Genomic DNA, 55,678 nt, shown 5'->3' on the forward strand with positions numbered 1-55,678 from the left:
AAAGCCCGTGACTTTCCAGCACGACACCCTTGGAGTTTGGATGGGCTGCAACATAGGCACCAAGGTCAAGGCCAAGTTGAAACCCGGGGCGGCGCCAAGGCAACCAGCCGATATCGTCACCGAAAATTTGACTTGTCAGTTCACGGGAGTTTTTCGACGCAGCGATGGCGATAATTGCATCGGGGTGCATGTGATCGACGTGCCTGAAAGGCACAAAGCCATGGAGGGGGGTGTCGATCGAGGCGGCACGGCTGTTCAGATTGAAGGTGCAATGGGGCAGGAATCCCACCATGCGATCTTCATCCTCAATCCCTTTATATATCGACTTCAAGGAGTTGAGCTTTTCCATGTAAAGTGTGGCAAAGCCATCAAGCTTTATGGTTCCGACATCGCCACCGGAACCCTTGACCCACAATACTTCCACAGGCTGGCCGGTGAGCGGGTCCGTCTGCGTTACCTTTGCGGAAGTATTGCCGCCACCATAATTGGTTATGCGCTTATCGGCACCAAGCAGGTTGGAACGATAGAGCAACTTGCCCGGCTCATCGAGACCAGCTGCTTTTTGATCATCCCAACGATTATCCAGAAGTTGGATGCTGCCTGCCATGATTGCCTCCCAAAAGTTATGCGGGGCCTATAAAACCCCCTCAGAATTTCGATTAGCTATGCGGCAGACGGCACTTTGATGTCAATCACAAACCATCAATTTCAGTCATAAACTTACATTGTGCAGTGCAATATGAAACTATTTGATTGAAGTTGATTGACACTGAGATTGAATTTGCGCAATAGATTAAAGCAGGAGGAGCCATCCATATGCACGAGCGTGAGCGTCACCGCATCATTCTGAGCGCTGTTCAGGAAAAACCGGTCATCACCATTCAGGACATTGCTGAGCTGACGGAAGCGTCAGAGGCAACGATCCGTCGTGACATTGCCGCGCTGCATGTGCAAGGTAAGCTGCGCAGGGTCCGCGGTGGTGCTGAAGCCGTTCATCCGGCACAATTGGCCCCGCTTGCCGGGCGGCATTTTCACGTTTCTGAATCCGAAAATGCCGACAAAAAACGTGCCATTGCCCGTGAGGCTGTTGCCCTGTGCGAAGAGGGTGATGCCATCATTATAAATGGTGGCACCACGACATTTCAGATGGTGCATTTCCTTGCGTCGCGCCGCTTGCAGGTGATGACCAATTCTTTTGCCATCGCCGAGCATCTTGTCAAGAATTCAAAGAGTTCGGTTACCGTTCCGGGCGGTGCGATTTATCGAGAGCAGAGCATTATTCTTTCGCCATTCGATAATGATGTGACCCGCAATTTTTACGGCAAGCGCATGTTTATGGGCTCCCAGGGTGTGGGGCCATTTGGCGTCATGGAATCCGACGCACTGATCATTCAAGGCGAACAGAAGCTCATCAATCAGGCCGACGAACTTGTTCTGCTGGTCGATTCGACAAAGTTTTCGCGCAGATCGAGCCTCATTCTGTGTCCGCTGGGTAGGGTAACGACGATTATCACTGATGATGGCATTTCCGATGCGGATCGGAGAATGGTTGAGGAGGCTGGCGTGCAGCTCATTGTTGCAAAGGTTCAGGACAAGCGACGGGATTCCGCTTCGGTCGCGTAAGCGCTGCAGCGGTCTTAAGGAATACAGTAATCAATCTCTGGGAGGACAGAAAATGAAATTACTAAAGAAAATCGCGTTGGGCTCGGCTCTGGCCGTTGCAATGTTCGCATCTCATGCTCAGGCAGCCGATACGATCAAAATCGGTCTTGTAGCGAAATCTCTTGGCAACGGCTTCTTTGAAGCGGCTAACAAGGGTGCGCAGGAAGCGGCCAAGGAACTGGGCGGTGTCGAAGTCATCTATACGGGGCCAACATCGACGACGGCGGAAGGGCAGATAGAGGTCATCAATTCGTTGATCGCCCAGAACGTCAACGCGATCGCCATCTCGGCCAATGATCCTGATGCGGTTGTTCCAGCCCTCAAAAAAGCAATGGCGCGTGGCATCAAGGTCATCTCGTGGGATTCAGCAGTGGGCAAGGATGGACGTATCGTTCACCTCAACCCATCGTCGAACGAGTTGATCGGCAAGATGTGCCTGCAGCTTGCTGCCGATCACCTCAAGGATGGCAAAGGCGATTTCGCAATTTTGTCCGCCACGACAACCTCGACCAATCAGAACACTTGGATTGAGGAAATGAAGAAGCAACTTCCGAATTTCCCGGGTCTCAATCTGGCAACAACGGTCTATGGTGATGATCTTGCCGACAAAAGCTACCGTGAAGCACAGGGCCTTTTGACCTCGCAGCCCAATGTAAAGGTTATCGTTGCGCCAACGACCGTCGGTGTTCTTGCGGCGTCTCAAGCCGTCGCAGATGCCAAGAAGATCGGTGAAGTCTATGTCACGGGCCTTGGTCTTCCGTCCGAAATGGCCGGCGCGATCAAGTCTGGCGCGACCAAGGAGTTTGCAATCTGGAACCCGATCGACCTTGGCTATTCCGCTACTCAGATCGCCTATCGCCTTGTGAAAGAGGAAACCGACGGTGCACCGGGCAGTGAAATCGAAGCTGGCCGCATGGGCAAGATCAAGATCGGTGACAATGGTGAAGCCGCCATGGCTGACCCGTTCGTCTATGACGCCAAGAATATAGACCAGTTTTCCAAAATATTCTGATCTCGATCAATATTCTCAAGCCCGGCAGGCAATCTGCCGGGCGTTCCTGTTCGGTAAAATCAATGAACCAGACTGCAGCGCTAATGCCAATTCCTGATATGCCGCTCCTGGAGATGCGCGGCATTTCCAAATCGTTTCCTGGCGTAAAGGCTTTGAACGACGTGAATATCGCCCTCTATGCCGGCAAGGTGACGGCATTGATTGGGGAAAATGGCGCCGGAAAGTCCACCCTCGTAAAAATCCTCACCGGTATCTATTCCTGCGACGAGGGAGAAATCCATGTCGACGGTGCGCCGGTCGCATTCGCCAATGCGCAAGATGCGATAGACGTCGGCGTAACAGCTATTCATCAAGAAACGGTCCTTTTCGATGAGCTGTCCGTTGCGGAGAATATCTTTATTGGCCATGCGCCGAAGTCCCGGCTCGGGCTGGTAAACTGGAAGGCGGTCAATGCGCGGGCGCTCGCCCTGCTGCATTCACTGGAAAGCAACATTGATCCGCGCATACGACTCAAGGATTTGTCCATTGCACAGCGTCATCTCGTTGCCATTGCCCGAGCCTTGTCGGTCGATGCGCGTATTGTCATCATGGATGAGCCCACAGCCGCATTGTCGCGCAAGGAGGTGGATGATCTTTTCCAGATTGTCAAAAGGCTGAAGGCGCAAGGCAAAGCCATTCTTTTCATCAGCCATAAATTTGATGAAGTGTATGAGATCGCTGATCACTATGCGGTGTTTCGTGATGGCAAGGCCGTGGGCAGCGGAGAGCTTGCCGGTGTCGAGCAAAATGAAATCGTAAAACTGATGGTGGGACGATCCGTCGAACATGCGTTTCCCAAGGTAGATATTGCCTTGGGAACAACCGTATTCGCCGTTGAGAACTATACGCATCCCACAGAATTTCGCGACATATCGTTCGAGCTGAGAAAAGGTGAGATATTTGGCATCTATGGTCTTGTCGGTGCAGGGCGTTCGGAAATCTGCCAGTCATTTTTCGGTATTACCCAGCCCTCCAGCGGCAAGCTGAAACTGGACGGGAAGGAAATTACCGTTCGTAGCCCCGGCGAAGCGATCAATGCCGGAATTGTATATGTCCCGGAAGAGCGGGGGCGGCATGGGGCGGTGCTGCAATTGCCAATCTATCAAAATGTCTCCCTCCCCTCGCTGGCACGCACATCGCGTTCCGGCTTCCTGAATGCGGCAGCAGAATTTGCTCTTGCGCGCAAATATGCAGAGCGTTTCGATCTACGTGCTGCAGCGCTTTCCGTGCCGGTGGGAACATTGTCGGGCGGCAATCAGCAGAAGGTCGTCATTGGCAAATGGCTGGCAACGCAACCCAAAATCCTGATTCTTGATGAGCCGACGAAAGGCATTGATATCGGATCAAAAGCTGCAGTTCACGCCTTTATCAGTGAGCTTGCTGGCGAAGGCCTCAGCATCATCATGGTCTCGTCGGAACTGCCGGAAATAATGGGCATGTCAGACAGGGTGCTCGTTATGCGTGAAGGTCTTTCAGCAGGTATCTTTGAGCGTGACAGTTTGAGCCCCGAAACACTAGTTCGTGCGGCAACCGGCAATGCGAGTGTGTAATGATCAAACAAATCTTCAGATACCGCGAAATATTGCTGGTAATTATTATTGCCGTTCTGCTTGCGGTCTTTTCAACGCGCGCGCCGGGTTTTGCCAGACCCGGTAACTTATCCAACATATTCAACGACACGTCGATCCTTATCATCCTGGCCTTGGGGCAGATGACAGTAATCCTTACCAAGTCGATTGACCTGTCCGTGGCCGCCAATGTTGCCTTTACCGGCATGGCTGTGGGCATGTTAAATGCATCCTATCCGGATCTGCCCCTGCCCCTGATTGTTCTTGTGGCACTCTCAATCGGCGCGATACTCGGTGCCCTCAACGGGCTTTTTGTGTGGAAGCTCAATATCCCTTCGATTGTTGTTACTCTCGGCACTTTGACCATCTATCGGGGGATGGCTTTTGTGCTTTCCGGCGGCGCGTGGGTTAACGCCCATCAGATGAGCGAACCATTCCTTCAGACGCCGCGCCAATTGTTTCTTGGCCTGCCGGTTCTTGGTTGGATAGCCATTATCATTGTGGCTGTAATGTATCTCGTCATGTCACGCACATTCCTTGGCCGCGCAATCTACGCGTCGGGCGGGAATCCGACTGCCGCAGTTTACGCAGGCATCGACGTTGGGCGCACCCGCTTCTTTGCTTTCGTAATTTCCGGCACGCTCGCGGGTCTATGCGGCTATCTTTGGGTTTCGCGCTACGCGGTCGCGTATGTCGACATCGCTGCAGGCTTCGAGCTCGACAGTGTTGCGGCCTGCGTCATTGGCGGAATTTCAACCCTCGGCGGCATAGGTTCCGTCGCAGGCGCTGTTCTTGGTGCGCTGTTTCTTGGTGTTATCAAGAATGCGCTGCCAGTCATCAACATTTCGCCTTTCTCGCAAATGGCAATTTCAGGCGGGGTAATCATTGCTGCAGTTATCTTCAATGCGCGACAAGAGCGTCGACGCGGGCGGATCATCCTCCGAGATCGCGGTGCATCGGAACAAATCGAGGTAGCAGCATGAGCGCAGTCACGGAAAAACGGCATATTCCTGATCGGTTGGGTACATCTGCCTCGCGTCTTTTTGCAAGCTGGGAAGCGCTGCTTTTATGTGTGGCAGTGCTGATCTTCATTGCCAATAGCCTTGCCTCACCTTACTTCCTCAATGCTTGGAACTTGTCGGACGCCACATTCAATTTCACTGAAAAGGCATTGATAGCCTTTGCTATGGCGCTGTTGATTATAGCCGGCGAAATAGACCTATCCGTGGCTGCGATTATTGCGCTTGCTTCAACTGCCATGGGAACAGCGGCTCAAATGGGGGTGGGTACACCGGGTATCGTTTTGATCGGCATTGGTGTTGGTCTCGGATGCGGCGTAATCAATGGCGTACTCGTTGCCGGTCTGCGCCTGCCTTCAATCGTCGTCACTATCGGCACCATGAGCCTGTTTCGAGGCATCGCCTATATTGTGCTGGGCGACAAGGCTTATGGCGGCTATCCCCCATCCTTTGCGTATTTCGGCCAGGGCTATGTCTTTTGGGTCGTCTCATTCGAATTCGTCTTGTTTGCAGTTTTTGCCTGCCTTTTCGCGATTTTGCTGCATGCCACAAATTTTGGCCGCCGCATCTATGCCATTGGTAACAATGAATTTGCCGCACGTTTTTCCGGCATTCGTGTCGAACGCGTCAAGTTTCTGTTGTTTCTGCTCACTGGCCTGATGTCCGGTATCGCAGCTGTCTGCCTGACGTCCCGCCTAGGTTCCACCCGTCCTTCGATTGCACAAGGGTGGGAACTGGAGGTCGTGACCATGGTTGTTCTTGGCGGAATTTCGATCCTCGGTGGTTCGGGCCGCATTGGCGGTGTCGTTATCGCTGCGTTTGTGATGGGATTGGTAACATTTGGTCTCGGTCTGCTGAATGTGCCGGGTATTGTTATGTCGATCTTCATCGGACTTTTGTTAATCGCAACAATCACGTTGCCGATCATCATCCGTCGATTGAGATATGGCAAAACAGCATGAATCTCACTGAGAAATATGCATTCACCATGACGCTGAATCCGGGCATGGAAGCAGAATATAAGCGCCGCCATGCGGAAATATGGCCTGAACTGGTGGTTCTGTTGCACGATGCGGGTGTCAGGGATTATTCGATCCACCTTGATCCGGCTACCCATACGCTTTTTGGGGTTTTAACCCGGCCAGCAGATCATGGGATGCAAAAACTGGCAGAGCATCCCGTTATGAAAAAATGGTGGGCTTACATGGCTGACATCATGGCAACCAACGAGGATAATTCGCCTGTCCAAACTCCGCTCACGAACATGTTTCATCTCCCATGAGCGCAATTCGTCATATTGCAGTTCTGGATATCGGCAAGACGAATGCCAAGGTTGTCGTGGTTGACGCTGGTACCGGCTTGGAAATCGTCGCGAGAAGTACGCCCAATCGTGTTCTGAAGACCGGCCTGTACCCACACTATGATGTCGAGACTCTTTGGGAGTTTTGTCTCGGTGCGTTGTCGGAATTTGCTTCCGCTCCGGGGTTTGACGCAATCTCCGTAACGGCGCATGGCGCAGCCGCCGTCTTGCTTGATGGGCAAGGTCTGGCCATGCCGGCTATTGATTATGAATATAGCTATCCCGATGAGGTCTGCGCAGCCTATGCGGCTTTGCGCCCGGATTTTTCAGAAACCGGTTCCCCCCTGCAGTCTGGTGGCCTGAATGTTGGAGCGCAAATCCATTATCAGAAAACCCAATTTCCGGCCGAGTTTGCCACGGTCAGGACGATTGTCACCTACGCTCAGTACTGGGTGTGGCGTCTCACCGGAATTGCCAGAAACGAAGTGACATCTCTGGGCTGTCACACCGATTTATGGAATCCGCAAACATGCAGCTATTCCAGTCTTGTCGATAAGCTTGAGCTGCGGCCGTTGCTTCCTCCTATAGCCTCGGCATTTGAGAGGATCGGCGGAATTCTGCCTGCAGTGGCTGCCGAAATCGGGAGCAAACAATCAATTCCGGTTTATTGCGGCATTCACGATTCCAACGCTTCATTGCTACCCCATCTGATGAGGCGCAAGTCTGGTTTTTCCGTCATTTCTACAGGTACCTGGGTGGTGTTGTTTGCTGTGGGAGGAACACTTGAACAACTTGACCCGGATCGTGACACGCTGGCCAATGTTGATGTTTACGGCAAAGCTGTACCTTCCGCCCGCTTTATGGGCGGAAGAGAATTCGATCAACTGACGCAAGGTCAAATCGCCGAACCTGACGCTGAAACGCTTGCCCGGATTATCGCCGACCGGACAATGATCCTTCCAAGTATTATACAAGGATCGGGACCCTTCCCCAATCATAAGGCTGTTTGGGTGAATGGTGAGCCGGACGGTGCCTCAGACAGAAATGCAGCAGCTTCTCTCTATGCAGCGCTGATGACGCAGACGAGCCTTCAATTGATCGGCGCGATAGGCCCGACAATTGTCGAGGGTCCATTCTCCCGCAACCAAATATACCTTTCCGCCTTGCGATCCCTCACATCCCGCGAAGTGATTGCCGCTCCGGGTTCAACGGGCACGAGTCTTGGTGCTGCGTTGCTGGCGGGTGCAAAGCTGCCCGTCGAATCTGTTGATGAAACAATCCTGTCGCTCGGTACTGATTTTGATTTCTACGCCAGACATTGGCGAGACAGTACCGTCGATGCCCGGCTCCTTTTGTAGGAATACCCGATAATCTGGACCGCTGACTGTTGAAAAACGGGCTCCGGCACTCCCATCAATTCGACTTCTTGCTATTTATATTACTATATTATAGTAACACATTGAGGTCTGGGAGGATCTTAACAGTTTGACCATTTAGGGAGGAGAAGTTATGGCTTTTACGAAGAGAATTCTGCTTGCCACTACGGTGGCGATTGCCTTTGCCGGGTATGCCAATGCGGCAGATTTGACAGTTGGCTTTTCGCAGATTGGCTCTGAATCCGGCTGGCGCGCCGCTGAAACGTCCGTATCTAAAATCGAGGCGGAAAAGCGCGGTATTAACCTGAAGATCGCCGACGCCCAGCAGAAGCAGGAAAATCAAATCAAGGCGATTCGTGGATTCGTCGCTCAAGGCGTCGATGCAATCTTCATTGCGCCGGTCGTTGCGACGGGCTGGGATACTGTTCTCACAGAAGCCAAGGAAGCCAAAATTCCGGTTATACTTTTGGACCGCACAATCGAAACAGCCAGTGATGATCTGTATTTGACAGCTGTGACGTCAGATACAGTGCACGAAGGCAAGGTTGCGGGCGAATGGCTGGTGAAAACAGTAGCTGGCAAGGATTGTAAAGTCGTCGAATTGCAGGGAACTGTGGGCTCGAGCCCGGCAATCAACCGCAAGAAGGGCTTTGAAGAAGGTATCGCATCTGCATCCAACATCAAGATTACCCGGAGCCAGACAGGCGACTTTACCCGGTCCAAGGGCAAGGAAGTCATGGAAGGCTTTCTGAAAGCCGAAAATGGCGGCAAAGACATTTGCGCATTGTACGCCCATAATGATGACATGGCTGTCGGTGCAATTCAGGCAATCAAAGAAGCAGGCTTGAAGCCAGGCAAAGATATTCTCGTCGTGTCGGTTGACGCGGTTCCGGATATTTTCAAGGCCATGTCTGAGGGCGAAGCCAACGCAACCGTTGAACTGACCCCAAATATGGCCGGCCCGGCTTTTGATGCGCTCAAGGCGTTCAAGGATGACGGAAAGGCCCCGCCAAAGTGGATCCAGACGGAATCGAAGCTTTATACGCAGGCGGATGATCCAAAGAAGGTCTACGAGGAGAAAAAGGGTCTGGGATACTGATCAAACCGTCATTGCCAGCTGCCCTATCGGGCGGCTGGCTACTGATTGACAATACGCTCGCGAGAGGCGCAATGACGGAACATCCCAGTCTTCTGGCCGTAGAAGGCATCTGCAAATCATTCATCGGATTTAAAGCTCTCGACAGCGTCGATTTTGCCGTTCGCCCCGGAGAAATCCATGCACTTCTCGGCGAGAATGGTGCAGGAAAGTCGACGCTTATCAAAGTACTGACAGGCGTGCATCAGCCCGATTCCGGCGTGATAAAGATAGACGGGCAGCCTGTGAGCGTGCGCGACACGCAGCATGCGCAAAATCTGGGCATCGGCACCGTCTATCAGGAAGTAAATCTGCTGCCGGATATGTCTGTAGCCGATAATCTTTTCATTGGTCGCCAGCCAATGCGTTTTGGCTTCGTTAACCGCAAGCTGATGGAAAAAAGTGCAAGGGAGCTTCTGACCCAGTACGATCTCCATCTGGACGTCTCATCGGATTTGTCCCGCTATTCCGTCGCTGTCCAGCAGCTTGTGGCAATTGCCCGCGCTGTCGATATGTCAGGACGGGTTCTCATTCTTGACGAGCCGACAGCCAGTCTCGACCGCCATGAGACCGAAATCCTGTTCGCAATTCTTCGCAAGTTGCGAAGCCGTGGCCTGGGGATTGTCTTCATTACCCATTTTCTCGATCAGGTTTATGAAATCTGCGACCGGGTGACGGTCCTGCGTAATGGCAAACTGGCCGGAAGCGCATTAACAACAGAGCTTTCAAAAATTGAGCTTGTTTCGCTTATGCTCGGGCGAACATTGGCTGTTGCCACACATAATACGCGCCGTGACCGGCCCGCTCCCGAAATCAGACAATTTTCTTTCAAAGGGCTCGGACGCAGTCGCAGCATCGATCCATTTGATCTGGATATTGGCGAGGGCGAAGTTGTTGGCATGGCGGGACTATTGGGTTCTGGGCGCACGGAAACCGCTAAAGTTCTGTTTGGTATTGATGCCGCAGACACAGGGCAGATTCACATTGATGGTGATCCGGTGCTTATCCGGACTCCACAGGACGCAGTGGCCTGTGGCTTTGGCTTATGTCCGGAAGATCGCAAGTCCGACGGTATAATCGGTGATCTTTCCGTGCGGGAGAATATCTGTCTTGCGCTGCAAGCGCATAGGGGCTGGTTCCATCGCCTCTCAACTCAGGAGCAGACTGTACTAGCTGATAAATTCGTCAAGGCTTTCGATATTCGAACGACCGACATCGAAAAGCCGGTGAAATTTCTCTCTGGCGGTAATCAGCAGAAAGTCATTCTTGCGCGCTGGCTTGCCACCAATCCACGGCTTCTCATTTTGGACGAACCAACCCGCGGCATTGATGTGGGTGCTCATGCGGAGATTATTGCCTTGATTCATCAATTGTGTGACGACGGCATGGCCCTGCTTGTTATCTCATCGGAAATCGATGAGATCGTTGCCTATAGCAGCCGCGTTGTCGTTTTGCGTGACCGTGCCCATCGCGGTGAAATTTCCGGTGATGATATTGTTCCAGCTAATATCATGCAGATGATTGCTGCTGAACCCGAAAGGGCATCGGCATGAGCGGTCCGCGTGTCACAGCACTGACGAAGGCCATGCCGCAGCTGCTTACGCTCGTGCTGATATTATTTCTCAACTATCTGGCTTTCCCCGGATTTTTCGACATACGCCTTCAAGACGGGCGGTTGTTCGGTAGCCTGATCGACGTGCTCAACCGGGGTGCGCCGGTGATTATCCTTGCAGTTGGTATGACTGCTGTCATCGCGAGCCGCGGTGTTGACCTTTCCGTTGGTGCAGTGATGGCGGTGTCCGGTGCGATAGCGGCAACGATGACCGTTGCCGGATATCCCCTGCCGATCGTCATTCTTGCCACGCTTGGGGTAGGTTTGTTGTGCGGATTGTGGAACGGTATTCTTGTCGCCTATTTCGACCTGCAACCCATCGTGGCAACGTTGATTTTGATGGTTGCCGGGCGGGGTATCGCGCAGCTGATTACGGAAGGTTCCATCGTCACCTTCAATGAACCTGGCCTGATATTTTTCGGAACCGGATCATTTGCCGGGGTTCCGATGCCTATCCTGATTGCGTTGCTGCTTCTCATCGTGGCGATTGCGGTTGTCCGGCGCACAGCACTTGGGCTGCTGATCGAATCCATTGGTATCAATCGCAGCGCCAGCAATTATGCAGGCCTGAACAGCAAGCTGCTGCTGCTTGTAATCTACGCTTTCTGCGGGTTTTGCGCCGCATTGGCGGGGATCATTATTGCAGCCGATATACGTGGAGCGGACGCCAATAATGCTGGTCTTTGGCTGGAACTGGACGCTATCCTTGCCGTCGTTGTCGGTGGCACGTCGCTCTTCGGCGGTCGGTTCTCCATTCTCATGTCGGCGCTGGGAGCGGTCATCATTCAGGCAATGAACACAGGAATACTGCTGTCCGGTTTCCCGCCAGAATATAATCTCATTTTGAAAGCGCTGGTCATAATCGTGATCTTGCTTGCGCAGTCATTCTCATCGGCTGGCGGCTGGGCATTCGTTAAGGCAGAATTCGGTACCACAAGGGCGGAAGAGCCAGTGAACACACGTCTTTTACCTCTTTATGCAACATTGCTGATCTGTATCGTTGCTTATGCTGTCTGCGTCTTTCAGTTCCCCATGATGTTTTCAACGCGGGTCGCCGGAAATTTGCTGACTGACAACGCGTTTCTTGGAATTGCTGCCGTTGGTATGACCTTTGTCATTCTCTCAGGTGGCATTGACCTGTCGGTCGGATCGGTGATTGCCTTCACCGGCGTATTGCTTGCGGTGCTGATCACGCATTACGGAATTCATCCCCTCATCGCTTTCGCCATTGCGCTCGTCATTACGACTGCTTTCGGGGCAAGCATGGGTGCCGTTATCCATTATCTGGAAGTCCCCGCCTTCATTGTTACGCTGGCAGGAATGTTTCTGGCGCGAGGCATGTGCTTTGTCATGACGACGGATTCAATACCGGTCAATCATCAATTCTATACATATCTGCAGGGATTATATTATCTGCTGCCGGGTGGCGGAAGACTGACTTTCATTGGCTGCCTGATGCTGCTGATCTTTGCATTTGGCATTGTAATGGCCCATTTCAGCAAGTTTGGCTCATATATTTATGCCGTCGGAGGAAATCGTACTTCTGCCGAGCTTATGGGAGTGCCCGTTGCCAAAACAACCATCGGCATCTATGCAATGTCGGGCTTTCTGTCAGGGCTCGCGGGTATCGTCTTCTCTCTTTATACTTCGGCCGGATATTCTCTTGCAGCAGTTGGTGTCGAACTTGATACAATTGCGGCCGTAGTTATTGGCGGAACCCTACTGACCGGTGGCGTTGGCTATGTTGCGGGCACTTTCATCGGCGTAATTATTCAGGGCATTATCCAGACATACATCGTTTTCGACGGAACTTTGTCGAGCTGGTGGACAAAGATCGTTGTGGGAATACTTCTCTTCTCATTCATTGCCTTGCAACGTCTGTTGGTGTTGCTGTCATCGAAAAGAACGGCGACCCTTACCAAACCATAACTGCCGAATAGGTTTTTCGGCCCTCTAGCGCCAGCGTTTCGCAGGCCAAGGTCATAACAAATCCTGGATTTTCGCTACAAAGCGGCATAGTCAGTTGCCAATCACGCGTTCTCGTCCTATTCCAGTTATAGAACATTGGAGGAATTATGAATACAAATGTTGCATTGACAGGCTTGGCGCGGGATATGCAGGCGCGCGCTGATACGGGACGCCCAATCCGCATTGGCCTGATCGGCTCCGGGGAGATGGGAACCGACATCGTTACACGCGTAGCGCACATGCCGGGTATCGAAATCGGCGCTATTTCAGAGCTCAATACGCCCAATGCGCTTAAGGCGGTGGATATCGCCTATCGCGAGGAGGGGCATTCGCGTGAAGTATCGAATGCTTCCGCTCTTACACAAGCCATGGAAGCCGGTAAGATTGCTGTCACCAATGATGCGAATCTCATTCTGGAAAACGGACTGATAGATGTCGTCATCGATGCGACAGGCGTGCCGGCGGTTGGAGCCGAGATCGGTCTGCGGGCCATGGAGCACGGCAAACATCTGGTCATGATGAATGTTGAAGCTGACGTCACTATTGGCGCCTATCTCAAAAGCGAGGCTGATCGGCTCGGCGTCACCTATTCCCTTGGTGCGGGTGATGAACCTTCCTCTTGCATGGAGTTGATCGAGTTTGTTTCTGCCATGGGCCACCCGATCGTTGCTGCGGGCAAGGGCAAGAACAATCCTCTCAATATTGATGCCATTCCTGACGATTACGAGGAAGAAGCAGCGCGCCGGCACATGAATGTCCGCATGCTCGTCGAGTTTGTGGACGGTTCCAAGACCATGGTGGAAATGGCGGCAATTGCAAATGCAACAGGGCTTGTCCCGGACAAGCCAGGCATGCACGGTCCTGCCGCAACCCTTGATCAGCTTTCCAAGGTACTGGTACCGGAAAAAGATGGTGGTGTACTGTCGAGAGTTGGCGTCGTTGACTATTCCATTGGCAAGGGAGTGGCTCCCGGCGTGTTCGTTATTGCCGATATGTCGCATCCTCGCATATCAGAGCGGATGGAAGATCTGAAAATGGGCAAAGGTCCCTATTTCACATTTCATCGTCCCTATCATCTCACCTCTCTTGAAGTGCCGCTAACATGCGCGCGCGTCGTTCTGTACGGTAAGGCGGATATGGTTCCTTTGGCCACGCCGGTTGCAGAAGTGTGCGCTGTTGCCAAAAAAGATATGAAACCCGGCGACAAGCTCGATGCTATCGGGGAATATTGCTATCGGGCCTGGATCATGACTGCTCCTGAAGCGCGGTCAGCTGGTGCAATTCCTTGCGGACTTTTGCAAGGCGGCTTGGTTACGGCCCCGATAAAAAAAGGCGAGCTCATCACCCATGCCAATGCCGCCACAGCTCCGGGATCCAAAATTGTCGAGCTTCGCGCACGGCAAGACAAGTTGGTCTACGGTTGATTGATCAAACTATATTTCGTTGTCGTAACGAACAAAAATTGTGAATATTTAACAGCAAGTTAGACAGAGGCTCATGCTTCTGCCTAACTTGCGTTCCGTGTGTATAAAGCTGGTTCTAGCCTTGCAAAAAGCCTGTCAAGTACCAATATTAATAATTGGTTAACGACTGAGTCTTTGATGCAGGAGTGCTCCATGCCAGCCTATCAAATAAAGTTTGCCTATCTGACGAAGTACAAGCAGTCGCGCCATCTGTTTCACCAACTGGTGATTGCAGACGATGAAGCAAGTGCGCTGGCGCAAGGACGGCAGCTCATGAGTAAACGTTCACCCCAGGCTAGAATCATCCACGAATCCTGCACACTTCGTCCCGATAGCTCCGAAGTCGAAAGCGCAACAGCCCATGGTTGGACGCTTAACGACAATTGGTGGTCCCGCCCGATTAAACCGGATGACGATCTTGCAGCGATTGCAAAACATGGCTTTACCCATAGCAATCATATTCACGCCAAATCTGCGATGGACTGTGTTGCCATAGATAAATATGCCGCGTGATCATAGATCGGTCCGAACAGCCCAAAGCTCCGGGAACAAAACGACGTCGAGCATTTTTCTCAAGTAGTTGACACCTGAAGTCCCGCCTGTCCCGCTTTTAAAGCCGATAATGCGCTCGACAGTCGTGACGTGGTTAAACCGCCAGCGCCTGAAATAATCCTCAAAATCCACCAGTTTTTCGGCAAGCTCATAAAGCGACCAATGTGCTTCCGGATCGCTATAAATAACCAGCCAGGCGGCACGGACGCTTTCATTGGCCTCATAGGCCTGCGAACAATCGCGTGTCAAAATAGACTGATCAATGGGAAACCCTTGCCGGGCTAAAAGACGGATCGACTGGTCATAAATGCTTGGTGCCTGCAAAATCCTTTCAAGCCATGCGTGAATATCGGCTTTATGCGCATGCGGACGCATCATCGCCGCGTTCTTATTGCCCGCCAAAAATTCAATTGCACGATACTGAAATGACTGAAAGCCGGAAGACATGCCAAGCGCCTTGCGAAATGTCGTATACTCGCTGGGCGTCATGGTTCTCAGCACGTCCCATGCGGAATTCAACTGGTCAAGAATGCGCGAAACCCGAGCAAGCATTTTGAACGAGGGTGCAAGATCATCTTTGGCAATGTGATCGCACACGGATGTCAATTCGTGAATGACCAGCCGCATCCAGATTTCGGAAGCTTGATGTTGCACGATGAAAAGCATTTCGTCATGCGCATCGGAAAGCGGGGCTTGCGCAGTCAAAATTGTATCCAGCCGCAGATAATCGCCGTAAGACATCCGTCCGTCGAAGGACATCTGTGCGCCCTCGCCGGAGGGATCGTAAGGTGTGCGCGTCATGTGACCGCCCCGAGTACACGATATTCGTGTGCATCCCAGCTGCGTGTTACCAGGACTTCCTTGAGTATAGAAACGGCGTTTTCGACATCAGCAAAACTCAGATAAAGAGGCGTAAATCCAAAGCGGATAATGTCGGGTGCCCGGAAATCGCCAATCACACCCCGGGCGATCAGCGCCTGCATGATGGCGTAGCCATTTTCGCATGAATAAGAAACCTGGCTCCCCCGCTTATCGGCGTCTCTCGGCGTGACCAGCTTTAGGTGATATTCCGCTGCAAATTCTTCAACGCCTTCGATGAAGGTGTCGCACAGCGCCGTCGACTTCATCCGCAAAGCTTCCATGTCGACATCATTCCAAACTGACAATGCTTCATCCAGAGCGATCATTCCCAGAACTTGCGGTGTTCCGCAAAGATATTGTTCGATGTTTCTGGACGGAGCATAGACAGTTTCGAAGTTAAAAGGCGCACGATGGCCAAACCAACCCGATAGTGGCTGATTGAATTCTCCCTGATGAGCCGGATTGACATATAGAAAAGCCGGAGCGCCGGGGCCCCCATTCAAATATTTATAGCCGCAACCTATAGCGAAATCGGCATTTGCGCTGGTCAGATCCACGGGCATTGCGCCCGCTGAGTGAGCCAGATCCCACACAACAAGGACACCTTTGTCGTGGGCGGCCTGCGTTATTGCCGCCATATCGTGACGGTAGCCGGTACGATAATTGACATGGGTAAGCATGAGAACGGCTACATCATCGTCAAGCGCGTCAGCAATGTCGGCCGGTTTGTCAACCAGCACAAGCCTGTGGCCTTTTCCTATCTGTTTTGCCACGCCTTCTGCTATGTAAAGATCTGTTGGAAAGTTTTCTCTTTCCGAAACAATCTTGCTGCGTCCGGCATTGAGCCCGAGAGCGGCTGACAGCACCTTGAAAAGGTTGATCGATGTGCTGTCGGCGGCAACGACGGTTCCTGCAGGCGCGCCGATCAAGCCGGCAATTTTATTTCCCACGCGTTGAGGCAGATGGACCCAATCGGCAGTGTTCCAGCTTCGAATGAGTTGTTCGCCCCACTCTTCACTTATGGTTTTTGCAACCCGCTGCCTCACGGTTTTCGGCAGCGCGCCCAATGAATTACCATCAAGGTAAATTACATTATCGGGCAGCTCGAATCTGTCGCGAAAGGACCTTAGCGGATCAGATTGGTCGGCTAAAATGGCTTTGGTGCTCGTCATGGGTTTCATTGTTCCATCAGGCCGCTGTGTCGACAGAAGGTATGCCACCAGCGCGGGCCAGTTTCAAAAATGCCTCTTTGGCGAGGCGGACGTGATCAATCAGCAAGGCCTCGGCCTTCAATTTGTCTCGTGCGAGTGCTGCTTCGAGCAGGGCTGTATGCGCTTCGATGCCAAGCGCTTCACGGGATAAGACAGCATTCCCGGCTGCTCCTTCCGCAGCACGGTTCAGGTGATCTATGCGCAGGATTATATGTCGCCTATATCGCTGCAGCTGCGCCGTGGTCTGCTGGGCAAAGCTCATGAGCCATTTTGAGGATGTTCCCGCTATCAGCGCCAGATGGAATTCGGCATGAGCGATATCCCATGCATCTATTGCCTCTGATTGTGAAAAAGAATTGGGCGTGACGCAAGTGGCAAGGCGGTAATGCGCGCTGACCAAATTAGCCTCCCAGTTGCGGTCACCTTCGGCGATGGAACGCGCAAGCAATTCAGTTTCAATCACGGACCGGGCGGTCTCAAGATCTTCAAGTTCTTCGAGCGTCATAGTGGCCACACGAAAACCTTTGTTGGCTTCGGTCGTGACGAAGTTTTCAGCATGAAGGCGATTGAGTGCTTCACGCATGGGAGTAGCGCTTGTGCCAAGCTCGTGCGCCATTGTTCGCAACCGCAATGATTGTCCAGGCCGCAACTCTCCATTGAGGATGCGGGATCGAAGCACGGTATAGAGGCCATCAGATTTGACGCTATCGGCCATTTGGTCCCTTTGTCACGTTGGTGCTTAATTCCATATTGTATATCATTTCACGTTTGTTATACTATTTTCAAGCTTTACAGAGCGGAACATATAAAAAGGGAGAATCGGATGGTTTTGGCACACAAATTGGCCCGTCTAACAATAGGTACGGCGCTCGGACTTGCTTTTGGGTTTGAGTGCCGCGGCCGCAGAAACCCGCATTGGCATTGCACAGTTTGGCAAACATCCCCAATTGGATGAGACGGTTACTGCTTTCAAGGCGGAGATGACCAAGCTCGGTGTTAGTGATGCCGTCTATGATGAGCTCCAGGTTAACTTTGATGCCACGCTGATCCCGCAAATGGTAACCAAGCTGGCCTCCAACAGTCCGAAGCTTATTTTGGCTGTCACGACACCCGTTGCACAAGGCGCGCGGCAGATCGTCGGAAATACCAATACGCCAGTTGTTTTTGCTGCCGTTACGGATCCAGTTGCAGCCAAGCTGACACCATCCTGGGAGGCTGGCGATAAGGCGATGACCGGAGCCTCCGATCTGCAGGATGTTGCCTCCGTAATTACCTTCATCAAGAAGCTGCTGCCAGATGCAAAGCGCATCGCATATCTTTACAATCCCGGCGAAGACAATGACGTTGCTGTACTCAAATTGATGCAGGAAGTCACCAAGGCGCAGGGTCTGGAACTCGTTGAAGTCGGCCTCGACAACACGAACGACATTCCAATTCGTGTCGGTTCACTTGCAGGAAAAGCTGACGTGATTTACGTGCCGGGCTCCAATCTTGTACAACCAGCCGTTCCGGCTGTTGCGGCGGCGGCCCTGAGCATCAACATTCCCGTTGTCAATGCCTCTGCGCAAGCGGTACGCGATGGGCTTGTGGCAGCGGCTTTCGAAGTTTCCTACACCAAAGTTGGTCAGAACGCGGCAAAACTTGCCTCTGAAATTCTGGCCGGAAAATCGACGGAAAGCCTGGCGCCCATCAAACCGGCTTATGAAGACCATGCTGCAGCCATAAATGAAGCCGTTCTGGCAAAAACCGGACAAAAAGTGCCGGATAGCCTCAAAGATTGCGGTTGTTTCGTCAAATAAGCCTTCTCTTACAAGCCATAAGCATATAGTTCCCGCCTGTAGCGCGGGAACTATCATATTATAGCGGCTCAGCTTAAGGGGCTCACATGACCGACATGCTCTCCGTCAAGGGCGGCACCAAAATCTTCTATCGCGGCACGCAGGATGAACGACGTGCTCTCGATGGATTGGATGTAACACTTAAATCCGGTGATTTTTGCATCGTGATTGGTAGTAATGGTGCTGGAAAGTCGAGCTTTCTCAACGCTGTTTCCGGTAAACTGCCGCTGGATTCCGGCAAAATATTCATTGACGGTCAAGACGTCACAAAGCTAAGCGCCCATCGCCGTGCCCAGTTCATTGCCAGAGTCTTTCAAGATCCGATGATAGGCACTGCTCCGACCATGACAATCGGCGAAAACATGCTGCTTGCCGAACTGCGGGGAAAACAGCGCAGCTTTGCCTATGGGCTGACAACATCCCGCCGCGCTCGATATAGCGAGCAATTGGCTGAACTCAATCTTGGATTGGAAAACCGCCTCGATATGCAAGTCGGGCTGCTATCCGGTGGGCAGCGTCAGTCACTTTCGCTGGTCATGGCCGTTTCAACACATCCAAAACTGCTGCTCCTGGATGAACACACGGCTGCCCTTGATCCCCGCACTGCCAAACTTGTCATGGACACGACAGTGCGTGCCGTCGATGAGCTCAAGCTCACGACAATGATGGTCACGCATAATATGGAACATGCCATCAATTACGGTAACCGGATTATCATGATGGATGCTGGCAAGGTTCTTGTAGATATTGGGCCCGAAGAGAAGCGCGGCATCACAGTGATGGACCTTATTGACCGGTTCCATACAAAGTCTGACGCAATCGCGTTGCAGGGGGCCTAAGATGCTGGATGTTTTTAACAGTTTCTACGGGCTCATCCCGGTCACAATTGCGCAAAGCCTCATTGTTTCCTTTGTTGTTCTTGGCGTTATGTTGCCATTCCGTATCCTGAATTTCCCGGATCTGACATCTGAAGGTGCGTTTCCGCTCGGCGGGTGTGTTTGCGGAACCCTGATAGCGGCCGGGGTAAATCCTTTTCTCGCCGTTTTTATTGCTCTGCTTTGCGGATTTGCGGCGGGTTGCACAACGGCGTTTATCCACCTCCGGTTCAAGATCAACACGCTCCTTGCCGGTATATTGGTGATGACGATGCTCTACAGCATCAATTTGCGTATTATGGGCCGCACAAATATTCCGCTTTTTACCTATGACACGACCTTTACTTTATTGGCCGGACCGGCTGCCAATTTCGCATGGGTGAAAATTGCGATCGTAGGGGTACTGGTCGCGCTTGTTGTTGCCGCGATGTTGTACTTCTTCATGTCGGAGAAAGGCACATCAATGCGTGCGGTCGGGGCGAGCCCGGATATGGCTGAAGCGCAAGGCATCAATGTCAGCACTGCGACGATCATTGGGGTTGGTGTCGCCAGTGCGCTTTCTGCCACAGGTGGAAGCATCATGGTTCAAACTCAAGGGTTTGCCGACGTCAATATGGGTTTTGGCATTCTTATCAATGGACTTGCTGCTCTTATTATCGGTGAAGCGATTACCGGTCGTCAGACGATCTTGCGGCAAATCCTTGCCCCCATTGTCGGGTCGTTGGTTTATTACCAGTTGATCTCATTCTGCTTGACGCTGGGACTTGCTCCAGCAGACCTTAAATTTGCCACTGGTGCCTTTGTGCTCCTGATGCTGGCTCTGCCGAATCTGCGCAAGTCCGGCGGAGGAAACCAGATTCGTGAGAAAATAAGGGAATAATCACAATCGGGAGATAATCATGACGAATGCTATCGATTGGGATGATGCCTATTCCAACTTCGCCTATATTCCGGACGGAGCCAGTTATCCGCAAAAATGGCGTACAGAGGCAGCCCAGTTCCGGTCGGAAATGGATGATAAAGGTCTGCTGAAGGCAGATATCGCCTATGGCCCAGATACGCGAAACCGACTCGACCTTTTCATGCCTTGGGGCGATCTAAAGGGCATTATGATATTTGTCCATGGGGGCTATTGGAAAGAAGATTTCGACAAAAGCGTGTGGTCACATTTGGCAAGGGGTGCGCATGCTCATGGATTTGCTGTTGCCGTTCCATCATATGTGCTCTGCCCGCAAGTTCGCATCAGCGATATTACGGTTCAGATCGGTCTTGCCATCACCAAAGCCGCAGGAGAAGTTGCAGGCCCGATTCATTTGACCGGGCATTCAGCAGGTGGCCATCTCGTGGCACGCATGGTTACAGTCACATCGCCATTGCCGCAAACGATCCGTCAGCGCATTCGCAAGACCGTTCCGATATCTGCTATCACGGACCTTCGGCCTTTAATGAAAACAAAAATGAACGAGACGCTTCATCTTGATGCCATAGAAGCGCGGTTGGAGAGCCCGGCTTTGCTCGAACCGCAAGAAGGGATCGACCTTACTGCATGGGTTGGTGCCGATGAGCGTCCGGAGTTTATCAGGCAGAATGCATTGCTTGCCAATATATGGGCTGGCTTTGATTGCAGCATTACGGCTGTTGAAGATCCGACAAAGCACCACGCCAATATTATCGAAGGCCTGACGAAGGCGGATCATCCGCTGACGCGTACATTGCTGGGACTGTAGCAAAAAGGCTGCCAGGATTGGGATATCACCCTGGCAGCCTTTTTACCGATTTGTTGTTATCGAAGTGTCAGGCGCTAAGGCGCTTTGAATCCTCAATGATCATTGCATTGCTCGGCAAACCGAGTGCATGAGCAATACGTTCTAGCTTGCTCGGGTCCGAATTTTGACCGCTTTCAATAGTCTCGATTTCGAGAGATGTCAGACCGCATGACACGGCCAGATCTTCAATTGAATAACCGAATTGTTCGCGAAATGCCCTGACAATATTAATACCATTGGCTAAAGCTGTTGTAATCGATTCTGGCAATGAATAGTTATCGATGGTTTTGTTCATCGCTTTGCTCCTAACGTGAATGGTTTGGTTAACAAATCGGAAGGCAGAACTTATACGTCCGTCGGTTTGGATCAACCCTTTTATGCCTGTTCACATAAAACGTGATCGAAAACTATGTGGAGCGCTTGCCTTAAAGTAGCACCAAATCTCGGTAAAATGACAAATATGCCGATCGTTGACTTGACCAATTGCTGAAGAATATCAGTGGATTGTAACGCCGCTGTGTCACTTGCAGCTCGACATATATAGGTATGCCATCATGAAAAAGAAGGCTTCTGGCTGGATTTATTTCACGAGTCTCGTTTTGGGGTTTGTAACATTGGTTTGCCTGCCTTCAGGCTGTGCTCAGGTCTACTACGGAACGTTCCGCTATGAGGCTCAATGTCTGGAGCGCCCGCAACATGGTGAAACACTCTGCAAAGTCGAGAAGATTAAATAGCCCGGTTTCCCGGGCCATTTAGTTCAAACGGCCACATCAAAAGCGGCTTGGGTTTTTGCTTTGATTTCTGCAACGGTCACACCGGGGGCGATTTCTATCAAGGTCATTTTGGCCTCACCACGTCTCTCGATAGTGAAAACGCCAAGATCAGTGATGACAAGGTCTGTTACCCGCTGGCCGGTTAGTGGCAATGTGCATTCTTCGAGCAGTTTGGCTTCACCTTTTGCTTCATGCTCCATCACAACGACAACCTTCTTGACCCCTGCAACCAGATCCATTGCGCCACCCATGCCTTTGACCATTTTGCCGGGCACCATCCAGTTGGCAAGATCACCATTTTTTGCAACCTGCATGGCTCCCAGGATCGAAAGGTCGATATGCCCGCCGCGGATCATTCCAAAACTATCGGCACCGTTGAAGTAACTCGTCGTTGGCAACTGTGTGATTGTTTGCTTGCCGGCATTGATGAGATCAGCATCCTCTTCGCCTTCATATGGAAATGGCCCCATACCAAGCATTCCGTTTTCACTCTGGAGCTGTACACTCATACCGGTTGGGATGTAGTTGGCGACGAGAGTGGGGATGCCAATTCCCAGATTGACGTAGAAACCATCTTCAAGTTCCTTTGCAGCCCGCTCGGCCATTTGATCACGTGTCCACGCCATATCAGTGCGCTCCGTTTTCAGCGACAAGTCTCGGTCGCGTTGTCCGTTGTTCAATATGTTTTGTCGGATTTGGAACGTGTACAATCCGCTTCACAAAAATACCGGGTGTATGAACATGGTCACCATCAATCATGCCTGCCTCGACCAGGTGTTCCACCTCCGCCACAGTGAACTTTGAGGCAGTCGCCATGATCGGATTGAAGTTGCGGGCCGTTTTACGATAAACGAGGTTACCCTCCGTATCACCCTTATAGGCATGGACTATGGATAGATCGGCGAAAAGCCCGCGCTCCATGACATAAGACTCGCCATCGAATTCCCGCACATCCTTGCCTTCTGCTATGATGGTGCCGACACCGGTCTTGGTGAAAAAGGCGGGAATTCCGGCTCCTCCTGCCCGAATGCGCTCGGCAAGCGTGCCTTGCGGATTGAACTCCAGTTCCAGTTCCCCCGATAGATATTGCTGCGCAAAAAGTTTGTTCTCGCCAACATAAGACGAGATCATTTTGCGGATTTGCTTGGTTTCGAGCAATACGCCAAGACCAATGCCGTCAACACCGGCATTGTTGGATATTACGGTCAGATCTCTAACACCGGAATCGCGGATTGCATAAATCAGCGCTTCGGGAATACCACAAAGGCCAAATCCACCGGCCATGATCGTCATGCCGTCGAACAGAACACCTTCCAGTGCGTCAGCCACGCTTGATTGAACTTTTTTCAAGAATAGTCTCCCATTTCTTTCGTCCTCCTTATCAACGGTAAAGCTTGTGCCGGTGCCACAGATAGTCGTATTAATACTGCATGACAGTACCGGAGCTTTCCAGTTTAGACATTGTGAATTCTGCGAGCGAAAAACGCTTTCAGTTGACGGACCTGCCAGTGCCGATGGTCTATGCAACGCACCGTATCATAAGGGATTGCAATTCCGAATTTGCTGAAACCTTTGGCTATGAGCGGCTGGAGTTGATCAATCAGAGTTTCAGCCGGCTCTATCCCAAGATCAGAGATTTCGTTCGCACCGGCGAGATGTGGAGAAGCAATCTTGGAGGCGGTAAGGTCTATTACGATGAACGTTTGATGAGGCGCAGGGACGGAACCAGCTTCTGGTGCCGGGTGCGCGGTCGCAGCCGCAATAACGCCGATCCGTTTGCAGAGGCACTTTATTGTTTCGAGCCGACAAACCGGGCCGTGACAGGAAATATGAGCCTCATCTCCGATCGACAGAAACAAGTTCTGACCCTGGTGTCCCAAGGCAAGACCAATGCCCAGATTGCGGCGGAAATAGGCTTGTCGAAACGCACTGTCGAAGCGCACAGGGCACGCCTTATGCGGGCCCATTCTTTGCACAATAGCGCGGAACTTATTGCGTGGTTTTCAAGTCTGCGCTGAATCAGAAGGAAGCAGCGCTCTTTGGCCGCCAGACAAGCAGACGGTTTTCAACAAGTGTCACCAGCCAGTCGACAAGAATAACGAAAAAAGTCAAAACAAACATTCCTGCAAAAACGCCGGTGACATCGAAGACGCTTTCAGCCTCGTGAATAAGATATCCCAGGCCCGCTGCTGAGCCGAGATATTCACCGACTACTGCTCCCACGACCGCAAAACCTACCGACGTATGCAAAGATGAGAACATCCAGGACAACGCGGACGGCATATAGACATGGCGCAGCAACTGTCTTCCGTTCATGCCAAGCATGCGCGCATTGGATAGCACAGCTGGGCTTACTTCCTTGACGCCTTGATAGACGTTGAAGAACACAATGAAAAAAACCAGAGTAACGCCCAAGGCCACTTTCGACCAGATGCCAAGCCCGAGCCACAATGCAAATATTGGTGCAAGAACAACGCGTGGCAAAGCATTGGCTGCTTTCACATAAGGATCGAAAACGGCAGCAAGGAGTGGTTTGCGCGCAAACCAGAACCCGACAATCACGCCCCCGAGCGAACCGATGATGAAGGCAAGTGCAGCCTCAGTGAGTGTTATGCCGAGATGATACCAAATCGAACCATCGGCAAACCAGTCGAGAATGCGGTTGCCAACGGCCAATGGCTCGGCGAAGAAAAAACTGATTGTTTTAGGATCACCGATAAGGGTTGTGGTTGAGGCAACGTGCCAGGCTACCAGAACGACGACAGCCACTAAAATTTGCAGGAGAAGTAAAAGTCCCCGGTTCATCATGCTTTTTCCGCCTGCCGATAACCTTTGAGCACTTCTTCCTTTAACGCATTCCAGATTTCCCGGTGCACTTCATGGAATTGCGGCTCGGATTTGATGTCAGCCATATTGCGTGGTCTGGTTAGTGGAATTGTGTAATCGCCAATAATGCGCGACGACGGTCCGGCAGACATAATGACCACCCGGTCAGCAAGACCGATTGCCTCATCAAGATCGTGCGTAACAAACATGACTGCCTTGCGATCTGCTGTCCACAAATCAAGCAGCAGATCACCCATAATAAGGCGGGTCTGTGCATCCAACGGCCCAAAAGGCTCGTCCATTAATATGATCTTCGGGTCGCGGATAAGGACCTGTGCCAATCCCACACGTTTGCGCTGACCGCCGGAAAGCATGTGCGGATAACGGTCGCAAAAGGCGGAAAGTCCGACTTTCCCCAGCCATGTGCGAGCGCGCTCAAGTGCTTCACGACGCGGAATTCCGGCTACTTCCAGCCCTATCGCAACATTATCAAGCGATGTCTTCCACGGCATAAGCGAATCTTGCTGAAAGAGATATCCGGCATGGCCATTGATCCCGGTATGTGTCTTGCCGAAGATTTTGATCTGGCCCCGTGCTGGTTTGAGCAAACCAGCGGTCGCATTTAAAAGGGTGGACTTTCCGCAGCCCGTTGGTCCGACAATTGCAACGAACTCACGATCACGAACACTCAGATTTGTTTCGCCAACGGCCTCATATGTCTTTTCATGGGCAACCGGAAAAGCGATGGTAATGCCTTGCAACTCGACGGCGTCTGCACGGGTGCCCGCCTCGGATAGGGGTACTGTCATTGATGCTGCCTATCCCTTGATGAACCGGTCATCAAACGTTGCAGCAAGATCGATATCGGCTTTTGCAAATTCTGGATCGAGGATTTTTAATGTATTGAGAACCGACTGCATGCCCTCCATTGTCAGGACGCCGTTAAGCGAATAGGTGGGCAATGAATTGGCTACTGCTTTCAAATAAAGCGATTTATCGCCCAATTGATATTCCGCTGGAACGCTGTCTGCAATTTCTTCTGGCGAAGCACCATGCAACCATTTCAACGATTTGACGAAGGCATTGACCAAGGCTTTTGAAGTGTTGGGATTTGCGTCGGCAAACTCTTTCTTGACATAGAGCACTGCCGCTGGATTTGATCCGCCAAATAGTGCCTTTGTTCCCTCTTCGGTACGGGTATCGATGATGACAGTGATGTCGCCATCTGCTTCAAGCTTGGCAATGACCGGGTCCAGATGTGAAATTACATCCACCTGTCCTTGTTTGATTGCAGCCACGGCGCTGGCGCCACCGCCAATACCAATCAAGGGCGCCGCATTGGCTTTGAGTCCGGCTTTGACCATCGCATATTGCGCAGTCAGCGCAGTTGACGATCCAGGTGCTGTCACGCCGATCTTCAATCCGGCAAAATCGGCGGGAGACTTGATTTTATCAGCGAGTTCCTTGCGGACAGCGATCACAATGGCCGGGAACCGGCCAAGCTCGCACAAGGCTCGCACATCCTGTCCTTTTGCCTGCATCCGGATCGTGTGCTCATACGCGCCGGTTACAACATCGACAGACCCGCCGATCAGGGCCTGCAAGGATTTTGCTCCGCCGCCAAAGTCATTGACGGTGACATCAAGACCCTCTTCCTTGAAAAACCCCCGGCGCTCGGCAATTGTCAGCGGCAGATAATAAAGAAGGGGTTTGCCGCCGACACCCAGTGTAACGCTGGTTTTTTCCAGGGCCCCTGCTGTTTGAGCCCCCGCCCTTGAGCTGGAAGTACCAAGCAAGGATAGTGCTGCCGCACCAGCAAGAAATTGACGGCGTTCCATATTGCTTCCTCCGCTATGGATTGCACAACTTGTTCCGATGGCTGGCGATACCAGCTGGCTGTGCATTTGTTTTCTGATTTTGAGAAAAGTTAGCATCAGGATTCTGGCAAGACAAGCAGTTCCGCGGAAATACACAAAGAGGGAGATCTCCATAACCAAGGCTGCATCAAGCGAACGTGATGGCACTCATCAAGACGTCGCAGTCACCCATTATCGATCCACGCGCACAAACAGGCCCACGGCTACAAGAGCGAACGCAGATTATTGTCCAGGACGTGCTCGTGGTGCGGAATCGGTTGGCAGGGCGTCGAAAATGCACCCGAACCCTTCATCCATACGACATGGGAATGATCCACGCTTCAACCGCCGGCATTTGCTACCAGGTCGGTAATCGGCATCAAGGTGTCTTTCTGCCCTCCGCTATTTCAAGGGCAGGCTCGAAATCGCCGAGCCCTTCAATTGTTGCGGCTATTATCATTTGGTTTCACCACACTGTAACGCTGCGCCGTCTTGTATCGCGTATTCCTCACCTCGATAATGCCGCCCTCCAGTACGATGTATACGACCTCCCCATTTTGGGAAGTCGCCATGTCTCCGACTTTACCCTCACCTCGTATGATTTGATTGACGGTGATACGCGCCACCTGATCATCTTCTGCAGCTGCGACCAGGCCGGGATATGAGCAGGCGAAAATCGTAAAAGCCGAAAACAGCGCTATTTTTTTGTTTGCCACTTCACAGTCTCCCATTCACATGAATGTCGATTCCAACCATTCTCGATAAATGGCCGCGACTCAATGTTTGAATGATATCGAGCCCGCCATCGTTACGCCAATGTTTGGCAGGCTTGAAAGCAGCAACAATTCCGTGTAGAAATCTAGAAATAACGCTATTTTTCTAGATGGAATGCACCATAGATGAGCCTCAGCATCAAAGATCCGGAAGCCCACCGCCTGGCGCAGGCGATTTCTCACGCCACGGGGGAAAGCATGACCCGCGTCGTCACCGAGGCGCTACGCGAGCGGTTCGCCAAGATCGAACGGCAAAAGGGCCGGGCCAGCGTCGAGGAGCTCCTAGCGATCGCCGATCGTGCCGCAGCGCACGTCAAGCGCCCCTATGTCGATCATGCCGAATTCCTTTATGACAAGAACGGCCTGCCGAAATGATCGTCGATACCTCGGCTCTGGTCGCAATCCTCTATCTTGAGCCCGAGGCGGCGAGCTTCGTTAAGATCATCCATGACGCTGAAGTCACCCGGATCAGCGTCGCCAATTACGTCGAGTTGGCTATGGTGGTGGAGGGCCAACTCGGGGCCGATGGCATGCGTCAGGCCGAGGCCTTCTTCCGGCGCGCCGGCATCATCGTCGAGCCTGTGACACTGGAGCATGGCGAACTGGCCCGACAGGCTTTCCTTGATTTCGGCAAGGGCCGTCACAAGGCCGGCCTCAACTTCGGCGACTGCTTCGCCTATGCTCTGGCGAAAGCCTCGGGCGAACCGCTGCTGTTCAAAGGCAACGACTTCTCGCAAACCGACGTTCACGCGGCCTGATGGCCGACGATTCACAACCAACCGACTACAATTCGCTAACCCCTTCTGCTCCAAGTGCGCCTCCTCCCCTGCCGACCCATTTGCAGAATCTGACCGAGCGTGCCCGTGATTATGTCGAGGCGCGAGCTCCGCCAATACTCGCAAGGTTTATGCGTCCGACTGGAAACACTTCTCGGCTTGTGCCGGCGTTCGAACCTGCGTCCCCTCCTCGCTGATCCCCAAGTCGTTGGGCTCTACATTACGGCATGCGCGACCGGCACTGCATGAAACCGTAGTCGGTGTCGAACCATCGAGCGGCGCGTCTCTCTTAGCGGCCATCGAACGTCAATACCGTGCCGGTGATATAGACGGGCGTCGGCCGGAAAGAGAACGGCATTGGCGATCTCGCTGGGCTCGCCCAGCCTCCTATTGGCGTCCTGCGCATCCAGGTTCCGAACCATTCCTCCTTGCTGCGCCCCTTGAGCGTCAGTTCGGTGCCGACATAGCCGGGCGCGACAGCGTTGACGCGCACGCCCTGTTTGGCCGCCAGCGGTTCGGTCAAAAGGTTCACGCTGGCCTTCGCGGCATTGTAGAAACCTGCGGTTGCGGATAGACGATCACTTCACCGCAAATGGACGAGATATTGACGATTGCGCCGCGCCCGTCCAAAAGCCCCAATTGGCACCGTCGGAAAGGATGCTCCTGACTTGCTAGCTTCAGTTCCGCTACGACCACCCACTGCTAGGGGAAGGCATAAGAGCCGTCCGGCCGTTTCGGCACACGTCGTTGCCAGTGAATGTAGCCTTCCTCCGTCATTGCCTGCTCGTCCATCTCGACACCCCAGCCTGGCCTGTCCGGGCGCAGCTCCAGATAGCCTTCCTTAGGTAGATAGGGGTCGACGACATAGCGGTTTTCGTCCGTTTTTTCTTGGCACGTCCATGTGATGTTGTTTGGATTTGCGCCAGCCGTGCTTGCCGGATTTCTATTGACAGCAGTCCCCAACTCAACCGGAGGGTGTCCGGGTGTCCGGGTGTCCGGGTGTCCGCTGGTGGCCCTGCTTTCGATCTGGGCAGTTGGACGTTCCGCAATGATGCTGACCCGGACGATCGGTGTTCTGCCCGCCGTTGCAATTGACGCGTCATTTCTTCTTTCGCTTCTTTTCATTTGCGCTCGAGAGGTGATCGCCGGCCGCAAATGGAAAGATCTGAAAGTCGTCGGCGGATTGACCGCACTGTCGATCGCGAACATATTCTTTCATTATTCCGTCATAAGCGGAGGCACTGCCGGAAGCGCGACCCGATTGGCTGTCGGAGTCTATTCAATGCTGATGATAATTGTGGTGGCGGCATTCTTCCAAGTTTCACCCGTAACTGGCTCAATCGCTTTGGTCGAACCGACTTCCCGGTTTCCTACAACGCGTTCGATGTCACTGCTATTTTCGGTGCACTGGGGACTTTCGCCTCTGGACTTTCTGGCCGGAGAGCAGGTTAACCGGAATAGCTGCGCTCGTCGCGGCGACCCTGCATGGTGTTCGGTTGGCGCGTTGGCGCGATTGGACGACACACCCGGAAAAGCTGCTTCTGGTTTTGCACGTCGCCTATCTGTTCGTTCCACTGGGATTCATTGGTATCGCCACAGGAACAACAGGATTGATCGATCAGATCTCCGTGCTGCACCTTCTGACTATCGGTTCGATTGCATGCATGATGCTTGCCGTCATGACACGGGTAAGCCGCGGCCACACCGGACGCTCGCTGACATCGTCGGCCAAGACCCCCACCGACCTTAAGGCGCACTGCTGACGACAAACATCGACTTGGACGAAGGCACCTGCTCGTTTGCCCTGCTTGAGGCGACCTCAGAGTTCTTCGGCCTCACACTGCAGCAGACGCGCGCAATCATATCGGCAAGGTTTCGCTCCAGCCTTGGCAGGTAGGCGTGATCGTCACGCGTGGTCTCGTTCTGGAACCGTAAGGAGGTTGATCACGGAGAAGCTGAAGCTTTGGCGCGATTCTCGATGAAAAGCCGATCAAGGCGATGATTGAGTTACCCGTGCCACTACACAGGAATCTCGTTGCTTATACCTCACCAGGTCGCCCGGGTTCCTGATCTCTCGCTTCAACGCGGAAAATCAGTCTGCCCTGCCCCATTATTCAGTGGGGCAGCGACCGGCCAAGCCTGAACTGTTGGTCACGCCCCCCAATGTCACAACGCGCTTTCTCTGCCGCGAGACATTGGCGGCCACGTCGCAAAATCCGTTGCAAAGTGTCAACTGGTCCCGCACGAGGCAACCGTAAGCTTACCCGGCGTATCTGTCTGAGGTTGCTCGCGATCACCTATTGAAGGTTTGGAGGCAGAGTGCGTGACGAGATGGCAGGGAATAATCAGCCTCCTTGGCGTATTGTTCACGCGTTCTTCAAGATTGCCGAGAATCTCGGGTCGAAAGCACGGGCGATAGGTTCGGCAGCAGCACCCAGTGCAGCAGACCAAGGATCGGCAAGTCCAGCTTGCAGTCGCGGCAGCGGATGGCGGTTTGTCCGATCAGCAATGGATGGTAGTAAGGGCTCGATTTTTTCTACAAGCCGGTCAATCAGAATTCGGGGAGCGCCACCGCATAGGATAACTGTTTGCGGATCGAAGACGAGTTCCAGTATCTGGACCGCGCGCCGCAACCGCTCTGCAACGTCATCCATCCAATGTTCAAGCTTTGACCCGCCCTGTCGTACCGCGTCGGTCACCTTTGCAAAAAGATCCGGCGCAGACGGATCAAGTTCCAGTAATTTACACAATGCCGCCATCGAAGCATAGTGCTCCAGCGGCTCGACATCGGTGCCATCTCCCGGCACCAAGGTCAGCATCATGCCGATCTCTCCGGCATTGGAATAAGCGCCCCCATAAAGTTCGCCGTTGAGGATGAGGCCTGTACCCAGGCCATAGCCGAAGTAAATGCAGATGGCATGGTCAAGACCGTGTGCTGCGCCGAGTAACCGCTCAGCCGTCGCCGCCGCTGAAGCGTCATTTTGTAACGCGACCTCAAGCCCCGTACCTTCGGCGATACGTTCCACAAGTGGATAGCTTTGCCAGGCGGTCATCATCCAAGGATCGTCATAAAGCGTGTTAATACCAAAAGGTCCGGGCATGGCGATCCCAAGCCCGACAAGGCGATCTTCACCGCCGGAAACCTGTTCGGCTAACATTGTTCTTGCCCGTGCTACTAGATCAAGCACCACGACGACACCCACCTCCGGTCCTCCTGACGGGAGCATTGCCTCGATTTGAACCAGCACATCGCCAACCAGGTTGACGATAACAGTGCGCGTTACATGTCGGTCAATCTGAAGGCCGATTGCAAAGGCACCCTCGGGCACCAGTTGATAGGGTGTTGCCGGCTGTCCCCTGCCCTTTCGGATACTGGCTTGCGAGCGTACCAGACCCTCACTGGCAAGGTCTTCGATGATGTTGGACACTGTCTGGGGTGTCAGCCCGGTCGCCCTCGCCAAGTCGGCACGAGACAAGGCTCCGTTAATCCGTAGCGCATCGATCATGATACGTCGATTATGGGCGCTTGCTCCACCAAGGTTGGTACCGCTTTTGGCTTTTATCGCCGGTCTGTCATCCATGTCCGTGCCCTCTTGACAGCAGCAGAATATTGATCGACTAATAAGTCAAGAGAATTGATTTAATAGTCGACCAAAAGAGTCGCCGAAAAATCGTCTCCAGGGGAACGTGAGCAAAAGCTCTCGATCTGTAGCGATCGTCGAGCACTGTCCATACCGGTCAGCGTTCAGAACTGCCAGAGCTATACAGGAGGTAAGAATGTTGAAATCCGTCACGACCGCGCTTTTAGGCGCAACGCTGCTAGCGGCGGCGCTGTCCGCACCCGCTCACGCTCAAACCAAGATCAATGCCTTGTTCATGGCACAGGCCGCTTACAGCGAAGCTGATGTGCGCGCCATGACAGAGTCTTTCACAAAGGCGAATCCGGATATATCGGTCAATCTTGAATTCGTTCCATACGAGGGCTTGCATGACAAGACTGTCCTCGCACAGGGATCGGGTGGCGGCTATGACGTTGTATTGTTCGACGTTATTTGGCCTGCTGAATATGCAACGAACAAAGTATTGCTCGATGTGTCGGACAAGATCACTCCCGAGATGAAATCAGGCGTTCTTCCCGGTGCATGGACGACTGTCGAATATGAAGGCAAGCGCTATGGTCTGCCATGGATACTCGACACCAAATATCTGTTCTACAACAAGGAAATTCTACAAAAAGCCGGTATCGCGAACCCGCCCAGGACTTGGGCCGAGCTTTCCGAGCAGGCCAAGATCATCAAGGATAAGGGTCTGCTCTCAACGCCAATAGCTTGGAGTTGGTCTCAGGCCGAGGCGGCGATTTGTGATTACACGACGCTGGTCAGTGCCTATGGCGGCAGTTTTATCAAGGATGGCAAACCGGTATTCCAGACAGGTGGCGGCCTTGATGCGCTCAACTACATGGTCGAAAGCTACAAGTCAGGCCTGACAAACCCCAACTCGAAGGAATTTCTCGAAGAAGATGTCCGGCGCGTGTTCCAGAATGGCGAAGCTGCCTTCGCCTTGAACTGGACTTATATGTACAACATGGCCAACAATCCAAAGGACAGCAAGGTTGCCGGCAAGGTGGGAGTCGTTCCGGCTCCCGGCGTAGAGGGAAAAAGCACGGTCTCGGCAGTTAACGGCTCGATGGGTCTCGGGATTACCTCGACCAGCAAACAACCTGATGAGGCGTGGAAGTACATTACTTTCATGACTTCCCAGGCGACGCAAAACCAATATGCCAAGCTCAGCTTGCCAATTTGGACATCGTCTTATGACGACCCAGCTGTTTCGAAAGGTCAGGAGGAACTGATCGCGGCTGCCAAGACGGGGCTGGCTGCCATGTATCCGCGCCCGACAACACCAAAATATCAGGAACTGTCGACGGCATTGCAGCAGGCAGTTCAGGAATCATTGTTGGGTCAGGAACAGCCGGAAGCGGCGCTAAAGACGGCGGCTGAAAACAGCGGCCTATGATTTGATCTGAAAGGCGGCGGCTTTATCAGCCGCCTTTCAATACTGTTTGCATTATTGTTGGTATAGCGAGCAATATTTCATGACGAACAATTGGATTACGACCCGGGCATGGCTGCTTATGCTGCCGCTGCTTGTCGTCATGATAGCGGTTATTGGCTGGCCGCTGATCGATACGATCCGGCTCTCCTTTACCGATGCAAAGCTGGTAGGAACCCAGGGCAGTTTCGTTGGGCTGGACAATTATGTGAAGGTCCTTTCCGGTTCAAATTTCCAGCGTTCACTCCTGACGACTTTTTGGTTTGCGGTTCTTTCCGTCTCCGCAGAGATGGTGATCGGGGTCTTGGCGGCATTGCTTCTCAATCAACGTTTCTACGGCCGCTCAGTCTTGCGTGCACTGATGATTTTACCCTGGGCCTTGCCAACTGTCGTCAATGCCACCTTGTGGCGCCTGATATATAATCCCGAATATGGAGCACTGAATGCACTCCTCGTGCAAATCGGAATGCTCGACTCATACAGGTCTTGGCTTGGCGAGCCCGGTACGGCGCTTGCATCGCTGATCCTTGCGGATTGCTGGAAAAATTTTCCGCTGGTTGCCCTAATTGCTCTTGCCGCTCTTCAGGCTGTGCCCCGCGATATTACGGCAGCTTCCATGGTAGATGGCGCAGGTGTCTGGTCACGCTTCCGTTTTGTCACCCTGCCCTATCTGGCCGGGCCGCTCATGGTGGCATTGGTCCTGCGAACAATCGAGGCTTTCAAGGTCTTTGATATTATCTGGGTCATGACTCGCGGCGGTCCTGCAAACAGCACCCGCACCCTGTCCATCCTGGTCTATCAGGAAGCATTCTCGTTCCAGCGAGCCGGATCCGGCGCATCATTGGCATTAATTGTCACCTTGCTGGTGACGGTGCTGGCCGTCGCCTATGCAGCTCTTATTCGCAAAACCGCAGGAGCATCCTGATGGAACGTCAAAGCCTGCCTTTCACCATATTTGTTCACATCGCAGCCTTGGTCCTGGCGATTATCATTCTTGCACCCGTGGTGTGGCTTTTTGTTATGAGTATTTCATCAACACCGGACCTCGTTGCAAAACCCTTGCATTGGTGGCCGGATACGGTGGACCTTTCGCGCTATGGTGTGCTTCTGTCTTCAGTTGCAAACAGTGCGGGTGAGGCTTTTGTCGCTTCGCTTTTCAACAGTCTCAAGGTTGCCGGCATGGCAACTGTCGCAGCGCTTGCCGTTGCCATTCCATCGGCATGGGCAGTTTCAAGGACGCCTTCCGTTGGCTGGTCGCTCTATGCTGTCATTGCGACCTATATGCTTCCCCCGGTCGCCCTTGCTGTTCCGCTTTACATGGCACTCGCATGGTTCGGTTTGCTCAATAATGTCTTTGGTCTTGCCCTCGTCTATCTGACGATCCTTGCTCCCTTTACCACATGGTTGTTGAAGTCAGGGTTTGACTCAATTCCGCGGGAGATCGAAAGCGCTGCCGTCATGGATGGTGCGCGACTGGATCAAATATTACGTCTCATCACACTCCCCCTGGCGGCGCCGGTTATGGCCACTGCCGCTCTGTTTGCATTTTTGCTTGCGTGGGATGAGTTTTTTTATGCGTTGCTATTCACTTCTGATCAGCGCGCCAAGACCTTGACCGTGGCTATTGCCGATCTGGCTGGCGGGCGTGTGTCGGATTACGGTTTGATTGCAACTGCGGGCGTACTGGCCGCCCTCCCCCCGCTGTTGATAGGTCTGTTCATGCAGCGTGCTCTAATTTCGGGCCTCACAAGTGGCGGTGTTAAAGGATGAATATGCTTTCTGAAACTACAAAGCCCGCCGGACTTGTCGCTATTGAAAAAGAAATGGGACGACAGAACGCAGACGCCCTTGCTTCTTTTGAGACCGCTTCGACTTTGGCGGCAACAATTGCACAGTCATTGCGCAAGACCCGGCAGTTGCTGCTGCTCGGCATGGGCGGTTCGCATGCTGTCGGTCGCGCAGTCGAGCCATTTTACCGAAGCCTCGGTATTGATGCCATTGCGGTTCCTTTGTCCGAACAACTGGGTCAGCCACTGTCGACGGACGGCAAAACAATTATTGTCACGTCACAGTCAGGTGAAAGTGCCGAAGTTTTGCGTTGGTTCGGTGAGAGAGGTATTCGAGCTGATACGTTCGGTCTGACGCTGGAAGAAGGGTCGACGCTGGCGCGTACAATTCCTTCCCTCGTAGGTGCTGGCGGAACTGAAAAGGCATTTGCTGCGACGCGCAGTCTGACCATCAGCTTTGCGTTGCACCTCGCGATCATCAATGCATTGGGAGAAAACACGGCAGAAGCCTTGCGGATCCTGGGATCGTCTGACGTTACCCAAGTCAATGAAGCGATTTCTGCTTTTTCCAATGTGAGGGCGATCGTCACATCCGGGCGGCGAATGCAGGGTGTGGCCGAAGCCATAGCGCTGGGTCTTACCGAGTTGTCGCGTATCCCTTGTTTCTCGCTGGAAGGCGGTCAATTGCGGCACGGGCCAATGGAGATGCTCGGACCAGATGTTGGCGTTGTTCTGTTTCGAGCCAAGGACGGAACGGCGGAACTCGTCAGCCGCATGGCGCTCTCCGCGCTCGAGGCAGGATCGCCGGTTATTGTGTTTGATGCATCGGATGAAGAGCCTCTCAAAGAGGCAGTAATGATTGATGTCGGTGCCGCATCAGGTATTGCCGCTGTGTTTGCACTTCTGCCCGCTGCGCAACATTTCATGCTCGGCTTTGCCGGTTCGCGCGTAAAGGACCTTGGAACGCCTGTACGTTCCACCAAAATTACGCGGAGTGAATAACATGGCGCTGCGGCCTCTTGCCATTATAGGTAATGTCAATGTTGACCTTATATTGGGGCCTGCCGAACCTTGGCCAACACCAGGAACGGAGATCATGGTCGACCATGATGAGCTCCGGGTCGGTGGATCGGCCGGCAATGCAGCTTTAGCTTTGCTGGGCTTGGGCGTTGAATGCCAGATCGCCGCCAATGTTGGCGATGATCAGTTCGGCGAATGGTTGCGGCAGGCATTCAACGACCATGCCACCCATTGGCCAGTGGCCCGAACCGGAACGACCCTTTCCGTTGGGATCACCCACCCCAATGGTGAACGGACATTCTTTACAACCCAAGGCCATATTGGGCATCTGTCATGGCCGGACGTGAAAAGCATGCTCGACCCGACGCGTCTGGAAGGCGGTACGGCAATCCTGTGCGGCTCGTTCCTGACCGGTATACTTGCAAATGATTATGACGCTCTGTTTGACTGGGCAGCAGCGCATAATATCAAGATCGCTCTTGATACCGGCTGGCCTGTTGACGGATGGACAGAGGAAAATCGTTCACGCACGCGACATTGGCTCAGGCGTTGTCACATTGCCTTGTTTAATGAGGTGGAAACCACCTCGCTTACCCATGCGACCGATGCAACTGAAGCTGCGCACAAGCTGAAGGCATTGATGCCGGACGATGCAATTGTTGTCGTCAAACGTGGCCCGGAAGGCGCTCTGGCTATAGGGCCGGACAATGTTGTGGTCCTGGCACAAGCGCCTTGTGTTGCTGTCGTCGATACAATCGGCGCAGGGGATGTTTTCAACGCTGCCTTCGTGGCTGCGCAAGCCAGAGGCCAGAGTATCGAAGAAAGTCTCCTTGCTGGTGTGCGTATCGCCACCATGGCCATATCCACTGTGCCTCGCCGCTATGATGGTGAAGATCTTCAAATCGTTTCGGGGAAAGAGTCATGAGCGCGCTTGAACTTGTGGATATTCGCAAACGCTACGGTAACATCGAAACTTTAAAAGGGATTGATCTGTCACTTGCCGATGGGGAGTTTCTGGTGCTGCTGGGATCTTCAGGTTGCGGCAAGTCCACTCTGCTCAATATTATCGCTGGACTGGCCGAGGCCACGGGTGGAGATGTGCGCATTGGTGACCGCTCTGTAACCGGAATTCATCCGAAGAACCGGGATATAGCGATGGTTTTCCAGTCTTATGCGCTCTACCCGAATATGTCGGTGGCCCGAAATATCGGTTTTGGCCTGGAAATGCGCAAAGTTTCCGAAGCAGACCGCAATGTCGCGGTACAGAAAACGGCAAGGATACTTCAGATTGAGAATTTGCTGGGGCGCAAACCATCCGAACTGTCCGGTGGCCAGCGCCAGCGTGTGGCCATTGGACGGGCGCTTGTGCGCGATCCGCAAATATTCCTGTTTGACGAGCCGCTTTCAAATCTCGATGCGAAATTGCGGATGGAAATGCGAACCGAGTTAAAACGTTTGCATCAAATGCTTGGCACGACGATTGTCTATGTAACTCACGATCAGATCGAGGCCATGACACTGGCAACGCGCATCGCGGTTATGCGCGATGGTCAGATCGAACAGCTGGCCACACCGGATGAAATTTATAATCGTCCCGCTACGCGTTATGTGGCAAGTTTCGTCGGCTCTCCACCGATGAACATGCTGGATTCCACTTTTTCCGATGGGCTTGCTCACATTGACGGGACAGCGAGCAGTATTCCCCTCCCCGCGAATCTTCACAAGTCCGCCGCTGCAGCGAGGAACATTACAGTTGGTGTCCGTCCCGAAAGCCTGACGCTTGCGCAGGTAGGGGCCACGAATTTTGGCATAGATGCAAAGATTGAAGTGGTCGAACTGACAGGGCCGGAACTTGTTGTTACTGCTACCATCGGCACGCAACGCCTTACAGCCAGTCTGCCCCCTCGATCGCAGGTGACAGTGGGTGCCGTGCAACGCTTTGCCATTGATGCCGATGCTCTGCATGTGTTCGACAAATCGACAGAAAAGCGAATTTAGATGCTTGGCCGACTGAGAACATATGCGGCACTGGCGATAAAAAAATATAGCGACGAACCCTGCCAATAATGGTGACGGTCGAGCGAAATGATAAAATGAAGCATAGCCGACGGCCATGCCGCCGCATGCAATCCATTTGATCCGGATTGGTATGGCGCCATGCGCCCGCCATTTGACCAATGTCGGCCCAAAGACGGGATGCTCAAGCAGCCATTTCTCAAATCGCGGCGATGATTGTCCAAAACACCAGGCGGCCAAAATCAGGAAGATCGTTGTCGGCATCACGGGAAGAAGCAGGCCTATGAAGCCGAGCGCGACCATTAGCCAGCCGAGTGCGAAATAAACTGTCCGCTTCGCCTTGTTCATACCGCCTGCTTTCCACGTGCCGTTTATTGTGGACATGTATCTACATGTTTTTGCATGTGAAGTCTGCGGGTTTGCAGGTGCCAATCTCACGCAGGCAGCAGTTGCTGCGGCCCTTCCCTCCTTGACAGAACCGTATCAATCAATCCCCATTCTTTTGCCTCGTCGGCGGTCATGAAATGATCGCGATCCAATGTCCGCTCCACCTCTTCAAAAGAGCGTCCGCAGTGTTCTGCATAAAGTCTCGTCACACGCTGCTTCGTTTGCCGCATCTCTTCAGCCTGGATAAAAATATCCGAGGCCTGACCCTGGAATCCACCAAGTGGTTGATGCACATGGATGCTGGAATTGACCAAGGCAGTTCGATGACCGGGTTCGCCAGCCATCAAAAGAAATGAACCCATTGATCGAGCGGTACCCATGCACAATGTTGCAACAGGGCAGGTGATGAATTGCATTGTGTCATATATCGCAAGACCACTGGTTATCACGCCGCCAGGCGAATTGATGTACATGGAGACAGGCTTGGTGGGGCTTTCAGATTCAAGAAACAGCAGTTGTGCGCAAATCAACGCGGCCATTCCATCCTCCACCTGACCATTGAGAAAAACGATACGTTCGCGCAGCAGTCGTGAATATATGTCAAAAGACCGTTCCCCCCGACTGGACTGTTCCACGACCATAGGCACAAGTTGCATCATGTCGCGCATAGGCGAACTCCTCTCTGTCAAATTGGAAGTTTGTTGTGGTCAGGCGGCCAGGCGTTGCCTTGGGAAATTGCAGTTCGCAGCAATCATGGATTGCTCATGCACGATATGAAAAGTGGTTCCACCTTTGTCATTCGCGTTGATCTGGAACGACACGGTACTAACCGCTTCATTATCTTTGATGCTATAGCGCACATACGTGCCCGGTTCCGCAGAGATGAGGCGCAGCTCGATACGGTCCTGTGCTGCTTCATCGTCCATATCAGAGCACGGGAGACTGCCGAGCCACCGCGAGACATATTCGGGGACGGTTAATGCGCGCCACACTTTTGTTGGTTCAGCATCCAGTTCGTAAGTGAGCCTGATCTGCGCTTCGCTTTTGGGTGTCATTGATCCATCTCCTTGAGCAATTGTCTCAGCTCGTCCACCCGCTTCGGCCAGAACGCATGATATCGGCTTAGCCATTGGTGCATCCGTGCAATCCCATCCGGGTTTATTCTATACATCACGTTGCGACCGAGCTTTTGTTCGGCAATCAAACCGGCACTACGCAAGACAGCAAGATGTTGCGAGATGGCTGGCTGGGACATTGCAAAGCCCTGCCGCAACGCGGTGGCATTCATTTCGCCGTCAGCAAGACGTTCAAAAACTGCGCGTCGCGTTGGATCGGCCAGTGCCTTGAAAAACTCTGTCTCATTCATGAGAATACATAAGCATAGACTTATGTGATTCGCAAGGGCTGTGTTCGGGCAGGGGCTGGTGACCGAGCCGGCCAGGACAAGCCGATCAGCACCATCGAAATTTGCTCTTTTTTTACCCCTAATCTCGTCAGATTTACGGTCTATATTGTTAATCAGCAAATCATTAGCCCGCTTATAGCCGGGCTCGACTGTCCTTTGGAGATCATGCCTTGTTCACATATCAAAAATTTGGCCTTGCCCTTGTCCTGTCCTCCGCACTTGTAACCGGTGCTGCCGCCGATACGCAGCAGGTAACCGGCACTTATGTCAATCAGTCCGGGGGCACCAAGGTCCGGCTAAGCGACTGCGGCACCGGTCTGTGCGGTACGGTCATATGGATGAAAAACCCGGTCAATGATGTCAACAATCCGGATGTTTCAAAACGGAACCGGTCCGTGGTCGGTATTCAGGCGGTGAGCCTGAAATCAACAGGTCCTGCCACATATGCCGGCTCTCTTTACGATACAGAAAGCGGCAAGACCTATTCAGGCAAGGCGCAATTCTCTGACAATGAGGTCACGCTATCTGGATGTGTTCTGGGCGGATTGATATGCAAATCATCCGTCTGGCGACGCGCAGAATAGCCGGCTTTGTCCGCAAGTGATTGCAGCACTGCGGCAGTGGTCTCGCAGCACGGATAGGCAGGGCGTGCCGTTACGGCAGGTAGTGGATATGCGGGCGCTGATGGTGTCTGTACATTCCCACACGTGCCTCGACGCAGAAGGCGTCACGTAACAGATCCCGTGTTGATGCTCCTGCGCGCCGGAAGCAACGAGCCTGGTCCGCTGCATGCTCCTTGACGAACGGGACCAATCATCTTGACGCTCAGCATCCATCAGCATCCATCAGCATCCATCAGCATCCATCAGCATCCTGCGGCTCGTGGCTTTGGTGATTGTGCCGGTACGCGCGCATTATGAGCAAGCTGCTCGTTGGCGCGCGAAAGGCTCTGTCAGCGATCATTGGGCTTTTCGGCCATCCTGGCACGATAAAAGGCGCCCGCTGCCGCCGCATAGTGGGTACGGGACCATCCGAAGACATTGAGCGGTGCGGAAAACGTCCGAGTTTGACGACACCAAGAGCTGCGAGATTGGCATTCGCCGTCGCATGTCGCCTGGCAGGCGGATTGCACAACAGTGACTGCATGATGGCGCCGGAAAGAAAAATTCCTGCACCGCAAAATCCGCCATCAATGCCCGCCTCAAACGATAATTCCGGGTCATCGTCCGGATCCGTTTGATCTCCACCGCTGTCCGCTCCATGCGGTTGGCCCGTGCAAAGAACGTCGTCGACAGCGGTATGGACAGGTCACCGATTCCCACGCTGACCGCAGCTACAAGGGCGATTGCCGCAAGCGATGCCAGCAGCAACGTAGCGACAAGAGGAAGATGCCGGGCAAGGTGCCCTGTCTCATTTACTATCCCAGACCAAGAGCCATCACTGCCTCGCCACCTTTCCAGCCCCGTAGAGGATGTTTTCGGATTCAAGGCCTGCCCGTCCATGATCAGATGGCCTGTTCGTTGCAGCGGACCAACGGCCGGATCGCAGTCAGGATTTTGATTTTCGCTTTGCATCTGTCGTCGTTGCTTGCCACACGATCGGCTAAAATGTCAGGTAGGCAAGCCTTATGCACTTGATTAAGGTAGGGCGATAGTGCAAGATATTGACAGGCGCTATCCATCGGCGGCTGTGCCCTCTTGGCCAGAAACCCTCCGCTGCAAGCTTTGATAAGCAGTTGGTCAACGCCTTGATTATCATTGCAAAATCAGTCGTAACGGCAGTTAAATCGCCGTTAGTTGCTCTTCCTCAGGGGGGATGGATTTCCCGACGGGCAAAATATAACCGGGAGTGCAATCCGCGTCATTATGGTCATCCGGTCAGCGGCATGCGGCAGACGGGTTGGAACCTCCACAGGTATTATCGAGGCTTATTTCAAAAAGTTCTCAGCTGAGAACTTTTGCACAGATTTTGGTGGCCGCCATTTGCAAGAGTTCTCAGCTGAGAACTTCCCGGGAATGCGATATCGTGGGTTTTGAAGGCGGTCGAGGCGCGGTTTGCAACGTCTTCCTAATATATGCTTGCCCCACTTGTTTTTTGACGGTTACGGGGCTCCGCCATGTACATTACCGATTCCGCGATCGCTGATCTTTGCAATCCCACGCCCCCGGGGTGGTTAAGGCAAACGGCTGGCGGCGGTTAGGCCTCGACAGGTATTAACGAGACTTATTTCAAAAAGTTCTCAGCTGAGAACTTTTACCAAGATTTTGGTGGCCGCCATTTGCAAGAGTTCTCAGCGGAGAACCTTCCCGCGAATGCAATGCCCGTTGGCTTTGAAAGCGGCGGCGGTGTGCTTTACAACGCCCTCCCTGATGATCCTTGCCCGACTTGGTTGTTGACGGGGCCCGCCACGTACATCACCGGTCTCGCGATTGATTGGTATTTGCAATCCAACAGAGCCACGCTTTCGCGGTGTTTAAGGCAAAGGCCCACCTAGTCCGTTAGTGGCGCCAGCCTGATTTGCGGGCGTCAGCCGAAACATATATTCACTGATGGCGAGTAGATAACCCGGTAGTGATTTGCCTTGCGCGCCCAATCCGGCAATGAGCTGGCCCATATTGGCCAGGTTGCCCGATCAGCCATTGTGCAACACGGGCCGTGGGGATCTTGACCCGCCCTTCCCGCTTCCCATAGGTCAGTTCGATCAATTGGTTCCGGGATAGACCGGCGCGGGCGTCCGTCATTGCTAATGGCAAGAGGATGACGGGCGGCAGCATCCAGTTCTATGTGTCCGTCTTGGGCCGGGCGCGTTATTTAGGTTGATCCGCATGGGGCCTGCATCAATCAATGTGGGTGGGCTTGGTCATTTGTCCACCTATCTGGTCTCAAGCGCATGGACAATGTCCCGGTTTCCAAAGCACAGCGCCCCCAGCAGCAAGCTCGGACCAGCCTGACCCTGCAGCTCTGACTCATGGTCCTGTCTGCTGAGCATGGGTAGATCGCTCATCTGGAAAAAGACAGGCCGTTCGCGGGACCGGACCTGACTGAACTTCTGAATTCCCGCGGGCAGCAAAGGCTTCAATCGCTACAGGAGGAATTGCTGGCCTCGATCACCTGAAACATTGTAGGGCTGTTTAGGGGCGCAGGGCGATCCGACGCCATGGCCAGTTGACCAACTGATCAATCATGGTGATATCGTTTACATCCGAGGTACCGAGACAAAGTTCCCCGATCCGGCGCAGACGGAAAAGAATCGAGTGCTTACCGAGGCAGCCGGGCCGTTCGCCCGGATGTTTGATCGCGCCGGACATTTGACGATGAAGAGGTCGCTGGCACGAGATGAATGAGCCGCTCAATCCCCACGATATTGTCCTCATGGATGGCCTCTCCCGGGGCACCTGGTGACCGATGCACTCGAACAATCGGGTTTTCCGTGCTGACCGCAACCCCGGATCATGCTGCCTAACGATGTTCGGCACATCATGCCCGATATCATTTGAGGCGTGGCAATCTTGCTGCAGATGGACAGAATTGAAAAATGTGAGCATAGCAAACCCCGGCAGCGGTCACGCAGGTTCCGGTTATTGCCATGACGGGACCGATGCCCAAGTTGGTCTTTCTCGATGATGCCTTACTTCGAAGGGCGGCGGGTTGGTCGGCCGGCACGGCAATACGCCCGCTCGTTCTTCAAGCCCTGATTGCGCCGGCACCAGCGCGGGACAAGTGTCCCATTTGCAGGGGCAGGTTCCAGGCGTTGCCCGCCCGCCATCATTTCAGCAGCCCGGAAATTCTAAATTCCGCGCACCGGAGATACCGCAGGACCCGGGGCAAAACATAGCCGGGAAGGCACCTGCCGTCCCTTGCTGCAAAGAATATAGCTCGACAGAAATCCCGCCTCGGTCCGTCAAACCGGTAAAATGGCGAATGCAAGATCCTTGTGGGCGCATGGTGCGGCAGGTCAAAGCCCGGCGACCACGGCATCATTTGATCAGTCCCCAGGGTGTGGATGCAACCCGCCGGATGTCGATGCATACCTGGAACTTCCAGCAAGGGTTCATGCAAAGGCCGGCTTGGGGATGGACAGGCATCACCGATCTTCTGGATCGATATTTGATTCCGCACACAGCGTCATCCCGATCTTCGCTTGGCTTTTGGTTGCGACGCCTTTTCCTGCGAGCGCCCGTCAATCAGGTGCAAAGCTGGCTTGCCGCAGGGGAGGGCGAGCCTGTCAGTTCGTGTCGCAGGTGCCCCTGCCGAAATGCCAGCGATTTTCCATGGCACAATCCCATTCACACCGGCGCCGGCGATAGAAGGGCAGGAGGGGTGCAAGCGCCCAATCACGCCCCACATTGTGATAAGGTCATCGTTCATGCTCAGCCCCACCGGAGAGCGACCAGTCGTCAGCGCCATGTCCCCAGAGCAAGGTAACGGATGCTGGGAAAGGGGCACGCAAAATGCTGTAGCTTGCGATTTTGTGAAACAGCGCCGGTCCCGGCGCGGGATCATCACGAGGGTGAGGCAGGCGCGACGGTCCTCCACCGACCCATATCTCGGGTCACGGCCGGTTACATGATCTCTGTTGGGCAATTGTTGTCACTGTGCGTTGACAGGATCGTTGCAGCAACACTTCCGACTGGCAAAAAGTTTGGCATGTCGCCTCCTGTAACCGGGCGCGAAATGCCTTCTTCACTTGCCCGGTTTAAGCGAATGCCCGGGGCATCACAATGAGCCTGTAGCCGAAGACATCATGGCAGGAGAGCTGGTTTGTGTCATCGTGCAACGGGCAGATCCGTTTGAACGGTGGCAACTAACAGGCGCCAGTTCTCTGGTCTCAACACGCGCCGATCAGGGGGCGTTGAGCATACGAGATTTTTGCGTCCGGGAAGTATCGTGCGGTGCAGCTGCGCTTACCGTCCCCGCTGCAAGAAGGGCCTTACGTGTCGTCCTTGGTTCCGGCGACCGGTATTAATCCCCTGGGCTCGTGCTTGAAGCCCAGCAAGCCTTTCGAAAGAGCAGGAAGGTACTCATGCATAAAGGGATGTAGCCTAAAACCACGCGCCCCGCGAGAGGAAGTGAAATGGGCTTTAGCTGCGGGATGAGCGAAAATGCTCATTTAAAACGGGTACTAGGCACAGCCAAGCGCCGGCAAAACCAAATCCGAATTTTACTCGCGAGCGTTTGTGTCAAAGCAGCCCAGTGACTGTCTGCACAAACAGTTCTGATTTGCTTTCATCAGCGTCAAACGGAACCGGACTTCAGTTATTTTGCAGCCCGTGCTGGTTTACTTCCAGTGCTTTAGCAATGCCAGAAGGTCTGGACACTTCGAACAGCGCCGTTGGTCAAGTGCGGCGCTGGTGCCAGACAGGGCGCATACGGCGCCTGCTGTCAACGGATCAGGTTCGCAGGAGAAAGCTGCCGCCGCACTCTCTGGCGGCCCAGCCGGGGTTCAGTTGCGGTATTTGCGGCAAGCATGAAAATCATGTCACGGTCTGGCTGATTGCGTTATCAATCCACGCACGTGTCTGTTCCAAAATTTCGTCCGACAGAACGGGATCGTCGATCGCGCGGGCGATGATCACCGCCCCCACCATCGCCGCCCAGCTTCCGACTGCCGCACGACGCCTGTCGACCTCGCTCAACTGCGCAAGCGCCTCACCGAGGCGATCGATCTGCGAGCGAAGGCCTTCGGTCATGGCCGAGCGGGCCGCAGGATTCTGATAGCGGATGTCTGCAACAAGGCCCGCAGTCGGGCAACCACTGCCGGCATTATCCCGATGCCGGGGTGAAAGATAGGCATTCAAATAAGCGCGAAAATTCCGCCCGCCGCCTTCGTCCGCGGCAAGGACATGAGCAAGGGTATGTGCGATCAAATCGTCTTTCGAACTGAAGTGGCCATAGAAGCCGCCATGGGTGAACCCGGCCGCTTCCATCACTTCCGCCACGCTGATCGCATCGAACCCTTTGTCGCGAAACAGCCGGCTGGCAGCATCCAAAATCCGGCGGCGGTTATCTGCCATCTGCTCGCGGCTGACCTTCATTTTGAAATTCTCCGTCTCGTCCATTGACTTTTACATGATGACGATCATATTTAGCTAATCATGATGTCCATCATGATTATAGGTTCGATCAGAGAAAAGGGCAATGCCATGACCATTATTCCGTCAGTCCTCATCACCGGCGCCTCCACCGGCATCGGTGCCGCCTATGCCGAGCGTTTTGCCGGCCGCGGGCACGATCTTGTGCTGGTTGCCCGTGATATGGCGCGACTGGAGACCCTGGCGTTCCGCCTGCGCCAGGAATATGGCGTGGCGATCGACATCATCCGTGCTGATCTTACTCAGCCTGGCGAGCTTGCAACGGTAGAAACGAGGCTGCGCGATGACGCCCGTATCGGAATCCTTGTCAACAATGCAGGAACAGCCATTGGTGGTACGTTCATCGAGCAGAGCACCGACTCCGTTGCACGGCTGGTGGCGCTCAACACGATTGCGCTTGTGCGGCTCGCCAGTGCCATCGCTCCACGTCTTACGAAGGCTGGCGAAGGAGCAATTGTCAATATCGGATCCGTGGTCGGACTGGCGCCGGAATTCGGTATGACGGTCTATGGCGCAACCAAGGCTTTCGTTCTGTTTCTGTCGCAGGGGCTCAGCCTGGAGCTTGCGCCCAAGGGGGTTTATGTCCAGGCGGTGCTTCCCGCCACGACGCGAACCGAGATATGGGAGCATGTCGGCGCTGACGTCAACACGCTCTCCAACGTGATGGAGGTGAACGATCTGGTTGATGCGGCACTGGTCGGATTCGACCGCCGCGAGCCGGTAACCATCCCACCGCTTCCCGACGCCGGTCAGTGGGACGCGCTTGAGGCAGCGCGCCAAGCCATGCTTCCAAATTACGGAAATCAGCATCCGGCCGAGCGCTACCGCGCGCCGGCCTAGAAACTCAGATTTCGGTCCAACGATCGCTGCGGTGGGCAAACAATTCTAACTCATGGCAAACAAGGAACTGTCTGAGCTTTATAGTGTTGCCCATCAAATCCTTACCAACCCAATTGTCACTTCACCCTTGACCCGCAACCGGGTTGGCCGGGCTTCGTCCCGGGCGCCGAAGGCGGAACGCGTCATTTTACACCGGTTAGGTAACAGCCGGAACAGGAAAGGGTTCTGCCTGCCCAGGCGCCAACAGACTGAACGAACATGGCGGGATTGTCGCCGCTCATTAATGTTCGGCCGGCAATGCATTGCCCAAGCCCGAGGGGTAATATGCGATTAGGAGAAATAATGAGTTTGTTTACGAGGGCAAAAGCCCGACACGAACCGGATTTTGATCAGTGGCGGGGAAGGCAGTGTTTCAGCGTATCAGGCATTGATTTTGCCCTATGTCCGCCAACGTGCGTTCAGCTGACATTTCCCATTTGCAGCCGGCCCGTAACTGCCATTGGCCATGCAACGCAGAATTTGCATCTATCCGGCAAAATCTGAAATCCCTTGGTCGAAGACCGCAGATCAAAGACGTCTGCTCTAAGGAGATCGCGGAAGATGTCGCCGGATTAACGGACAGGCCGCTGCTATTTTCCGGCGACGCGCGCCACCCTATCTGTTCGCCTCGTTGACTATCTCGTCCCAGGTTTTGACCTTCTCCTGCCCATCCAGGAATGGCATGACTGCCTCCGGCAACTCGGGCGCAAAGAAGATATCGTAATGGGTGCGGTTGGGAATGATAGCGAGCCGGTTTTGTGACATGGTTTCACGCATCCAGCCGGCATCCCTGAGCCCGCCGCCAAGCAATTGGTAAAACTTGATTTCATGTTCGGGCCTGTACATGTCACTGTCGGCAAACACCAGCATTACCGGCATTTTCAATTTGGCAACGTCCTTGGAATAATCATACGGTTTGCGCATGAAATCGCCCATCGCGCCGATGAGGCGCGGAAAGTCCGCCGGCTTCGGGGCCACCGCGGCGTAGCTCTTGTACATGGGTGTATCCTTCATCATGTCGGCCATGTCCGCATTCATCCTCGCCTGCATCTTGATCATCTCAGGATAGAACCCGTCCTGCGCATAGCCCGCCGAGACCAGGGCAAGGCGGCTGACGACTTCGGGATGCTGTACGGCAAGCCGGAACGCCACGCCGCCCCCGAACGAATATCCAAGGACGTCTGCCTGGTCGTGTCCGAGTGATTTAAGGATAGTTGCCATATCATCGCCCATCGCCTCAAGGCTGATCGGGCGGGCTCCAAGCCCGGTGCGGCCATGTCCCTGAAGATCGACACCAATGACCTGCCGGCCTCTGGTGAGCCGCTCCATGATCGGTTTGAACATGTCGATCGAGCCAAGTCCGCCATGAAGGAGAAGCAGTGGCTTGCCTGCGCCCTCACCGTGAACTTCATAGTAATAGTTGATACCGTCCGCTTGGATATGCCCGCTTTTTGCGGACACAGCCGTCGCTGCATGGACTGCAGATGTGACGCCCAGTGCCAGTGCTGCCACTGCAAACAGGCTCGACAGGATTTTCATGTTCGTCTCCTCGGATTGTTTCAGTTGATGTCGTGAAGACGAACCACGACCCTGAAATCCTACATACCTTTCGGCAATGATCGAAAAAAAGTGAAATCGGCAAGCACGTGCCTGCCTGTGGCTTTGGCCGAAATGCGCATTGTCGCCGGTGCTGCTGGCTCAACCAATGCCGCAATCCCTTCGAACTGATGGCCGGCAGGACTGTAGAATTCTACACTCGAACAGATCTGAAATTCATGGTCGCTTGCCTCCGTTGCCAAACAAAGGAGGTCGTAAAGGATGTTAGCGCTTGCAATACAGGACGCCCGGGACCTGAATTCACGGCAACTCGTCAACGAACTCTTCAAGCTGAGAGCACGTGTTTTTTCGGGACGGCTCGCTTGGAATGTCAACGTTCGCGATCGGCGCGAGACCGACGCCTATGATCTGTTTGACCCTACATATATCCTCGCTATTGCAGAAGACGGAATCCTGGCTGGCTGCGCCAGATTGCTTCCCGCAACCGGGCCAACAATGTTGGCGGATATTTTTAAAAAGCTCCTTACAGCCGGGCGACTGGCGGCTCATCCGGCGATGGTGGAGAGCTCGCGGTTCTGTGTTGATACCTCCCTTGTGCGAAGCAGGACAGCGGGCACGTTGCACGAGGCAACCCTTACCCTGTTTGCAGGCATTATCGAATGGTCGATGGCAAATGGATTTAAAGAGGTCGTCACTGCAACCGACGTCAGATTTGAAAGAATCCTGAAGCGGGCGGGCTGGCCGATGCGTCGCCTCGGTGAGCCGTGCAGGATCGGAGATACGATCGCGGTCGCAGGTTCTCTTGCCGCCGACGCTGCAAGCTTTGACCGGATCCGCCCGGCGGCATATCGCTCGGCAATTGTGCCCAATCGCGAGTAGAATATGGGGGCTGTCATGAACCGGTTGCGCTCCCATCCGCGCCTTATCCGCAAGCTTGAGGAAGCCCTTGGCGACCATCTGTGTGCCGCACTTGGCGATGCAAACGTCGTTGAGATAATGCTCAACCCCGATGGCAAGCTCTTTATCGAACGATTGGGGAACGGCATGACGCCGGCTGGCGAAATGCCACCTTCCACAGCCGAGATCATCATTGGAAGCATCGCACATGCGCTGCAATCGGAGGTTGACCAGGACCGTCCCATCATTTCCGGCGAACTACCGATTGGCGGGCACAGGTTTGAAGGATTGCTGCCTCCGGTCGTTGCCCGCCCCTCCTTCACGATCCGGCGCCGGACGTCGCGCCTCATCAGGCTCGAGGACTATGTCAGATCGATGGTGATGACGGAGCGCCATGCTTCCGCCATCCGCCATGCTATTTCCTCTCGCCTCAACATCGTGATTTCGGGAGGCACCGGGTCGGGAAAGACAACTCTTGCCAATGCTGTTCTTGCCGAGATCGTCGAAATCGCTCCGGATGACAGGATTGTCATTCTTGAAGACACGGCGGAGATCCAGTGTGCTGCCGAAAACGCCGTTGCACTGCACACAAGTGACAGGATCGATATGGCGCGACTTCTCAAGAGCACCATGCGTCTGCGTCCGGACCGCATCGTTGTCGGCGAGGTCCGTGACGGTGCGGCCCTCACTCTGCTCAAAGCCTGGAATACGGGGCACCCGGGAGGCGTTACCACAATCCATTCCAATACGGCCCTGTCGGCTTTGCGTCGTCTTGAACAATTGACCGCCGAAATCAGCCCGCAACCCATGCGCGAAGTGATCGGTGAAGCCGTCGATCTGGTGATCTCAATCGAACGTACGCCCAAAGGGCGGCGCATTCGCGACATGGTCCGCGTCGAAGGCTTTACCGGCACTCAATATGAAACCCAAAATCCCCAGATCCAGGAGGAACGTCATGTCGCGTGATTATCGTGTGTTTCTATTCGCCGGAACTTTCGCGGCTGCAATGAGCATTTTTGTTATAGGACCTGTATTTGCCTCTTCCGGGGGAGGCGGGTTGCCATGGGAGTCCCCGCTCCAGCAGATCCAGCAATCCATCACCGGACCGGTCGCCGGATTCATCGCGCTGGCTGCGGTCGCCATTGCAGGTGGAATGCTGATCTTTGGCGGTGAACTCAACGACTTCGCACGCAGGCTTTGCTATATCGCCCTTGTCGGAGGTGTCCTTCTCGGCGCGACACAGATTGTCGCCCTGTTCGGTTCGACAGGCGCATCGATCGGCCCGATGGAGGCGCCCGATCAGAAAGCCCTTCCGCAAGGGGAGAAGTCCCATGGCTGAAGTCGGCTCCGGGCTTGAAAGGACGCCGATCCAACGGGCGCTCTCTCGTCCGAACCTTTTGATGGGAGCCGACCGCGAGCTCGTTCTCCTCACGGCGCTTGCGACGGTGATCCTGATTTTCGTTGTTCTGACGTGGTATGCGGCCCTGTTCGGCGTCGCGTTCTGGCTGATCGCCGTCGGCGCACTGCGGATGATGGCAAAAGCCGATCCCTTAATGCGCAAGGTCTATCTCCGCCACATCAGATACACTGTCCATTACCGGCCGACGTCGACGCCCTGGCGCCGATATTGAGGAGCAATGATGGTCGCTCTTTCTCGCTTCCGCCACGCCGGCCCTTCCTTTGCGGACCTTGTTCCTTATGCCGGGCTCGTCGCCAACGGCGTTATTCTTCTCAAGGATGGCTCGCTGATGGCCGGCTGGTATTTCGCCGGACCGGATAGCGAAAGTTCCACGGACGTCGAGCGCAATGACATATCGCGCCAGATCAATGTCATCCTTTCACGCCTGGGTTCGGGCTGGATGATCCAGGTCGAGGCTGTGCGGGTTCCGGCAACCGATTATCCAGGAGACCGGGACTGTTTCTTCCCCGATGCGGTGACCCGCGCGATTGACGCCGAGCGTCGTGCGCATTTTGAACGGGAAAGCGGTCACTTCGAAAGCCAGCACGCGCTGATCCTGACATGGCGCCCGCCCGAGCCCCGAAGTTCCGGTCTGACACGCTATCTCTATGCCGATCGCGACACCCGGTCTGCCTCCTACGCCGATCAGGCGTTGGAGGCATTCCAGACCTCGATCCGCGAAATAGAACAATACCTCTCCATCACGATGTCGATCAGGCGGATGGTGACGCAGGAAGTCGGAGGGCCACGAGGGAGTGTGGTGAAATATGATGAGCTTTTCCAGTTCATCCGCTTTTGTATTACAGGGGAGAACCATCCTGTGCGGTTGCCTGCTGTCCCTATGTATCTCGACTGGCTGGTGACAGCCGAGCTGCAACACGGCATGACACCCATGGTGGACAACCGGTTTGCGGGCGTCGTTGCGATCGATGGTCTGCCGGCAGAGAGCTGGCCAGGCATCCTGAACGCGCTCGACCTCATGCCGCTGACCTATCGCTGGTCTTCCCGATTCATTTTTCTCGATGCCGAAGAGGCCAAGGCAAAGCTTGAGCGCACGCGTAAGAAATGGCAGCAGAAGGTTCGCCCATTCTTTGATCAGCTTTTCCAGACACAAAGCAGAGCCGTCGACCGGGATGCGATGCTCATGGTGGCCGAGGCCGAGGACGCAATTGCACAAGCCTCATCCCAGCTTGTAACCTATGGCTATTATACGCCGGTGATCATTCTGTTTGATAAGGACAGTGTCCAGCTCAAAGACAAATGCGAAGCGGTCCGCCGGTTGATTCAGGGGGAAGGGTTCGGAGCGCGCATCGAAACCCTCAATGCGACCGATGCCTTCCTCGGCAGTCTGCCCGGCAACTGGTATGCCAATATCCGCGAACCGCTGATCAACACGCGCAATCTTGCAGATCTCATCCCGCTCAATCAGGTTTGGTCCGGCAGGCCCGTTGCTCCGTGCCCATTTTATCCGGCCGGATCCCCGCCCTTGATGCAGGTGGCAAGCGGCTCGACGCCGTTCCGGTTTAATCTTCACGTCGATGACGTCGGCCATACGCTCGTTTTCGGCCCGACCGGATCGGGCAAGTCCACGCTGTTGGCGCTGATTGCCTCGCAGTTTCGCCGCTACAAGGACGCCCAGCTCTTTGCATTCGACAAGGGGCGTTCCATGTTGCCGTTGACGCTTGCGGTCGGCGGTGACCACTACGAGATTGGCGCAGAGCCGCAAGCGGCAAGAAGCGAGCTTGCTTTCTGTCCGTTGTCCGAACTCTCGACGGACACGGACCGTGCATGGGCGAGCGAGTGGATCGAGATGCTGGTGACACTGCAGGATGTCCCCATCACTCCCGACTATCGCAACGCCATCTCCCGGCAGATCCAACTGATGGCGCAATCGCGTGGCCGGTCGCTTTCCGACTTCGTCTCCGGTGTGCAGATGCGCGAGATCAAGGACGCATTGCACCACTACACGGTCGACGGTCCGATGGGGCAACTTCTTGACGCGGAAGCGGACGGATTGTCACTGGGTGCTTTTCAGTGTTTTGAGGTTGAGGAATTGATGAATATGGGCGAGCGCAATCTTGTGCCGGTCCTGACCTACCTGTTTCGCCGCATTGAGAAACGGCTGACGGGCGAGCCAAGCCTCATTGTCCTTGATGAGGCTTGGCTGATGCTTGGCCATCCGGTCTTCCGGGACAAGATCAGGGAGTGGCTGAAAGTCCTGCGCAAGGCCAATTGTGCGGTGATCCTCGCAACCCAGTCGATCTCGGACGCCGATCGTTCCGGCATCATCGATGTGCTGAAAGAAAGCTGCCCCACCAAGATTTGTCTTCCAAACGGAGCGGCGAGAGAGCCCGGAACACGCGAATTCTACGAAAGGATTGGCTTTAATGATCGCCAGATCGCCATTGTCGCCTCCGCCGTGCCGAAGCGGGAATATTATGTAATCAGTCCCGAAGGGCGCCGGTTGTTTGACATGGCTCTTGGACCTCTGGCGCTTTCATTTGTGGGCGCATCCGGCAAGGAAGATATCAAGCATATCCGTGCCCTTTATGCCGAACATGCGGCCGACTGGCCGCTCCATTGGATCAAGCAGAGGGGGATTGCCGATGCGGCATTGCTGTTACCGAAAGCTTAGGAGAAACCTTTTCGCGACCGCCATGGCCGTGGCAGTGCTTACGCCGGTCACCTCAGGTTCCGCGCGCGCTGGCGGTGTCACCGGACAGGCTACAGAATGGACCCAGCTGGCCAACAACGCTGAGCTGATCAGCCTCGTCGGCAAGTCGGCCGAGCAGGTGAACAATCAGATTACCCAGATCAATCAGCTGGCAGAGCAAATCCAGAACCAGCTCAACATCTACAGGAATCTTTTGCAAAATACCGCCCAGCTGCCGGATCATATATGGGGCCAGGTTGAAAATGATCTGGGCAAGCTTCAGAGCGTTGTCGCGCATGGGCAGGGCATCGCCTTTTCCATGGGCAATGTCGACGATGTCCTGAAGCAGCGCTTCGCGAGCTTCGCCGACATGAAAAGTAACCTGCCGGACAGCGCGAGCTTTTCGTCGACCTATCAGGACTGGTCAAACGCCAATCGTGACACGATCCTCGGCACACTGAAGGCTGCAAATCTCACCGCTGAGCAGTTTACCAGCGAGGAGAGCACAATGTCATCATTGCGCTCAATGTCCCAAAGCGCTGATGGGCAGATGAAAGCACTGCAGGTCGGCCATCAGATCGCCGCCCAGCAGGTCGCGCAAATGCAAAAGCTGCGCGGGCTGGTTTCACAGCAGATGACCATGATGGGCACGTGGTTTCGATCCGAACAGGCACAAAAGGATCTTGCCCAGGCCCGACGGGAAAAATTCTTCAACGCACCGATCAATGACATCCGCGGCGGCCAGACAATGGAGCCACGCTGGTGAGCCCGCGTATCCTCGTTATCCTCGTGCTGGCGTGTGCCATCGTTTTCGGAATGGTGATTCAACCCGACGCGATGACTGAGCCACTGGCGATGATTTCGGAACCGGGTGCTGCACAGCGCGAATACCGCGAGCGTTTTTTCGGTGGCGGTCCGGACCGCGATGTCCGCGGCGGCCAGGAGATGAAGTCAGGATGGTAGTTTTACGCGCTTCCCGCGCTCAGGAGACAGCGTTCTTCGTCGTCGCGATTTTGCTGCTTGCGAGCGCGCCAGCGCTTGCACAACAGGGTGCGGTGCTGACCACGCTGGAGAACCAGGTCGTGAGTGCCGCAAAGGGATGGGAGACAACGATCATGAATGCAGCGCGCTCCCTGTTCTGGATTCTCGCCGGTATCGAAATCGGCATTGCCGCTATCTGGCTGGCGGTCAGTGCCGCCGCGCTCGATTCATGGTTTGCCGAACTGGTGCGCCGGATCATGTTAATTGGCCTCTTCGCCTTTATCCTCGACGGTGGCCCGGCATTCGCCAAGGCCGTAGTCGACAGCCTGTACCAGATCGGCGCCGGTGGTGGCTCTCCGTCGCCCGCCAATATTTTCGACGCCGGAATCCGCGTTGCGTCGAAGATGTCCGAGCAGGCAAAGTTCGGTCTGTTCGAGGACAATGGGCTGGCCATCGCTGCGGTTTTCGCAATGGTTGTGGTTGTCGTTTCATTTTCCCTGATCGCAGCCATCTTCATTGCCGTCATGGTAGAGATGTATGTCGGGCTCCTGGCAGGAATGATCATGCTCGGGCTTGGCGGCTCCTCCTACACCAAGGATTTCGCCATCCGATACCTGGTTTATGCCTTCTCGGTCGGCATGAAACTGATGGCGTTGGTGATGATCGCCAAGATCGGCTCCGAGACCCTGCTCGGACTGGCTGAGGCGCCAACCGCAACCACCGACCAATTTATTACCACGCTCGCCATCGCCGGCATATCGGTCGTCGTGTTCGTAATTGCGATGTATGTCCCTCCTATCATGCAGGGCGTGGTGCAGGGTGTGTCCGTGACGGGCGGCATGGAGACGATCCGGCACGGCTCGCAGGCGTCGGGTTTTGCCGTCGGTGCGACGGTGGGCGCGACTTCCCTGGCCATGGGAGGAGCGAGAATCGGTGCAGCGGCGTACGCCGATGCCCGGTCGACGGGCTCGTCAGTGGCAGGAGCGGCGCTGAAAGGAATGGCAAGCGGGTTCGGGGCAACTGGAGGCGCACTCGCCTCGGCAGCCCGCGATCAGGCGATGGGCGGACGCGGCACCTATGGCACCTCAACGCTTGGGCTCGCCAACGCCAAGCTCGAGGAAGCCAGAAAGTCATCCCTGGCGCCCAAAGACTCATCCGGAAACAAGGGACGCTGATATGAGACGACCGACTGCCCGAAACACGGCGTGGGGGGTGATGGCACCGGGTGAGAC

General features: G+C 54.1%; 58 protein-coding genes and 6 pseudogenes (2 of these 64 only partly in view). 42 read left to right on the forward strand and 22 right to left on the reverse strand.

Annotated elements, in window-relative coordinates; all coding sequences use genetic code 11:
• Window positions 1-607 carry the start of a bifunctional rhamnulose-1-phosphate aldolase/short-chain dehydrogenase gene (locus tag QFZ34_RS05235; RefSeq protein ID WP_307277805.1) on the reverse strand. The gene continues 1,490 nt to the left of window position 1, outside the view, so 607 of the gene's 2,097 nt are visible here — the first part of the coding sequence; its start codon is at window positions 605-607; its stop codon lies off the left edge, out of view.
• 209 nt (window positions 608-816) lie between these two features.
• Here QFZ34_RS05235 and QFZ34_RS05240 point away from each other — a divergent pair, with 209 nt between their 5' ends.
• From QFZ34_RS05240 to QFZ34_RS05300, 13 genes and pseudogenes are all read left to right on the forward strand, one after another.
• Window positions 817-1,623, forward strand: a complete 807-nt coding sequence (locus tag QFZ34_RS05240; RefSeq protein ID WP_307277807.1) for a DeoR/GlpR family DNA-binding transcription regulator — start codon at window positions 817-819, stop codon at window positions 1,621-1,623.
• A 52-nt stretch (window positions 1,624-1,675) separates the two neighbouring features.
• A complete protein-coding gene (gene rhaS / locus QFZ34_RS05245) occupies window positions 1,676-2,674 on the forward strand; it encodes a rhamnose ABC transporter substrate-binding protein (protein WP_115054011.1) in 999 nt (332 codons plus the stop codon).
• Between the two features lie 62 nt (window positions 2,675-2,736).
• Window positions 2,737-4,263, forward strand: coding sequence for a sugar ABC transporter ATP-binding protein (locus tag QFZ34_RS05250; protein WP_307277810.1), 1,527 nt, complete (start codon window positions 2,737-2,739; stop codon window positions 4,261-4,263).
• A complete protein-coding gene (locus QFZ34_RS05255; protein ID WP_370878691.1) occupies window positions 4,263-5,264 on the forward strand; it encodes an ABC transporter permease in 1,002 nt (333 codons plus the stop codon). Before QFZ34_RS05250 ends, QFZ34_RS05255 begins: the two co-directional genes overlap by 1 nt.
• Window positions 5,261-6,262, forward strand: coding sequence for an ABC transporter permease (locus QFZ34_RS05260; protein ID WP_307277813.1), 1,002 nt, complete (start codon window positions 5,261-5,263; stop codon window positions 6,260-6,262). The genes QFZ34_RS05255 and QFZ34_RS05260 overlap by 4 nt, the downstream gene beginning before the upstream one ends.
• Window positions 6,259-6,582 (forward strand): L-rhamnose mutarotase, encoded by a 324-nt coding sequence (gene rhaM / locus QFZ34_RS05265; RefSeq protein ID WP_307277816.1) that lies wholly within the window; start codon window positions 6,259-6,261, stop codon window positions 6,580-6,582. Before QFZ34_RS05260 ends, rhaM begins: the two co-directional genes overlap by 4 nt.
• Window positions 6,579-7,958: an FGGY-family carbohydrate kinase gene (locus tag QFZ34_RS05270; protein ID WP_307277820.1), complete on the forward strand. Its 1,380-nt coding sequence runs from the start codon at window positions 6,579-6,581 to the stop codon at window positions 7,956-7,958. Before rhaM ends, QFZ34_RS05270 begins: the two co-directional genes overlap by 4 nt.
• A 151-nt stretch (window positions 7,959-8,109) precedes the next feature.
• Window positions 8,110-9,075 (forward strand): galactofuranose ABC transporter, galactofuranose-binding protein YtfQ, encoded by a 966-nt coding sequence (gene ytfQ / locus QFZ34_RS05275; protein WP_307277824.1) that lies wholly within the window; start codon window positions 8,110-8,112, stop codon window positions 9,073-9,075.
• A 71-nt stretch (window positions 9,076-9,146) separates the two neighbouring features.
• A complete protein-coding gene (locus QFZ34_RS05280) occupies window positions 9,147-10,664 on the forward strand; it encodes a sugar ABC transporter ATP-binding protein (RefSeq protein WP_307277826.1) in 1,518 nt (505 codons plus the stop codon).
• Window positions 10,661-11,623 (forward strand): annotated as a pseudogene (locus QFZ34_RS05285) (ABC transporter permease); the annotation flags it as partial. The gene QFZ34_RS05280 and the pseudogene QFZ34_RS05285, both read left to right, overlap by 4 nt.
• A 51-nt stretch (window positions 11,624-11,674) precedes the next feature.
• Entirely contained in the window at window positions 11,675-12,652 is a 978-nt protein-coding gene (gene yjfF / locus QFZ34_RS05290; protein ID WP_307278974.1) for a galactofuranose ABC transporter, permease protein YjfF, read from the forward strand.
• 146 nt (window positions 12,653-12,798) lie between these two features.
• On the forward strand, window positions 12,799-14,115 hold the full coding sequence (locus tag QFZ34_RS05295; protein WP_307277829.1) for an NAD(P)H-dependent oxidoreductase: 1,317 nt from the start codon (window positions 12,799-12,801) through the stop codon (window positions 14,113-14,115).
• Between the two features lie 192 nt (window positions 14,116-14,307).
• On the forward strand, window positions 14,308-14,667 hold the full coding sequence (locus QFZ34_RS05300) for a hypothetical protein (protein ID WP_162802565.1): 360 nt from the start codon (window positions 14,308-14,310) through the stop codon (window positions 14,665-14,667).
• Here QFZ34_RS05300 and kynA read toward each other — a convergent pair whose 3' ends face one another.
• From kynA to QFZ34_RS05315, 3 genes are read right to left on the reverse strand one after another with little or no spacing between them, the layout of a single operon-like run.
• Window positions 14,668-15,507, reverse strand: coding sequence for a tryptophan 2,3-dioxygenase (gene kynA, locus QFZ34_RS05305; protein ID WP_307277832.1), 840 nt, complete (start codon window positions 15,505-15,507; stop codon window positions 14,668-14,670). It lies immediately after the preceding gene.
• Window positions 15,504-16,739 carry a kynureninase gene (gene kynU, locus QFZ34_RS05310; RefSeq protein ID WP_307277835.1) on the reverse strand — a complete coding sequence of 412 codons (1,236 nt, stop codon included), beginning with the start codon at window positions 16,737-16,739 and terminating at the stop codon, window positions 15,504-15,506. Before kynU ends, kynA begins: the two co-directional genes overlap by 4 nt.
• Before the next feature lie 16 nt (window positions 16,740-16,755).
• A complete protein-coding gene (locus tag QFZ34_RS05315; RefSeq protein ID WP_307277838.1) occupies window positions 16,756-17,493 on the reverse strand; it encodes a GntR family transcriptional regulator in 738 nt (245 codons plus the stop codon).
• A gap of 166 nt (window positions 17,494-17,659) precedes the next feature.
• Here QFZ34_RS05315 and QFZ34_RS05320 point away from each other — a divergent pair, with 166 nt between their 5' ends.
• From QFZ34_RS05320 to QFZ34_RS05335, 4 genes are all read left to right on the forward strand, one after another.
• Entirely contained in the window at window positions 17,660-18,577 is a 918-nt protein-coding gene (locus QFZ34_RS05320) for an ABC transporter substrate-binding protein (RefSeq protein ID WP_307277841.1), read from the forward strand.
• Between the two features lie 95 nt (window positions 18,578-18,672).
• Window positions 18,673-19,455 carry an ABC transporter ATP-binding protein gene (locus tag QFZ34_RS05325; RefSeq protein ID WP_307278977.1) on the forward strand — a complete coding sequence of 261 codons (783 nt, stop codon included), beginning with the start codon at window positions 18,673-18,675 and terminating at the stop codon, window positions 19,453-19,455.
• A 1-nt stretch (window position 19,456) separates the two neighbouring features.
• Window positions 19,457-20,371, forward strand: a complete 915-nt coding sequence (locus QFZ34_RS05330) for an ABC transporter permease (protein ID WP_307277845.1) — start codon at window positions 19,457-19,459, stop codon at window positions 20,369-20,371.
• Between the two features lie 19 nt (window positions 20,372-20,390).
• The gene (locus QFZ34_RS05335) at window positions 20,391-21,218 is read left to right on the forward strand and encodes a hormone-sensitive lipase (RefSeq protein ID WP_307277847.1); all 828 of its coding nucleotides are present in this window, start codon (window positions 20,391-20,393) and stop codon (window positions 21,216-21,218) included.
• A gap of 67 nt (window positions 21,219-21,285) precedes the next feature.
• On the opposite strand, the gene QFZ34_RS05340 is transcribed toward QFZ34_RS05335, so the two are convergent.
• Window positions 21,286-21,552: a helix-turn-helix domain-containing protein gene (locus QFZ34_RS05340; RefSeq protein ID WP_115053994.1), complete on the reverse strand. Its 267-nt coding sequence runs from the start codon at window positions 21,550-21,552 to the stop codon at window positions 21,286-21,288.
• Between the two features lie 259 nt (window positions 21,553-21,811).
• Here QFZ34_RS05340 and QFZ34_RS05345 point away from each other — a divergent pair, with 259 nt between their 5' ends.
• On the forward strand, window positions 21,812-21,991 hold the full coding sequence (locus QFZ34_RS05345; RefSeq protein ID WP_307277852.1) for a hypothetical protein: 180 nt from the start codon (window positions 21,812-21,814) through the stop codon (window positions 21,989-21,991).
• A 23-nt stretch (window positions 21,992-22,014) separates the two neighbouring features.
• Here QFZ34_RS05345 and QFZ34_RS05350 read toward each other — a convergent pair whose 3' ends face one another.
• The gene (locus QFZ34_RS05350; RefSeq protein WP_115053993.1) at window positions 22,015-22,656 is read right to left on the reverse strand and encodes a 3-oxoacid CoA-transferase subunit B; all 642 of its coding nucleotides are present in this window, start codon (window positions 22,654-22,656) and stop codon (window positions 22,015-22,017) included.
• 1 nt (window position 22,657) lies between these two features.
• Window positions 22,658-23,323: a CoA transferase subunit A gene (locus tag QFZ34_RS05355; protein ID WP_307278980.1), complete on the reverse strand. Its 666-nt coding sequence runs from the start codon at window positions 23,321-23,323 to the stop codon at window positions 22,658-22,660.
• A 137-nt stretch (window positions 23,324-23,460) separates the two neighbouring features.
• On the opposite strand from QFZ34_RS05355, the gene QFZ34_RS05360 reads away from it, so the two are divergent.
• Entirely contained in the window at window positions 23,461-24,048 is a 588-nt protein-coding gene (locus QFZ34_RS05360) for a PAS and helix-turn-helix domain-containing protein (RefSeq protein WP_307277856.1), read from the forward strand.
• A gap of 1 nt (window position 24,049) precedes the next feature.
• Here QFZ34_RS05360 and QFZ34_RS05365 read toward each other — a convergent pair whose 3' ends face one another.
• The 4 genes from QFZ34_RS05365 to QFZ34_RS05380 form a co-directional block, all read right to left on the reverse strand.
• Window positions 24,050-24,835, reverse strand: coding sequence for an ABC transporter permease (locus tag QFZ34_RS05365; protein ID WP_307278983.1), 786 nt, complete (start codon window positions 24,833-24,835; stop codon window positions 24,050-24,052).
• Window positions 24,835-25,665, reverse strand: coding sequence for an ABC transporter ATP-binding protein (locus tag QFZ34_RS05370; RefSeq protein WP_307277859.1), 831 nt, complete (start codon window positions 25,663-25,665; stop codon window positions 24,835-24,837). The genes QFZ34_RS05365 and QFZ34_RS05370 overlap by 1 nt, the downstream gene beginning before the upstream one ends.
• A gap of 9 nt (window positions 25,666-25,674) precedes the next feature.
• Window positions 25,675-26,694, reverse strand: coding sequence for an ABC transporter substrate-binding protein (locus QFZ34_RS05375; RefSeq protein WP_307277862.1), 1,020 nt, complete (start codon window positions 26,692-26,694; stop codon window positions 25,675-25,677).
• A gap of 455 nt (window positions 26,695-27,149) precedes the next feature.
• A complete protein-coding gene (locus tag QFZ34_RS05380) occupies window positions 27,150-27,428 on the reverse strand; it encodes a hypothetical protein (RefSeq protein WP_307277865.1) in 279 nt (92 codons plus the stop codon).
• Window positions 27,429-27,611: 183 nt separating this feature from the next.
• Between QFZ34_RS05380 and QFZ34_RS05385 the strand changes: the two genes are divergently transcribed.
• The 3 genes and pseudogenes from QFZ34_RS05385 to QFZ34_RS05395 form a co-directional block, all read left to right on the forward strand.
• Window positions 27,612-27,860: a type II toxin-antitoxin system VapB family antitoxin gene (locus QFZ34_RS05385; RefSeq protein ID WP_307277867.1), complete on the forward strand. Its 249-nt coding sequence runs from the start codon at window positions 27,612-27,614 to the stop codon at window positions 27,858-27,860.
• Entirely contained in the window at window positions 27,857-28,243 is a 387-nt protein-coding gene (locus QFZ34_RS05390; protein ID WP_307277870.1) for a type II toxin-antitoxin system VapC family toxin, read from the forward strand. The genes QFZ34_RS05385 and QFZ34_RS05390 overlap by 4 nt, the downstream gene beginning before the upstream one ends.
• A pseudogene (locus QFZ34_RS05395) lies at window positions 28,243-28,507 on the forward strand (integrase); the annotation flags it as partial. The gene QFZ34_RS05390 and the pseudogene QFZ34_RS05395, both read left to right, overlap by 1 nt.
• Before the next feature lie 43 nt (window positions 28,508-28,550).
• Here the strand turns inward: QFZ34_RS05395 and QFZ34_RS05400 are convergent.
• Both QFZ34_RS05400 and QFZ34_RS05405 read right to left on the reverse strand, forming a co-directional pair.
• Window positions 28,551-28,793, reverse strand: coding sequence for an SDR family oxidoreductase (locus tag QFZ34_RS05400; RefSeq protein WP_307277872.1), 243 nt, complete (start codon window positions 28,791-28,793; stop codon window positions 28,551-28,553).
• Between the two features lie 170 nt (window positions 28,794-28,963).
• Window positions 28,964-29,140: pseudogene (locus QFZ34_RS05405) on the reverse strand (mandelate racemase/muconate lactonizing enzyme family protein); the annotation flags it as partial.
• A gap of 25 nt (window positions 29,141-29,165) precedes the next feature.
• Here QFZ34_RS05405 and QFZ34_RS23300 point away from each other — a divergent pair.
• From QFZ34_RS23300 to QFZ34_RS23310, 3 genes and pseudogenes are all read left to right on the forward strand, one after another.
• Window positions 29,166-29,606, forward strand: a pseudogene (locus QFZ34_RS23300) (NnrS family protein); the annotation flags it as partial.
• Window positions 29,607-29,742: 136 nt separating this feature from the next.
• A pseudogene (locus tag QFZ34_RS23305) lies at window positions 29,743-30,158 on the forward strand (NnrS family protein).
• 74 nt (window positions 30,159-30,232) lie between these two features.
• A complete protein-coding gene (locus tag QFZ34_RS23310) occupies window positions 30,233-30,331 on the forward strand; it encodes a DUF2274 domain-containing protein (protein WP_370878713.1) in 99 nt (32 codons plus the stop codon).
• 296 nt (window positions 30,332-30,627) lie between these two features.
• Here the strand turns inward: QFZ34_RS23310 and QFZ34_RS05415 are convergent, their stop codons facing one another.
• Window positions 30,628-31,842 (reverse strand): ROK family transcriptional regulator, encoded by a 1,215-nt coding sequence (locus tag QFZ34_RS05415; RefSeq protein WP_307277875.1) that lies wholly within the window; start codon window positions 31,840-31,842, stop codon window positions 30,628-30,630.
• Between the two features lie 196 nt (window positions 31,843-32,038).
• Here QFZ34_RS05415 and QFZ34_RS05420 point away from each other — a divergent pair, with 196 nt between their 5' ends.
• The 6 genes from QFZ34_RS05420 (at window position 32,039) to QFZ34_RS05445 (ending at window position 38,118) form a co-directional block, all read left to right on the forward strand.
• A complete protein-coding gene (locus QFZ34_RS05420; RefSeq protein WP_307277877.1) occupies window positions 32,039-33,277 on the forward strand; it encodes an extracellular solute-binding protein in 1,239 nt (412 codons plus the stop codon).
• 79 nt (window positions 33,278-33,356) lie between these two features.
• Window positions 33,357-34,238: a carbohydrate ABC transporter permease gene (locus tag QFZ34_RS05425; protein WP_115053985.1), complete on the forward strand. Its 882-nt coding sequence runs from the start codon at window positions 33,357-33,359 to the stop codon at window positions 34,236-34,238.
• Window positions 34,238-35,083, forward strand: a complete 846-nt coding sequence (locus tag QFZ34_RS05430; RefSeq protein ID WP_307277881.1) for a carbohydrate ABC transporter permease — start codon at window positions 34,238-34,240, stop codon at window positions 35,081-35,083. The genes QFZ34_RS05425 and QFZ34_RS05430 overlap by 1 nt, the downstream gene beginning before the upstream one ends.
• A 2-nt stretch (window positions 35,084-35,085) precedes the next feature.
• A complete protein-coding gene (locus QFZ34_RS05435; protein ID WP_307277884.1) occupies window positions 35,086-36,102 on the forward strand; it encodes an SIS domain-containing protein in 1,017 nt (338 codons plus the stop codon).
• A 1-nt stretch (window position 36,103) separates the two neighbouring features.
• The gene (locus QFZ34_RS05440; RefSeq protein WP_307277887.1) at window positions 36,104-37,045 is read left to right on the forward strand and encodes a carbohydrate kinase family protein; all 942 of its coding nucleotides are present in this window, start codon (window positions 36,104-36,106) and stop codon (window positions 37,043-37,045) included.
• Window positions 37,042-38,118 carry an ABC transporter ATP-binding protein gene (locus tag QFZ34_RS05445; RefSeq protein ID WP_307277889.1) on the forward strand — a complete coding sequence of 359 codons (1,077 nt, stop codon included), beginning with the start codon at window positions 37,042-37,044 and terminating at the stop codon, window positions 38,116-38,118. Before QFZ34_RS05440 ends, QFZ34_RS05445 begins: the two co-directional genes overlap by 4 nt.
• Here QFZ34_RS05445 and QFZ34_RS05450 read toward each other — a convergent pair.
• The 4 genes and pseudogenes from QFZ34_RS05450 to QFZ34_RS05465 form a co-directional block, all read right to left on the reverse strand.
• Window positions 38,115-38,520 (reverse strand): annotated as a pseudogene (locus tag QFZ34_RS05450) (YbaN family protein). The gene QFZ34_RS05445 and the pseudogene QFZ34_RS05450 overlap by 4 nt on opposite strands.
• Before the next feature lie 50 nt (window positions 38,521-38,570).
• Window positions 38,571-39,191 carry an ATP-dependent Clp protease proteolytic subunit gene (locus QFZ34_RS05455; protein ID WP_307277892.1) on the reverse strand — a complete coding sequence of 207 codons (621 nt, stop codon included), beginning with the start codon at window positions 39,189-39,191 and terminating at the stop codon, window positions 38,571-38,573.
• A 39-nt stretch (window positions 39,192-39,230) separates the two neighbouring features.
• Window positions 39,231-39,578, reverse strand: a complete 348-nt coding sequence (locus QFZ34_RS05460; protein ID WP_307277896.1) for an SRPBCC family protein — start codon at window positions 39,576-39,578, stop codon at window positions 39,231-39,233.
• Window positions 39,575-39,889, reverse strand: a complete 315-nt coding sequence (locus tag QFZ34_RS05465; protein ID WP_307277899.1) for an ArsR/SmtB family transcription factor — start codon at window positions 39,887-39,889, stop codon at window positions 39,575-39,577. The genes QFZ34_RS05460 and QFZ34_RS05465 overlap by 4 nt, the downstream gene beginning before the upstream one ends.
• Before the next feature lie 209 nt (window positions 39,890-40,098).
• Here QFZ34_RS05465 and QFZ34_RS05470 point away from each other — a divergent pair, with 209 nt between their 5' ends.
• Window positions 40,099-40,512: a DUF2147 domain-containing protein gene (locus QFZ34_RS05470; protein WP_307277901.1), complete on the forward strand. Its 414-nt coding sequence runs from the start codon at window positions 40,099-40,101 to the stop codon at window positions 40,510-40,512.
• A 2,547-nt stretch (window positions 40,513-43,059) separates the two neighbouring features.
• On the opposite strand, the gene QFZ34_RS05475 is transcribed toward QFZ34_RS05470, so the two are convergent.
• From QFZ34_RS05475 to QFZ34_RS05485, 3 genes are all read right to left on the reverse strand, one after another.
• Complete coding sequence (locus QFZ34_RS05475; protein WP_307277904.1) at window positions 43,060-43,302, reverse strand: hypothetical protein; 243 nt, start codon at window positions 43,300-43,302, stop codon at window positions 43,060-43,062.
• Window positions 43,303-44,053: 751 nt separating this feature from the next.
• Window positions 44,054-44,296, reverse strand: a complete 243-nt coding sequence (locus tag QFZ34_RS05480) for a hypothetical protein (protein WP_307277907.1) — start codon at window positions 44,294-44,296, stop codon at window positions 44,054-44,056.
• Between the two features lie 1,106 nt (window positions 44,297-45,402).
• Window positions 45,403-45,963 (reverse strand): TetR/AcrR family transcriptional regulator, encoded by a 561-nt coding sequence (locus QFZ34_RS05485; protein WP_307278986.1) that lies wholly within the window; start codon window positions 45,961-45,963, stop codon window positions 45,403-45,405.
• A gap of 108 nt (window positions 45,964-46,071) precedes the next feature.
• Between QFZ34_RS05485 and QFZ34_RS05490 the strand changes: the two genes are divergently transcribed.
• Complete coding sequence (locus QFZ34_RS05490) at window positions 46,072-46,860, forward strand: SDR family NAD(P)-dependent oxidoreductase (protein WP_307278989.1); 789 nt, start codon at window positions 46,072-46,074, stop codon at window positions 46,858-46,860.
• A 654-nt stretch (window positions 46,861-47,514) separates the two neighbouring features.
• Here the strand turns inward: QFZ34_RS05490 and QFZ34_RS05495 are convergent.
• On the reverse strand, window positions 47,515-48,438 hold the full coding sequence (locus QFZ34_RS05495; RefSeq protein WP_307277909.1) for an alpha/beta fold hydrolase: 924 nt from the start codon (window positions 48,436-48,438) through the stop codon (window positions 47,515-47,517).
• 279 nt (window positions 48,439-48,717) lie between these two features.
• Here QFZ34_RS05495 and traI point away from each other — a divergent pair, with 279 nt between their 5' ends.
• The 9 genes in view from traI to QFZ34_RS05540 are tightly spaced (at most 40 nt apart) and all read left to right on the forward strand, a layout consistent with a single transcriptional unit that may run on beyond the window.
• A complete protein-coding gene (gene traI, locus QFZ34_RS05500) occupies window positions 48,718-49,335 on the forward strand; it encodes an acyl-homoserine-lactone synthase (RefSeq protein WP_307277913.1) in 618 nt (205 codons plus the stop codon).
• 15 nt (window positions 49,336-49,350) lie between these two features.
• Window positions 49,351-50,319 (forward strand): P-type conjugative transfer ATPase TrbB, encoded by a 969-nt coding sequence (trbB, locus tag QFZ34_RS05505; RefSeq protein WP_307277916.1) that lies wholly within the window; start codon window positions 49,351-49,353, stop codon window positions 50,317-50,319.
• Window positions 50,309-50,692, forward strand: a complete 384-nt coding sequence (locus QFZ34_RS05510; protein WP_307277918.1) for a TrbC/VirB2 family protein — start codon at window positions 50,309-50,311, stop codon at window positions 50,690-50,692. The genes trbB and QFZ34_RS05510 overlap by 11 nt, the downstream gene beginning before the upstream one ends.
• Window positions 50,685-50,984, forward strand: a complete 300-nt coding sequence (locus tag QFZ34_RS05515) for a conjugal transfer protein TrbD (RefSeq protein WP_307277921.1) — start codon at window positions 50,685-50,687, stop codon at window positions 50,982-50,984. Before QFZ34_RS05510 ends, QFZ34_RS05515 begins: the two co-directional genes overlap by 8 nt.
• A 9-nt stretch (window positions 50,985-50,993) precedes the next feature.
• Window positions 50,994-53,447 (forward strand): conjugal transfer protein TrbE, encoded by a 2,454-nt coding sequence (locus QFZ34_RS05520; RefSeq protein ID WP_307278991.1) that lies wholly within the window; start codon window positions 50,994-50,996, stop codon window positions 53,445-53,447.
• 22 nt (window positions 53,448-53,469) lie between these two features.
• Complete coding sequence (gene trbJ, locus QFZ34_RS05525) at window positions 53,470-54,231, forward strand: P-type conjugative transfer protein TrbJ (RefSeq protein ID WP_307278994.1); 762 nt, start codon at window positions 53,470-53,472, stop codon at window positions 54,229-54,231.
• The gene (gene trbK, locus QFZ34_RS05530) at window positions 54,228-54,428 is read left to right on the forward strand and encodes an entry exclusion protein TrbK (protein WP_307277923.1); all 201 of its coding nucleotides are present in this window, start codon (window positions 54,228-54,230) and stop codon (window positions 54,426-54,428) included. Before trbJ ends, trbK begins: the two co-directional genes overlap by 4 nt.
• Window positions 54,422-55,621: a P-type conjugative transfer protein TrbL gene (gene trbL / locus QFZ34_RS05535; RefSeq protein ID WP_307277926.1), complete on the forward strand. Its 1,200-nt coding sequence runs from the start codon at window positions 54,422-54,424 to the stop codon at window positions 55,619-55,621. Before trbK ends, trbL begins: the two co-directional genes overlap by 7 nt.
• Before the next feature lie 40 nt (window positions 55,622-55,661).
• A protein-coding gene (locus QFZ34_RS05540) for a conjugal transfer protein TrbF (protein WP_307278997.1) crosses the window boundary here: on the forward strand, window positions 55,662-55,678 show its 5' end (the start). The gene runs 646 nt beyond the window's last position; the window shows 17 of its 663 coding nt (coding positions 1-17); it begins with the start codon at window positions 55,662-55,664; its stop codon lies off the right edge, out of view.

This window comes from Phyllobacterium ifriqiyense (genome assembly GCF_030817885.1).
Taxonomy (GTDB): Bacteria; Pseudomonadota; Alphaproteobacteria; order Rhizobiales; family Rhizobiaceae; genus Phyllobacterium; species Phyllobacterium ifriqiyense.

Bases quoted from the DNA above. Each gene is read 5' to 3' on its own strand.
- QFZ34_RS05260 (WP_307277813.1), top strand. From the start codon at position 5,261: ATGAGCGCAGTCACGGAAAAACGGCATATTCCTGATCGGTTGGGTACA.
- QFZ34_RS05430 (WP_307277881.1), top strand. From the start codon at position 34,238: ATGGAACGTCAAAGCCTGCCTTTCACCATATTTGTTCACATCGCAGCC.
- QFZ34_RS05360 (WP_307277856.1), top strand. From the start codon at position 23,461: ATGACAGTACCGGAGCTTTCCAGTTTAGACATTGTGAATTCTGCGAGC.
- QFZ34_RS05355 (WP_307278980.1), bottom strand. From the start codon at position 23,323: ATGACGATCATGGCCGGTGGATTTGGCCTTTGTGGTATTCCCGAAGCG.
- kynU (WP_307277835.1), bottom strand. From the start codon at position 16,739: ATGACGAGCACCAAAGCCATTTTAGCCGACCAATCTGATCCGCTAAGG.
- QFZ34_RS05485 (WP_307278986.1), bottom strand. From the start codon at position 45,963: ATGAAGGTCAGCCGCGAGCAGATGGCAGATAACCGCCGCCGGATTTTG.
- QFZ34_RS05495 (WP_307277909.1), bottom strand. From the start codon at position 48,438: ATGAAAATCCTGTCGAGCCTGTTTGCAGTGGCAGCACTGGCACTGGGC.
- QFZ34_RS05515 (WP_307277921.1), top strand. From the start codon at position 50,685: ATGGCTGAAGTCGGCTCCGGGCTTGAAAGGACGCCGATCCAACGGGCG.
- QFZ34_RS05330 (WP_307277845.1), top strand. From the start codon at position 19,457: ATGCTGGATGTTTTTAACAGTTTCTACGGGCTCATCCCGGTCACAATT.
- kynA (WP_307277832.1), bottom strand. From the start codon at position 15,507: ATGACGCGCACACCTTACGATCCCTCCGGCGAGGGCGCACAGATGTCC.
- QFZ34_RS05420 (WP_307277877.1), top strand. From the start codon at position 32,039: ATGTTGAAATCCGTCACGACCGCGCTTTTAGGCGCAACGCTGCTAGCG.
- QFZ34_RS05480 (WP_307277907.1), bottom strand. From the start codon at position 44,296: ATGAACGATGACCTTATCACAATGTGGGGCGTGATTGGGCGCTTGCAC.
- QFZ34_RS05490 (WP_307278989.1), top strand. From the start codon at position 46,072: ATGACCATTATTCCGTCAGTCCTCATCACCGGCGCCTCCACCGGCATC.
- QFZ34_RS05295 (WP_307277829.1), top strand. From the start codon at position 12,799: ATGAATACAAATGTTGCATTGACAGGCTTGGCGCGGGATATGCAGGCG.
- QFZ34_RS05340 (WP_115053994.1), bottom strand. From the start codon at position 21,552: ATGAACAAAACCATCGATAACTATTCATTGCCAGAATCGATTACAACA.
- QFZ34_RS05325 (WP_307278977.1), top strand. From the start codon at position 18,673: ATGCTCTCCGTCAAGGGCGGCACCAAAATCTTCTATCGCGGCACGCAG.
- QFZ34_RS05510 (WP_307277918.1), top strand. From the start codon at position 50,309: ATGTCGCGTGATTATCGTGTGTTTCTATTCGCCGGAACTTTCGCGGCT.
- QFZ34_RS05365 (WP_307278983.1), bottom strand. From the start codon at position 24,835: ATGAACCGGGGACTTTTACTTCTCCTGCAAATTTTAGTGGCTGTCGTC.
- QFZ34_RS05520 (WP_307278991.1), top strand. From the start codon at position 50,994: ATGGTCGCTCTTTCTCGCTTCCGCCACGCCGGCCCTTCCTTTGCGGAC.
- QFZ34_RS05385 (WP_307277867.1), top strand. From the start codon at position 27,612: ATGAGCCTCAGCATCAAAGATCCGGAAGCCCACCGCCTGGCGCAGGCG.
- QFZ34_RS05440 (WP_307277887.1), top strand. From the start codon at position 36,104: ATGGCGCTGCGGCCTCTTGCCATTATAGGTAATGTCAATGTTGACCTT.
- rhaM (WP_307277816.1), top strand. From the start codon at position 6,259: ATGAATCTCACTGAGAAATATGCATTCACCATGACGCTGAATCCGGGC.
- QFZ34_RS05415 (WP_307277875.1), bottom strand. From the start codon at position 31,842: ATGGATGACAGACCGGCGATAAAAGCCAAAAGCGGTACCAACCTTGGT.
- ytfQ (WP_307277824.1), top strand. From the start codon at position 8,110: ATGGCTTTTACGAAGAGAATTCTGCTTGCCACTACGGTGGCGATTGCC.
- QFZ34_RS05280 (WP_307277826.1), top strand. From the start codon at position 9,147: ATGACGGAACATCCCAGTCTTCTGGCCGTAGAAGGCATCTGCAAATCA.
- QFZ34_RS05270 (WP_307277820.1), top strand. From the start codon at position 6,579: ATGAGCGCAATTCGTCATATTGCAGTTCTGGATATCGGCAAGACGAAT.
- QFZ34_RS05240 (WP_307277807.1), top strand. From the start codon at position 817: ATGCACGAGCGTGAGCGTCACCGCATCATTCTGAGCGCTGTTCAGGAA.
- QFZ34_RS05345 (WP_307277852.1), top strand. From the start codon at position 21,812: ATGAAAAAGAAGGCTTCTGGCTGGATTTATTTCACGAGTCTCGTTTTG.
- QFZ34_RS05465 (WP_307277899.1), bottom strand. From the start codon at position 39,889: ATGAATGAGACAGAGTTTTTCAAGGCACTGGCCGATCCAACGCGACGC.
- QFZ34_RS05300 (WP_162802565.1), top strand. From the start codon at position 14,308: ATGCCAGCCTATCAAATAAAGTTTGCCTATCTGACGAAGTACAAGCAG.
- QFZ34_RS05335 (WP_307277847.1), top strand. From the start codon at position 20,391: ATGACGAATGCTATCGATTGGGATGATGCCTATTCCAACTTCGCCTAT.
- trbL (WP_307277926.1), top strand. From the start codon at position 54,422: ATGGTAGTTTTACGCGCTTCCCGCGCTCAGGAGACAGCGTTCTTCGTC.
- QFZ34_RS05455 (WP_307277892.1), bottom strand. From the start codon at position 39,191: ATGCGCGACATGATGCAACTTGTGCCTATGGTCGTGGAACAGTCCAGT.
- QFZ34_RS05425 (WP_115053985.1), top strand. From the start codon at position 33,357: ATGACGAACAATTGGATTACGACCCGGGCATGGCTGCTTATGCTGCCG.
- trbB (WP_307277916.1), top strand. From the start codon at position 49,351: ATGAACCGGTTGCGCTCCCATCCGCGCCTTATCCGCAAGCTTGAGGAA.
- traI (WP_307277913.1), top strand. From the start codon at position 48,718: ATGTTAGCGCTTGCAATACAGGACGCCCGGGACCTGAATTCACGGCAA.
- QFZ34_RS05475 (WP_307277904.1), bottom strand. From the start codon at position 43,302: ATGAGGACAATATCGTGGGGATTGAGCGGCTCATTCATCTCGTGCCAG.
- rhaS (WP_115054011.1), top strand. From the start codon at position 1,676: ATGAAATTACTAAAGAAAATCGCGTTGGGCTCGGCTCTGGCCGTTGCA.
- QFZ34_RS05435 (WP_307277884.1), top strand. From the start codon at position 35,086: ATGCTTTCTGAAACTACAAAGCCCGCCGGACTTGTCGCTATTGAAAAA.
- QFZ34_RS05390 (WP_307277870.1), top strand. From the start codon at position 27,857: ATGATCGTCGATACCTCGGCTCTGGTCGCAATCCTCTATCTTGAGCCC.
- QFZ34_RS05370 (WP_307277859.1), bottom strand. From the start codon at position 25,665: ATGACAGTACCCCTATCCGAGGCGGGCACCCGTGCAGACGCCGTCGAG.
- QFZ34_RS05315 (WP_307277838.1), bottom strand. From the start codon at position 17,493: ATGGCCGATAGCGTCAAATCTGATGGCCTCTATACCGTGCTTCGATCC.
- QFZ34_RS05350 (WP_115053993.1), bottom strand. From the start codon at position 22,656: ATGGCGTGGACACGTGATCAAATGGCCGAGCGGGCTGCAAAGGAACTT.
- QFZ34_RS05460 (WP_307277896.1), bottom strand. From the start codon at position 39,578: ATGACACCCAAAAGCGAAGCGCAGATCAGGCTCACTTACGAACTGGAT.
- QFZ34_RS05255 (WP_370878691.1), top strand. From the start codon at position 4,263: ATGATCAAACAAATCTTCAGATACCGCGAAATATTGCTGGTAATTATT.
- trbJ (WP_307278994.1), top strand. From the start codon at position 53,470: ATGGCCGTGGCAGTGCTTACGCCGGTCACCTCAGGTTCCGCGCGCGCT.
- QFZ34_RS05250 (WP_307277810.1), top strand. From the start codon at position 2,737: ATGAACCAGACTGCAGCGCTAATGCCAATTCCTGATATGCCGCTCCTG.
- QFZ34_RS05375 (WP_307277862.1), bottom strand. From the start codon at position 26,694: ATGGAACGCCGTCAATTTCTTGCTGGTGCGGCAGCACTATCCTTGCTT.
- QFZ34_RS05445 (WP_307277889.1), top strand. From the start codon at position 37,042: ATGAGCGCGCTTGAACTTGTGGATATTCGCAAACGCTACGGTAACATC.